Origin of the sequence: Nostoc sp. C117 (assembly GCF_043099735.1) — a bacterium.
GTDB lineage: Bacteria > Cyanobacteriota > Cyanobacteriia > Cyanobacteriales > Nostocaceae > Nostoc.
In genome coordinates, this window is sequence record NZ_CP170991.1 from 5,424,630 (window position 1) to 5,482,300 (window position 57,671).

At 40.4% G+C, this 57,671-nt stretch carries 50 protein-coding genes (2 of these 50 cut by a window edge); 25 read left to right on the forward strand and 25 right to left on the reverse strand.

Going from position 1 to position 57,671, the window contains the following annotated elements; translation table 11 throughout:
- The 4 genes from cofH to ACFG4S_RS23345 all read right to left on the reverse strand — a co-directional run.
- Positions 1 to 808 carry the 5' portion of a 7,8-didemethyl-8-hydroxy-5-deazariboflavin synthase subunit CofH gene (gene cofH / locus ACFG4S_RS23330; protein ID WP_392531365.1) on the reverse strand. It extends 335 nt beyond the left edge of the window, so only the first 808 of its 1,143 coding nucleotides appear in the window; it begins with the start codon at positions 806 to 808; its stop codon lies off the left edge, out of view.
- Between the two features lie 57 nt (positions 809 to 865).
- Entirely contained in the window at positions 866 to 2,812 is a 1,947-nt protein-coding gene (locus tag ACFG4S_RS23335; protein WP_392531366.1) for an ArnT family glycosyltransferase, read from the reverse strand.
- Between the two features lie 434 nt (positions 2,813 to 3,246).
- On the reverse strand, positions 3,247 to 4,419 hold the full coding sequence (locus tag ACFG4S_RS23340; protein WP_392531367.1) for a hypothetical protein: 1,173 nt from the start codon (positions 4,417 to 4,419) through the stop codon (positions 3,247 to 3,249).
- 248 nt (positions 4,420 to 4,667) lie between these two features.
- Positions 4,668 to 4,859 carry a CbtB domain-containing protein gene (locus ACFG4S_RS23345; RefSeq protein WP_392531368.1) on the reverse strand — a complete coding sequence of 64 codons (192 nt, stop codon included), beginning with the start codon at positions 4,857 to 4,859 and terminating at the stop codon, positions 4,668 to 4,670.
- Positions 4,860 to 5,562: 703 nt separating this feature from the next.
- Here ACFG4S_RS23345 and ACFG4S_RS23350 point away from each other — a divergent pair.
- From ACFG4S_RS23350 to ACFG4S_RS23365, 4 genes are all read left to right on the forward strand, one after another.
- Positions 5,563 to 6,588 carry a multicopper oxidase domain-containing protein gene (locus ACFG4S_RS23350; protein ID WP_392531369.1) on the forward strand — a complete coding sequence of 342 codons (1,026 nt, stop codon included), beginning with the start codon at positions 5,563 to 5,565 and terminating at the stop codon, positions 6,586 to 6,588.
- A 273-nt stretch (positions 6,589 to 6,861) separates the two neighbouring features.
- Positions 6,862 to 7,893, forward strand: a complete 1,032-nt coding sequence (locus ACFG4S_RS23355; RefSeq protein WP_392531370.1) for a ComEA family DNA-binding protein — start codon at positions 6,862 to 6,864, stop codon at positions 7,891 to 7,893.
- 130 nt (positions 7,894 to 8,023) lie between these two features.
- Entirely contained in the window at positions 8,024 to 8,458 is a 435-nt protein-coding gene (locus ACFG4S_RS23360) for a bacterioferritin (protein WP_392531371.1), read from the forward strand.
- A gap of 79 nt (positions 8,459 to 8,537) precedes the next feature.
- Positions 8,538 to 9,524 carry an FTR1 family protein gene (locus tag ACFG4S_RS23365; RefSeq protein WP_392531372.1) on the forward strand — a complete coding sequence of 329 codons (987 nt, stop codon included), beginning with the start codon at positions 8,538 to 8,540 and terminating at the stop codon, positions 9,522 to 9,524.
- Positions 9,525 to 9,612: 88 nt separating this feature from the next.
- On the opposite strand, the gene ACFG4S_RS23370 is transcribed toward ACFG4S_RS23365, so the two are convergent.
- Both ACFG4S_RS23370 and polA read right to left on the reverse strand, forming a co-directional pair.
- Entirely contained in the window at positions 9,613 to 9,834 is a 222-nt protein-coding gene (locus ACFG4S_RS23370) for a hypothetical protein (RefSeq protein ID WP_392531373.1), read from the reverse strand.
- A gap of 45 nt (positions 9,835 to 9,879) precedes the next feature.
- Entirely contained in the window at positions 9,880 to 12,783 is a 2,904-nt protein-coding gene (gene polA / locus ACFG4S_RS23375; RefSeq protein WP_392531374.1) for a DNA polymerase I, read from the reverse strand.
- 239 nt (positions 12,784 to 13,022) lie between these two features.
- On the opposite strand from polA, the gene ACFG4S_RS23380 reads away from it, so the two are divergent.
- Entirely contained in the window at positions 13,023 to 13,730 is a 708-nt protein-coding gene (locus tag ACFG4S_RS23380) for a choice-of-anchor E domain-containing protein (protein ID WP_392531375.1), read from the forward strand.
- Between the two features lie 224 nt (positions 13,731 to 13,954).
- Positions 13,955 to 14,827 (forward strand): Cof-type HAD-IIB family hydrolase, encoded by an 873-nt coding sequence (locus ACFG4S_RS23385; RefSeq protein WP_392531376.1) that lies wholly within the window; start codon positions 13,955 to 13,957, stop codon positions 14,825 to 14,827.
- 157 nt (positions 14,828 to 14,984) lie between these two features.
- Here the strand turns inward: ACFG4S_RS23385 and ACFG4S_RS23390 are convergent, their stop codons facing one another.
- The gene (locus tag ACFG4S_RS23390) at positions 14,985 to 15,698 is read right to left on the reverse strand and encodes a DALR anticodon-binding domain-containing protein (protein ID WP_392531377.1); all 714 of its coding nucleotides are present in this window, start codon (positions 15,696 to 15,698) and stop codon (positions 14,985 to 14,987) included.
- 526 nt (positions 15,699 to 16,224) lie between these two features.
- Between ACFG4S_RS23390 and ACFG4S_RS23395 the strand changes: the two genes are divergently transcribed.
- A complete protein-coding gene (locus ACFG4S_RS23395) occupies positions 16,225 to 16,944 on the forward strand; it encodes a Crp/Fnr family transcriptional regulator (protein ID WP_012412419.1) in 720 nt (239 codons plus the stop codon).
- Between the two features lie 76 nt (positions 16,945 to 17,020).
- On the opposite strand, the gene ACFG4S_RS23400 is transcribed toward ACFG4S_RS23395, so the two are convergent.
- From ACFG4S_RS23400 to ACFG4S_RS23420, 5 genes are all read right to left on the reverse strand, one after another.
- Positions 17,021 to 18,067 carry a PstS family phosphate ABC transporter substrate-binding protein gene (locus tag ACFG4S_RS23400; RefSeq protein WP_392531378.1) on the reverse strand — a complete coding sequence of 349 codons (1,047 nt, stop codon included), beginning with the start codon at positions 18,065 to 18,067 and terminating at the stop codon, positions 17,021 to 17,023.
- 101 nt (positions 18,068 to 18,168) lie between these two features.
- Entirely contained in the window at positions 18,169 to 19,569 is a 1,401-nt protein-coding gene (locus ACFG4S_RS23405) for an ABC transporter substrate-binding protein (RefSeq protein WP_392531379.1), read from the reverse strand.
- A gap of 186 nt (positions 19,570 to 19,755) precedes the next feature.
- Complete coding sequence (locus ACFG4S_RS23410; protein WP_392531380.1) at positions 19,756 to 20,832, reverse strand: phosphate ABC transporter substrate-binding protein; 1,077 nt, start codon at positions 20,830 to 20,832, stop codon at positions 19,756 to 19,758.
- A gap of 26 nt (positions 20,833 to 20,858) precedes the next feature.
- Entirely contained in the window at positions 20,859 to 22,259 is a 1,401-nt protein-coding gene (locus ACFG4S_RS23415) for a protein kinase (protein ID WP_392531381.1), read from the reverse strand.
- 244 nt (positions 22,260 to 22,503) lie between these two features.
- Positions 22,504 to 23,517 carry a LysR family transcriptional regulator gene (locus ACFG4S_RS23420; RefSeq protein WP_392531382.1) on the reverse strand — a complete coding sequence of 338 codons (1,014 nt, stop codon included), beginning with the start codon at positions 23,515 to 23,517 and terminating at the stop codon, positions 22,504 to 22,506.
- A gap of 214 nt (positions 23,518 to 23,731) precedes the next feature.
- On the opposite strand from ACFG4S_RS23420, the gene ACFG4S_RS23425 reads away from it, so the two are divergent.
- The 6 genes from ACFG4S_RS23425 to ACFG4S_RS23450 all read left to right on the forward strand — a co-directional run bounded on the left by ACFG4S_RS23425 (position 23,732) and on the right by ACFG4S_RS23450 (position 28,622).
- The gene (locus tag ACFG4S_RS23425) at positions 23,732 to 24,448 is read left to right on the forward strand and encodes an NnrU family protein (RefSeq protein WP_392531383.1); all 717 of its coding nucleotides are present in this window, start codon (positions 23,732 to 23,734) and stop codon (positions 24,446 to 24,448) included.
- 172 nt (positions 24,449 to 24,620) lie between these two features.
- Entirely contained in the window at positions 24,621 to 24,746 is a 126-nt protein-coding gene (locus ACFG4S_RS23430; RefSeq protein ID WP_392531384.1) for a hypothetical protein, read from the forward strand.
- Positions 24,747 to 24,867: 121 nt separating this feature from the next.
- The gene (locus ACFG4S_RS23435) at positions 24,868 to 25,254 is read left to right on the forward strand and encodes a thioredoxin family protein (RefSeq protein ID WP_392531385.1); all 387 of its coding nucleotides are present in this window, start codon (positions 24,868 to 24,870) and stop codon (positions 25,252 to 25,254) included.
- Positions 25,255 to 25,825: 571 nt separating this feature from the next.
- Positions 25,826 to 27,934, forward strand: a complete 2,109-nt coding sequence (locus tag ACFG4S_RS23440) for an NAD(P)H-quinone oxidoreductase subunit 5 (protein ID WP_392531386.1) — start codon at positions 25,826 to 25,828, stop codon at positions 27,932 to 27,934.
- A gap of 164 nt (positions 27,935 to 28,098) precedes the next feature.
- Positions 28,099 to 28,329: an addiction module protein gene (locus tag ACFG4S_RS23445; protein WP_392531387.1), complete on the forward strand. Its 231-nt coding sequence runs from the start codon at positions 28,099 to 28,101 to the stop codon at positions 28,327 to 28,329.
- Entirely contained in the window at positions 28,326 to 28,622 is a 297-nt protein-coding gene (locus ACFG4S_RS23450; RefSeq protein ID WP_392531388.1) for a type II toxin-antitoxin system RelE/ParE family toxin, read from the forward strand. Before ACFG4S_RS23445 ends, ACFG4S_RS23450 begins: the two co-directional genes overlap by 4 nt.
- Before the next feature lie 45 nt (positions 28,623 to 28,667).
- Here ACFG4S_RS23450 and ACFG4S_RS23455 read toward each other — a convergent pair whose 3' ends face one another.
- The 3 genes from ACFG4S_RS23455 to ACFG4S_RS23465 all read right to left on the reverse strand — a co-directional run bounded on the left by ACFG4S_RS23455 (position 28,668) and on the right by ACFG4S_RS23465 (position 30,398).
- The gene (locus ACFG4S_RS23455) at positions 28,668 to 28,871 is read right to left on the reverse strand and encodes a hypothetical protein (RefSeq protein ID WP_392531389.1); all 204 of its coding nucleotides are present in this window, start codon (positions 28,869 to 28,871) and stop codon (positions 28,668 to 28,670) included.
- 433 nt (positions 28,872 to 29,304) lie between these two features.
- Complete coding sequence (locus ACFG4S_RS23460) at positions 29,305 to 29,790, reverse strand: helix-turn-helix domain-containing protein (RefSeq protein ID WP_392531390.1); 486 nt, start codon at positions 29,788 to 29,790, stop codon at positions 29,305 to 29,307.
- 122 nt (positions 29,791 to 29,912) lie between these two features.
- The gene (locus ACFG4S_RS23465; protein WP_392531391.1) at positions 29,913 to 30,398 is read right to left on the reverse strand and encodes a type I restriction enzyme HsdR N-terminal domain-containing protein; all 486 of its coding nucleotides are present in this window, start codon (positions 30,396 to 30,398) and stop codon (positions 29,913 to 29,915) included.
- A 44-nt stretch (positions 30,399 to 30,442) separates the two neighbouring features.
- On the opposite strand from ACFG4S_RS23465, the gene ACFG4S_RS23470 reads away from it, so the two are divergent.
- Positions 30,443 to 30,709, forward strand: coding sequence for a type II toxin-antitoxin system MqsA family antitoxin (locus tag ACFG4S_RS23470; protein WP_392531392.1), 267 nt, complete (start codon positions 30,443 to 30,445; stop codon positions 30,707 to 30,709).
- A gap of 345 nt (positions 30,710 to 31,054) precedes the next feature.
- On the opposite strand, the gene ACFG4S_RS23475 is transcribed toward ACFG4S_RS23470, so the two are convergent.
- A complete protein-coding gene (locus ACFG4S_RS23475; RefSeq protein WP_335192817.1) occupies positions 31,055 to 31,285 on the reverse strand; it encodes a hypothetical protein in 231 nt (76 codons plus the stop codon).
- 303 nt (positions 31,286 to 31,588) lie between these two features.
- On the opposite strand from ACFG4S_RS23475, the gene ndhD1 reads away from it, so the two are divergent.
- The 3 genes from ndhD1 to ACFG4S_RS23490 all read left to right on the forward strand — a co-directional run bounded on the left by ndhD1 (position 31,589) and on the right by ACFG4S_RS23490 (position 34,755).
- A complete protein-coding gene (gene ndhD1, locus ACFG4S_RS23480) occupies positions 31,589 to 33,166 on the forward strand; it encodes a photosynthetic/respiratory NAD(P)H-quinone oxidoreductase subunit D1 (protein ID WP_392531393.1) in 1,578 nt (525 codons plus the stop codon).
- Positions 33,167 to 33,671: 505 nt separating this feature from the next.
- The gene (locus ACFG4S_RS23485) at positions 33,672 to 34,418 is read left to right on the forward strand and encodes a Uma2 family endonuclease (protein WP_392531394.1); all 747 of its coding nucleotides are present in this window, start codon (positions 33,672 to 33,674) and stop codon (positions 34,416 to 34,418) included.
- Between the two features lie 169 nt (positions 34,419 to 34,587).
- Entirely contained in the window at positions 34,588 to 34,755 is a 168-nt protein-coding gene (locus ACFG4S_RS23490) for a hypothetical protein (protein ID WP_392531395.1), read from the forward strand.
- Between the two features lie 150 nt (positions 34,756 to 34,905).
- On the opposite strand, the gene ACFG4S_RS23495 is transcribed toward ACFG4S_RS23490, so the two are convergent.
- A complete protein-coding gene (locus tag ACFG4S_RS23495) occupies positions 34,906 to 35,160 on the reverse strand; it encodes a TIGR02450 family Trp-rich protein (protein WP_392531396.1) in 255 nt (84 codons plus the stop codon).
- A gap of 130 nt (positions 35,161 to 35,290) precedes the next feature.
- Complete coding sequence (locus tag ACFG4S_RS23500; RefSeq protein ID WP_392531397.1) at positions 35,291 to 35,665, reverse strand: hypothetical protein; 375 nt, start codon at positions 35,663 to 35,665, stop codon at positions 35,291 to 35,293.
- A 359-nt stretch (positions 35,666 to 36,024) separates the two neighbouring features.
- Between ACFG4S_RS23500 and ACFG4S_RS23505 the strand changes: the two genes are divergently transcribed.
- Entirely contained in the window at positions 36,025 to 36,870 is an 846-nt protein-coding gene (locus ACFG4S_RS23505) for a hypothetical protein (protein WP_392531398.1), read from the forward strand.
- 24 nt (positions 36,871 to 36,894) lie between these two features.
- On the opposite strand, the gene ACFG4S_RS23510 is transcribed toward ACFG4S_RS23505, so the two are convergent.
- Positions 36,895 to 37,155, reverse strand: coding sequence for a hypothetical protein (locus ACFG4S_RS23510; protein ID WP_392531399.1), 261 nt, complete (start codon positions 37,153 to 37,155; stop codon positions 36,895 to 36,897).
- 792 nt (positions 37,156 to 37,947) lie between these two features.
- On the opposite strand from ACFG4S_RS23510, the gene clpB reads away from it, so the two are divergent.
- Positions 37,948 to 40,566 carry an ATP-dependent chaperone ClpB gene (gene clpB / locus ACFG4S_RS23515; RefSeq protein ID WP_392531400.1) on the forward strand — a complete coding sequence of 873 codons (2,619 nt, stop codon included), beginning with the start codon at positions 37,948 to 37,950 and terminating at the stop codon, positions 40,564 to 40,566.
- 299 nt (positions 40,567 to 40,865) lie between these two features.
- Here the strand turns inward: clpB and ACFG4S_RS23520 are convergent, their stop codons facing one another.
- Positions 40,866 to 41,432 carry an SRPBCC family protein gene (locus ACFG4S_RS23520; protein ID WP_392531401.1) on the reverse strand — a complete coding sequence of 189 codons (567 nt, stop codon included), beginning with the start codon at positions 41,430 to 41,432 and terminating at the stop codon, positions 40,866 to 40,868.
- A gap of 421 nt (positions 41,433 to 41,853) precedes the next feature.
- Between ACFG4S_RS23520 and ACFG4S_RS23525 the strand changes: the two genes are divergently transcribed.
- The 3 genes from ACFG4S_RS23525 (at position 41,854) to ACFG4S_RS23535 (ending at position 43,685) form a co-directional block, all read left to right on the forward strand.
- Positions 41,854 to 42,048, forward strand: coding sequence for a hypothetical protein (locus ACFG4S_RS23525; RefSeq protein ID WP_392531402.1), 195 nt, complete (start codon positions 41,854 to 41,856; stop codon positions 42,046 to 42,048).
- Between the two features lie 170 nt (positions 42,049 to 42,218).
- Entirely contained in the window at positions 42,219 to 42,383 is a 165-nt protein-coding gene (gene rd / locus ACFG4S_RS23530) for a rubredoxin (RefSeq protein WP_392531403.1), read from the forward strand.
- A 51-nt stretch (positions 42,384 to 42,434) separates the two neighbouring features.
- The gene (locus ACFG4S_RS23535) at positions 42,435 to 43,685 is read left to right on the forward strand and encodes an NAD(P)/FAD-dependent oxidoreductase (protein WP_392536063.1); all 1,251 of its coding nucleotides are present in this window, start codon (positions 42,435 to 42,437) and stop codon (positions 43,683 to 43,685) included.
- Between the two features lie 197 nt (positions 43,686 to 43,882).
- Here ACFG4S_RS23535 and ACFG4S_RS23540 read toward each other — a convergent pair whose 3' ends face one another.
- The 3 genes from ACFG4S_RS23540 to ACFG4S_RS23550 all read right to left on the reverse strand — a co-directional run bounded on the left by ACFG4S_RS23540 (position 43,883) and on the right by ACFG4S_RS23550 (position 46,367).
- On the reverse strand, positions 43,883 to 44,194 hold the full coding sequence (locus ACFG4S_RS23540; protein WP_392531404.1) for an RNA recognition motif domain-containing protein: 312 nt from the start codon (positions 44,192 to 44,194) through the stop codon (positions 43,883 to 43,885).
- Between the two features lie 392 nt (positions 44,195 to 44,586).
- Positions 44,587 to 45,453: a 3'(2'),5'-bisphosphate nucleotidase CysQ gene (locus ACFG4S_RS23545; protein ID WP_392531405.1), complete on the reverse strand. Its 867-nt coding sequence runs from the start codon at positions 45,451 to 45,453 to the stop codon at positions 44,587 to 44,589.
- 56 nt (positions 45,454 to 45,509) lie between these two features.
- Positions 45,510 to 46,367: a sugar kinase gene (locus ACFG4S_RS23550; RefSeq protein ID WP_392531406.1), complete on the reverse strand. Its 858-nt coding sequence runs from the start codon at positions 46,365 to 46,367 to the stop codon at positions 45,510 to 45,512.
- Between the two features lie 250 nt (positions 46,368 to 46,617).
- Between ACFG4S_RS23550 and rsmI the strand changes: the two genes are divergently transcribed.
- From rsmI to ACFG4S_RS23565, 3 genes are all read left to right on the forward strand, one after another.
- The gene (gene rsmI / locus ACFG4S_RS23555) at positions 46,618 to 47,478 is read left to right on the forward strand and encodes a 16S rRNA (cytidine(1402)-2'-O)-methyltransferase (protein ID WP_392531407.1); all 861 of its coding nucleotides are present in this window, start codon (positions 46,618 to 46,620) and stop codon (positions 47,476 to 47,478) included.
- Positions 47,479 to 47,552: 74 nt separating this feature from the next.
- Positions 47,553 to 49,040, forward strand: a complete 1,488-nt coding sequence (locus tag ACFG4S_RS23560) for an ArnT family glycosyltransferase (protein WP_392531408.1) — start codon at positions 47,553 to 47,555, stop codon at positions 49,038 to 49,040.
- Positions 49,041 to 49,080: 40 nt separating this feature from the next.
- Positions 49,081 to 50,388, forward strand: a complete 1,308-nt coding sequence (locus ACFG4S_RS23565) for a mannosyltransferase family protein (protein WP_392531409.1) — start codon at positions 49,081 to 49,083, stop codon at positions 50,386 to 50,388.
- A 152-nt stretch (positions 50,389 to 50,540) separates the two neighbouring features.
- Here the strand turns inward: ACFG4S_RS23565 and ACFG4S_RS23570 are convergent, their stop codons facing one another.
- Together ACFG4S_RS23570 and ACFG4S_RS23575 are read right to left on the reverse strand one after the other, a co-directional pair.
- Positions 50,541 to 56,474 carry an amino acid adenylation domain-containing protein gene (locus ACFG4S_RS23570; RefSeq protein ID WP_392531410.1) on the reverse strand — a complete coding sequence of 1,978 codons (5,934 nt, stop codon included), beginning with the start codon at positions 56,472 to 56,474 and terminating at the stop codon, positions 50,541 to 50,543.
- Between the two features lie 864 nt (positions 56,475 to 57,338).
- On the reverse strand, positions 57,339 to 57,671 hold the 3' end of the coding sequence (locus ACFG4S_RS23575; protein WP_392531411.1) for a class I SAM-dependent methyltransferase. 420 nt of this gene lie beyond the right edge of the window; the window shows 333 of its 753 coding nt (coding positions 421-753); its start codon lies beyond the right edge, outside the window — the gene reads right to left on this strand; it ends in the stop codon at positions 57,339 to 57,341.

The following is a 57,671-nucleotide window of genomic DNA, read 5'->3' on the forward strand; positions in this document are numbered from 1 at the left end:
GCCCCACGAAGGGTAATAGAATAAACTCTGTGATTCTGGCTGGATATCCTTGATTGATGGCAGTTTTTTGGAGCGATCGCAATTTTTCTAAATGTCCGATTTGCTGTTCCTGTGTTTCAATATGCCCAGATAACATGGTACTAGTGGTATGCAAGCCTAATTTATGAGCAGTGCTGACAATTTCTAGCCAAGTTGCTGTGTCAATCTTTTCTGGACATAGTATCCGCCTGACCTTATCATCTAACACTTCCGCTGCTGTTCCCGGCATTGAACCAACACCAGCATCGCGCAAAGCAGTAATCACATCAGCATATGCAAGTCCGTCAAGTCTGGCGATAAACTGCACTTCCTGGGGTGAGAAAGCGTGCAGATGTATCTGGGGAAATTCCTGTTTAATTGTTTCTACTACCTTGAGATAGTAAGGCAAAGATTTGCCATTTATTTGAGCTAGTGGATTTAATCCCCCCTGCATACAGATTTCCGTTGCACCTCGCCGCACCGCATCTGTGGCTTTTTCTAAAATTTGCGCTGAATCTAACCAATATGCACCTTCATCGCCATCATCTCGACGGAAAGCACAAAAACCACAATGCTGCTCACAAATATTAGTAAAGTTGATATTACGGTTAATTACGTATGTAACCGTATCACCTGCTTGAGTGTGGCGGAGTGTGTCGGATGTAGTACGTATTGCGGCGATCGCCTCCGGTTCAGTTTGTTGTAACAATATCACTCCCTCTTCAGGGGATAAGTCGTACCCCATCAAAGCACGCTCAAGAATTTTTTCAACAGCAATTTTTGTCAGCATTATTTTGTTAATCTTCTCAGGAAATTTTAAATTTATCTTATTGCAAACAATTAAATTTTACTTAATAAACACACTCATATCTGGAGAATCCCACCCTGGAACATAAATGTTATCTTTAAAATTAATTTTCTCACGTTTCTTTTGTTTACTTTTTTTAGTTTCCATCGAAATAATTCCACAAGGGTCAAATTCTTGATAAGGATATTTTTTTTCGAGGACTGCCGAAATATTAGTGACGTTAATATGTTGAATTTTAACCTTTTGTTGATTATTTTGCTGTAAAAGTACCCACAAAGGATATTCCCAAGGATCTTTTCCCATTGATAACCCAATATTCAAGCATTTCTGGGAATTTAAAAACTCAACTCCTCTTGTATAACTAACTTTCAGATACGGTCTATTACTAAAGTACTGCTCAACTCTGCTGATTTGGAATATATTATTGCTATCAAGGATAGGTCTATAGCGGTTACAAAAGACCCACGGCAATGATGATATTAGCAAAAATATTATTATAAAAATTGCTATTTTCTGCTTTTTAAACTTAGATAATATAATACCTATAAATGGGGAAAATAGTACAAAAACAGGTAAATGAAGACGGCTATTCCAGGCTTGCCATTTGACAAAATAGCAAAATAGTAAAAATGTCGATATTGTAGCAATGAGATAATCAGAAATATAACTTTGTTTACGGATATATTTTCGATCTATAAAAATAATCACACAAATTATTATCAGTACTAGATGTACTAAATTTCCTGCACTATTTTCATTACCAGTTATGCCAATTGTTGACCAACCACCCGGCACAAAAAATATCTTAGAAAAAGTTATTCGCGGGTCGTTAATATCGACGCCAATAGATATATGAATAATTTGAATTATTTTATTTGCTATTCCATTCCATAAACCAATCGGTGTGCCTATATGCAAAGCAATATTTCTCAGAATATTAGAAATAAATATATTAATACCATATACTTCATTGCTATATTCACCTGGTTCACCCAGTGGAGAAGCGAATAAATTATAATTGCGTAAATAGTGACCAATATTAATCAATAAATATATACTTACTACTATCAAAGCAGTCCTCCATGCTTGCCAACGTAATCGTTTAATTTGGTATAAACCAAACCAAGCTAAGAAAGGAAATACATAAAAATAAGCAGTCCCCTTGGTCAAAATAGCTAGTCCTGTGCTGCTACCAATATTAAATAAATTCGTCCAAGTGTTAATTTTTTCTGATTGGATAGTTGATAGCAAATAATAGGTAAGAGCAACTACCCAATATGCAACTACATAATCATTTTGAGTACTTGAAGCTTGTAAGATTCCCATTGGAATTGTTACCGTTACAACCGCAGAGAAAATCTGACCTCGTAAATCTCCTCCTAATTCTTTGGCAATTAATGAGACTCCAATAATGCAGCCAATCATACTCAGCCATTGAACTAAATTAGCAAAGTAGTCACCACCACTCAAAATTTGAAAATGCAAAAATACGAATTCTGACCAGGGGTTTTGATATAGCTGTGGAGTATAACTTGTTGGATAATGAGCAACACTATGATTTTGTATCCAATAAGCAACACGGCTCATGTGATAGTCCATAGAATCCCAGTTATTAGGCGGCGCTATGATGCAGATTAATCCAACTGTTCCTACAATAAAACCTACGCTAAATAACAATAATTTTATAAGCGATGAAATTTTAATATTTTTCTTTACTTCAGAAAACTTATTTTGTTTTGAAGTCTGAGTTATTTGGCAATTTAACCGCAGATATATATAAATTAATATTAGACATATTAATCCCCAATTTACTAGTATCCAGCTAAAAGTAATTAGTTTAAAAAAACTCAAGAGTTCTGTGATTACAGTGAGTAAAACTCCCCAGTAAGTAGATGCTGATATCAGTGATTCACGCCAATCAAGAGAATTTTTATTAATTATTAAAAAAATAATAATGAAGCAAATAAGAGGCAAAATTATCAACATACAACACTTTGATTTTACATGAAGTAGAAAACTACGGATTTTGAAGCAGAAACAAAGTCTTGATATCTGATTTTGAGTCCTGTATTTTATACCTCAATACGATTTAGTTAAAGGTTATTGGTATACATAATTGGTGTTTGAAAATGCGATTTATCGCGTCTCTAGATCAGCGTTTTGGGCTTATCTGAACCATATTTTTTTATACCTAAATTACTGACAAACTGCTGTATTTTACATAACCCATTAACAAAAAAATAGTGTGGTTTTTTTCCACAACTATTTTCACCTATTATTAATACACATACTCAGTCAAGCAGTAATAAGCTGATGCGCGTCTAAAGTATATAAACACTCTTGATGGTCGTTGACTGTTAACTGTTAACGGTTAACAGTCATCAGATAAATGTACAAATTAAATGCGTAACAGCTTATTACTAATTTTCCCTTGGTTGTGGTGTTCGTCGTCGATGCTGTATTAGCAATCCAATGACCATACCAATGCCGACAAAGACTGTAAAGTAGAATAAACCAATCAATCGAATATAAATTGGTGGTGCGATCGCTTCCACTTCCACTTCTTGCGCTACTTTCAGTGGTGTAAATTGACGGCTAGCTCCTGGTAGAGGAGTTGCTTCCACTTCGATTTTGTGGGGTGAACCATCAAAAAATTGTTCTTTCCACGTTAACTTCCCTTGTTCGTCGGGAATACCTTTGTAGTTAAAGACTGTTAAATTATGTTCTGTGGCGATCGCTTTTACCTGCAACGCTACATCTTTGATCGGTTGTCCTGTGACGGTATCCTTAACTTGTAGCGCTAAATTCGCAAGTTTTCCGACAGTCGCATTTTTATCTCCATCAAGGCTAATTTCCAATCCCTGAGATTTTTGAGATGATGGAGCGATTACTTCACTACTATCTGAATGGTGTTCGCTACCATGAGCTTCGGCAACTTCTGCACTAATATTAATCGCTAATAGGGTTACTATAGCCACTACTGTTAATGCACTTAATAAAAGGCGTACTGATTGTGGTGCAATTTCTCCTTCTTGGAGTTTTTCTTGCCCGCCAATAATCCAACCACCCAATAATCCAACTAATAGTAAAATAACTGCAATAACAGCAAAATATTTATATTTTATTGGATTTTCTCGGACATTAAGAGTTAAAGTTTGCTGATATGGATTAAAAGTATTTTCCCGCAAAGGTGAGACTTTAACTAGCAGTTGATAATTTCCCCGAATGGGTAACATCTGCTGAATTTCTAGCTTACCATTAGGTGCAATGGCATTCATTTGCAACAGTTTTGTTCCTTCTACAATAGGAAAATCCGTTGTTAACCAAGGATTTCGATTAGGTGTGAGAATTTCTAAGCTAATTTTGGCATTTTCCAACGATTTACCCGCAGCATTAACAGCTTGTAGTGTTAGGGTAACAGGAGATTGTTGTTTTTCTGCCTCTGCTTCAAAAGGAAGAATCTGTTCTATAAGTGGTTTGGTAGAGATTAGCACTCTAGAACTAGGAATTTGTGAATTTCCTACTAAGGAGTAAAGAATTGACAAACTTATGCAAACAGCGCTGATAACTCCAAAAAGTCGATATTTTTTCATAAAAATTAAGCTGAAGAAGACTTCAGAATTCAGAAGTAAGAATCAAAGAGCCGGGATTGTAAGATACCACTGATTAATTAAAGACCACCAAATTTATTATTTGGTGGAGGTGTAAAAGCTAGGTCTATCTAATCCACGAATTGTACAGAATTCATTCTGAATTCTTGCTCCTGAATTCTTTTTTGATAACTCTGTTAGGTGTCAAAGCATTGTTTAATTCACCTAAAAAACCTTAGAATTACTATCACTTAGTGACATGCAACGCCTAAAGTATGGTGACGTGTCGAGTGTGCTGCATTATGAACCGCAGGATAGGTAGAGAACAACACAGTCCAGATAACCAAAGAAGATAGCAGCATATAAAGCGTTATCTGCACAGGCTTGGACAAGGTAATACCTGCGGTCTTCTGCAATACTGAAATTTGAGAAAAAGTAGTCATTTTTGGTTTCCTATAATTAATTTGGCTAGTCGATCAATCAAAGGCATAATGCGCGTTGATTGCAAAAAGATATACGATAAACTTTGTATTTGACAAGTGTGTATCAAATGTCTTGTGTAACCTGCCCTTACTGAATAATATACTATCCTTTCAACATCGAGCGATCGCAATGGAGAAATTTACACACAAACTCCATATGAATAACAAAATAATGACACATGATTTTGATTCACGCGAAGATAACAGTTAAAAATTCATTAAAAGTCTTCATCTTGCCAACCATCAAAAATTCCTTGAAATCTGGTTTAAATTTTAACTCTCAATTCGCTGTAATTAATTCTAAAATAAGCTGTTACGCATTTAACTTGTAAATTTACTTGATGACTGATAACTGTTAACTGTTAACGACCATCAAGAGTGTTTATATAATTTAGACGCAGCTTATTAGCCATATCAGAAATAGCATCAAACAATTAATTATTTATCAAGATTTTTTATACTAAAATTAAAGTAAAAATACTTACCAAAATAGATGATTTACCTAGCTTTTACCACTAGAAATTTTTACTTTATCTAAAGCTAATCACTTCGGTAGGAGTTTTCAACTACTTGATTATTGACAATTATTTTTAACTCATATATTATACACAAGAGCAATTGCAAATAATTTTCAATTCTTTTTTAGCGCTAACTGTTAAATATCATGCCGAATAACTTGGCTCTGGGTAAGGAAAAACTTTGGAGTCGTCGTCAATTACTAAAGCTGGTTTTAGCAGGTGCGGGAGTAACTGGTGCCGCGGGACTATGGCAAATACTGAATCTACAAAGTCAGTCAATTGTCAAAGTACCACCATTCGACAGGTCAGTGCCAGACGACGTTACTAACCCGATGAAAATGCTAAGAGATTTTGATTATGGGACGGTGAAGCAAGAAAATGGGCGTACTATCCGCGAATTTCAGTTAACTGCGGGTACTTCCATTATTAAGCTCAATAGTGCTGTCTCTTACAATATCTGGGATTTAAATGGCCGTATACCAGGACCAACACTACGGGCAAAACAGGGCGATCGCATTCGAGTGCTTTTTCTCAACAATGCTGGACATTCTCACTCTTTACATTTTCATGGCGTTCATCCAGCAGAAATGGATGGTGTTCGGCCAATCAGTAATGGTAATGCCACAATTTATGAGTTTGATGCTGAACCCTATGGTGTTCACTTATACCACTGCCATATAGAACCAGTCACCCGTCACATCGCTAAGGGACTATACGGAATGTTTATCATCGATCCACCTACTCCCCGTCCCCCAGCTGATGAGATTGTACTAGTTATGGGTGGGTATGACGTGAATGATGATAGCCATAACGATTATTACGCCTTCAACGGTCTGCCTCATCATTACATGCATCATCCGATTCCGATTTATCAAAATCAGTTGATTCGGCTGTATGTCCTCAACATCATTGAATACGATCCGGCAGTAACGTTTCATCTCCACGCCAACTTCTTTGATGTCTATCGCTATGGTATGAGTATGACACCTAGCGAGAAAACAGATGTGATTACGATGGGTGTGGCAGAAAGGCACATTTTGGAATTTGCTTTTCGCTACCCAGGTAAGTACATGTTTCATCCCCATCAAGACGCGATCGCTGAAAACGGTTGTATGGGTCAATTTGAAGTAATTGCTGATAGTAAATCTCAAAATACTGTTAAGAATTCTTGACTATATAATTAATAATTTGTATTAATTTCGGAAATTTTTAAAATAAATAGTTGATAAAAAATCTCATTATATGTCACAGTATAATCTATGACAAATTGTCAAACAAACTACCTTTTAGTACTAAGCTGTTACGCATTTAATTTGTACATTTACCTGATGACTGTCAAGAGTCATCAGTCAATGATCATCAAGAGTGTTTATATACTTTAGACGCGCATCAGCTTAGTTTGAAGTGTTGGAATTAATACTTTTTAAATTGTGTGAGGAGCAAAAATGATCAAACTTCGTTATGTCTGTTTAAGTATTGCGACTGCGGCAATCATTACTTTGAGTGCTTGTAGCAGTACACCAACCGCAGAAAATCCATCAGCACCACTTGCTAGCACTCCAGCTACAGAGGCAGTAAGTAGTAACATGCATAGCAGTCACACCAGCAAAGAAAAAATTAACATTAATAGTGCTATCTTGTCAGAATTAGATAAGTTTGAAGCCAAACTAGGTGTCCCGGCTTTATCTAACAAAATTCAAGCTAATCGTCCCTACGGGAGTCCAGAAGATTTAGTTACTAAAAAAGTAATTACTCAAGAGCAGTTTGACAAAATTAAAGACCAGGTGGGTGTTCAAGAAGTTGTACTCACAGGTGAGGCAAAAGATGTTGACTATATGTCTAAATTAGGCTTGATGAAAGGGCATCTTTTAGTAGCAAAAGAACTGCTCGATCAGAATCAACCAAAACAGGCAGAACCTCATATTGGACATCCAGTTGAAGAGATTTATGTTGATGTAGAAGACCAACTCAATGAGCGCAAAGTTAAAGAGTTTAAAACAACTTTGGTGAGTTTGCAAGATTTAGTGAAATCTAATCCTAAGGATAATAAAGTTAAAACTAGTTTTGCTTCTTCAGAAGAAGCAGTTGATGGAGCGATCGCAGCTTTACCAGCAGCTGAACGTTCAAAACCAGAATTTGTCTTACAAGTAATTAATGAATTACTTGATTCAGCCAATTCCGAATATGGCGCAGCGATCGCCAACGGGAAAATATCCGCGGCAATTGAATATCAAGACTCACGTGGCTTTGTATTTTACGCAGAGGAATTATACAAAGGAATTTCTAGTCAAGTAGCTCAAAAAAATCCCGAAGCCGATAAAGCAATTAATACTACTTTCGCCGAACTAATAAAAGTTTGGCCAGGCGCTATTCCACCAGCAAAACCAGTCAAGACTCCTAATGATGTTACCAAACTCATAAAAACCATTGAGGAAAACTCCCAAAAAGTGATTGTTAAATCGAGTTCTCAAGTATAGCAATAACACTTTTTTTTAATGGTAAGTATAGGGTAAGGAGTTTAAAATCGGGAAATAGTTAGGAATGAGAATGACGAATTATCTACTCCTAACTAAATGACACTCCATTCATAACTTGAACTAAGAACTGATGCAAGAACTTGACCAGACCAAAACCATTGACCTGCTAAATGCCATCATGGAATTTGAACTAGCAGGGGTAGTACGATATACACATTATTCTTTAATGGTGACTGGTCCTAACCGCATTCCAATTGTCGCTTTCTTCAAAGCACAGGCAAGTGAATCTCTACTTCATGCTGAACAAGTGGGAGAAATTCTCACAGGTTTAGATGGGCATCCCTCACTAAAAATTGCCCCAATGGAAGAAACCTACAAGCATACAGTCAAAGATATTTTGGCAGAAAGCTTATCCCATGAAAAAAAGGCATTAGATTTGTATAAAAATCTGCTGGAAACAGTCACGAATGCCAGCATTTATCTAGAAGAATTTGCTCGCGGTATGATTGGACAGGAAGAGATGCATAATCTCGAGTTGAAAAAGATGTTACGCGATTTTAGTTAATAGTCATTAGTCCTTAGTCATTAGTCAAAAACAAAGGACAAAAGACAAATGACTAAGGACAAAAGATAAAGGACAAAATATGAATTTTAGTACTGCTCTACCTACTTTTGTAATTACACTTCGAGAAGGAGTGGAAGCTACCCTTGTTGTTGGGATTGTGCTAGCTTTGCTAAAGAAAGCTAAAAAATCGCATTTGAACTCTTGGGTATATGCTGGTGTCGGTGTTGGCATTGCGATCAGTGCCTTGATTGGTGTGTTATTCAGTTGGATAATTCAAGTAGTGGGGGCTGCTAATCCTCAATATACTTCTGTAGTTGAGCCAATCCTAGAAGGTGTGTTTAGCGTATTAGCGATCGCCATGCTCAGTTGGATGCTAATCTGGATGACTCAACAAGCCAGATTTATGAAAGCCCAAGTCGAGGGAGCAGTTACACAAGCACTGACACAAAATTTAAATGCTGGTTGGGGCGTTTTTAGTTTAGTTCTAGTTGCTGTTCTTCGTGAAGGCTTTGAAACTGTTCTGTTCATTGCTGCTAACTTTCAACAAGGATTAGTACCCAGCATTGGCGCACTTGGTGGTTTGACAGTAGCGATCGCTGTAGGTGTACTTTTATTTAAATGGGGCATCAAAATTAACATCCGCCAGTTTTTCCAGGTAATGGGTGTTTTATTAGTATTGATTGTCGCTGGCTTAGTAGTTTCAGCCCTGAAAAATTTTGATGATGCTGTAGGTAACCTTGCTCTTAGCAGTCGTGCTACAGAAAGCCTTTGTTTCTATTACGAACGCTTTACTAAAGTCCACTCCTGTATTTTGGGACCAATGGTTTCAAATACTTCCAGCATTTTGCCTGACGAACAGTTTCCTGGCATTATTCTCAAATCAGTATTTGGCTACAGCGATCGTATATATCTTGTCCAAGCTGTCGGATATGTGGCGTTTTTATTTACCATTGGAGGGCTATATTTACGCAGTATTGGAAGTGCCTCTTCTGAAGTTAAAAAGAATATCTTATCTCGTCAAAAACCAATTACTTCTCCAAAAAATTCTAAGCACACTCAATTTTAAATTTTGGATTTTGGATTTTGGATTTTGGATTGTAAAATTTGGCATTGGTCAATTCACATATTAACTCTTGTCTGCACCTCTGCATAATTTAATATGCGAATTTAGCAGTACCAATAATTTTATCCAAAATCCAAATTATATTTACAACTCTTTTGGCTGACTCTTTTGGTAATTGCTGATAATTTATGTTAGTTGTTTCAGTGGTATTTTCCACTTTTGTTTGTGGTTGCTGAGTAATTGCAGTGATGCAAGCAACTAAAGTTATACTCAACAAAAATGCTAAAGCACATAAGACCCAACGATGATGCATAATAAAACAAGCCCTATAATGACTCATTTGATTATAAAATTGAACTTACTTTGTCTCCATCCAATTTTCACCAGCACGCGCCTCTACCAGCAACGGTACACTTAACTCTACTGCGTTCTCCATCACGGATTTAATTTGCGGTTGTAATTCTTCCCACTCCTGAGGAGGGATTTCAAATACTAATTCATCGTGAACTTGCAATAACAAACGCGCCTGATAGTTCTTTAAAACCTCATGTAATCTCACCATTGCAATTTTGATAATATCAGCGTTAGAACCTTGAATTGGTGCATTAGCAGCAGAGCGTAATAAACCCGCATCATAAGCACCCAAATTCTTTAACTTACTCAAATCAATATCTTCTGCTTGCGTGCCTTTTAATTTGCGTAAACTGTCATTAGTAAATTCAAAATAACGACGACGACCAAAAATAGTTTCTACATAACCAAGAGCGATCGCTTCTTTTTTCACTCGCTCCAAATATGCAAAAACTTTAGGATATCGTTGGTTAAAGCGCTTAATAAACTCGTTAGCAATGTTTTTATCTATCCCAGTTGAACGGGAAAATCTGAGAGAACCCATTCCATAAATCACACCAAAATTAATAGTTTTTGCTACCCCTCGTTCTTCTGAAGTTATATTTTCTTTTTCAAATACTAATCGCGCCGTCACAGTGTGAACATCTTCATTTTGCTGATATGCTTGCACTAATATTGGCTCTTGACTCAAATGAGCCAATATTCGCAATTCAATTTGTGAGTAATCAGCAGCTACCATTAACCAACCAGATTCCGGCAAAAATGCCTTACGAATTTGCCGACTAAAAGCTGTACGAATGGGGATATTTTGCAAATTAGGATTAGAAGAAGATAACCTACCAGTTGATGTTGCTGCTTGATTAAAATCAGTATGCACTCGTTGGGTATCTGGACGCACCAATGCAGGTAATGCATCTACATAAGTAGACTTTAGTTTAGATAGAGTGCGATATTCAATTATGGCGTCAACAAATCCAGTTTGATCGATATCTTGAAGTTTTTCCAGAGTTGCTGCATCTGTAGAATAACCAGTTTGAATTTTGCGAGAATGTTTGGTGCTTAAACCCAATTTTTCAAACAATATTTGGCTCAATTGTTTAGGAGAACCCAAGTTAAACTTTTCCCCGGCTATTTCAGTTGCTGTTTCTTTTAACCTAGCTAACTCTGTTTCTAAATGCTGGGAAAGTTCTTGTAAATAAGTTGAATTAATACGGACGCCAGTATATTCCATTTGGGCTAAAACGGCTTCTAGTGGCTGTTCCACTTCCACTAATAGTTTAGACAAAGTGGGAATTTTTTCCAGTTCTTCTCGCAGTTTTGCCACTAAATTAAATGTAGAATAAGCATCCATACCGCAGTAATCTGCGACAGAGGCAATATCTATATCAGCGATGGTTTTGCCCTTAGGAACTAAATCTAAATAACTTTTTGCTGTCAATCCCAAGTATCGCTGCCCTAAATCCATCAAATTATGGCTAGAATCGGGATTTAGCAGATAACTTGCCAACATCGGATCAAAGATTACTCCTGCTAAATTAATTCCTTGACACCTTAAAACTAAGCGGTCAAATTTGGCATTCTGTAAAGTTTTGGGATAATTAGCACTTTCAAGAATTGGGCGTAGTGCTTCTAGCACCACATCTTTATTCAAATTTTCCCCAGTTTTATGACCAACGGGAATATACGCTACTTCATCTGGTTTCGTTCCCCAGCAGCAACCAATTCCGACTAACTCAGCATCTCTTGGTTCTAAATCGGTGGTTTCAGTGTCCCAACCAACAGGTATTTCGGGGTTAGTGAATGTTTGCAAAAGTTTCACTAACTCAGTCAGTTTGGCTTCAGTGTTAATAATGGATGGTTGGATTGATGACGCAGGTTTCTGTTGTGCAGCTTGTGTTTCAGCAAAAGTAAAAAAGTCTGGATCTTCAAATTCTGCTATTTCTGTTTTTGGTGCTTCTTCAACTTTGCCACCAAAACGTTGCTGTAAGTCGTTGATTTTATCTAAAAAGAACTTGAATTCTAACTTTTGTAAAATTGGTGAGAGGATGTTTGTATCAAATCCTTTTAATTTGCAGTCTTCTAAATCAATTTCTATAGGAACATCTAAAACAATAGTTGCCAAATAACGAGATTTATCGGCATCTTCTTTACCAACCTCTAGTTTTTTCTGAGTTGCGCCTTTAATTTTATCTAAGGCAGCATAAATATTTTCAAGGGAACCATAGGTATTAAGCAGTTGTACTGCTGTCTTTTCCCCAATTCCTTTTACCCCAGGAATATTATCTGATTTATCGCCACAAAGAGCTTTGAAATCAACAATTTGTGAAGGGAAAACCCCCATCTTTTCTTTAACTTGTTCTGCTTGAAATTCAGTAATGCTATTTGTAGAACGCTTTAAAGCATCTGGACTAAAATTCAGAACAGTGATTTCTTTATCAGCATCAATCAGTTGAAATAAATCGCGATCGCCCGTCAGAATTTTTACCCTATACCCAACCGCCGTTACTCGTTGTGCCAAGGTTCCCAAAACATCATCTGCCTCGTAACCCGCAGCAGTGTAAATTGGTAGATTCAAGCCATTCAGCAATTCATGGAGATTTTCTAAGTCGGGAATAAAGTCTTCTGGTGTTTCTTTGCGATCGGCTTTATATGTCTCATCGGCTTCATGTCGGAAGGTTGGTAAGCCCAAATCAAAGGCTACAGCCATCCCTTGGGGCTGTTGTGTGCCCATTACTTCCAGTAGGCACTTAAGAAAACCAAAACATATACTCGTAGGAATCCCGGTTGTTGTACGTAGTCCTCCATCTCGCCCTTTAGCGAAGGCAAAGTATGAACGATAAGCCAGGGAGTGTCCATCTACAAGGATGAACGTTGGGCGTGTTGGGGTTACAGAAGCAGAAGTTTCAGACATAGCCCTATTTTAGCCACAAGCTTGCATCAGTTGCTTGATTGAGATTTGTGTAGGATAGCCACTGGATTCTTAACAAAACTTTATATATATCGACACATAGACTTTTTTATCGAAGGAATTTGAATATAAAATCTTTACAGAAATTTACGTGTATTTATCAAGACTACAGGCCAAACTTAAAAGTTAGAAATAACTTAGTAATCCCGTAATAATTCGTTTTAGAAAAGCATCTTCATCTTATGACAACAAAACTATTCAACACTCTAGCTGCTGCCACAACTTTGGCAGGAATTGTTGCAACTTCCGGAGTGGCTAATGCAGCTTCTTTCTCGTACACTAGTTCCACCGATTACGATTATACAGATATTGTTGATGCACCTTTGAGCATCCAAAAATTCGACTCATCTCTAGGAACACTCAAAGGCGTAACAATAGGATTTACTGGCGACGTACTTGGAAATGCAGGTTTTGAAAACAAGAATACAAGACAGAGCCAGGTAACAGTTAATCTTGCCAGTGAATTGAGTTTAGAAGTAAACAATCAGTCTATATTTGCGCTCAATCCTCAAAATAGCTACGCTTACCAAGTTGTTAAATATGACGGCATCACTAATTTTGGTGGCACATCTGGAAAGACTGTTTCTGGCTTAACTGCTACACAATCTGCTACCCAGTCTTACACTGATAGCCAATTCTTGCAGTCTTTCATTGGTAATGGCAATATAGACTTTTTGTTCTCAGCTATAGCCAAATCCACAGTTATTGGTTCAGGCAACATAGCATCCTATGTTGAAACACTTGCAAAAGCAAATATCAAAGTAACTTATGACTACGATGAGGCTAAATCAGTACCTGAACCATCTACTACACTTGGAGTTGGTTTAATTGCTGGGCTTTGTCTGTTGTCACAACGCAAAAAAAGCTGGATTAAAGTGTTAAATTCGTAGACTTTAGTTGAATAGGTAGATTTTTCCATTCTATCTATCAGTCAAGTTTTCTAACTTAAATGTAAATCCCCGATTTTTTTGAGAATCGGGTTTTTTGTTGTGACTATTTAGATGCAATCAAATTTAGTTTGTATCAAAATTAGTCAACCAAATTTTTTCTCCCACTCCCCACTGGTCGCTAGAGCCTGTTAACCTCTTACTGGAACTTTAAATCTAGGGAATTTATGCAGAAAGCATCTGCCACACATTTGACATCCACTGGTCATCAAACTGCTGCCAAAGATATTAAACTACTGGTTGTAGATATAGATGGGACGATCGCCGGACACTCTAACACCATCAGCCAACCCGTAAAGCAAGCACTGATTGGAGTACAAGCACGAGGCATTCCAGTGGCGATCGCTACAGGTCGTATGTATCGTTCAGCTTTGCGCTTTCACCAAGAAATTGGCTCTACATTGCCATTAATGGCTTATCAAGGAGCCTGGATTCAAGACCCCACCACCCAAAAAATTCATCGCCATTTAATGGTTCCCAGAGAAATTGCCCATCAGCTAATCGACTATTTTGAACAGCCCCAGTTGCGATCGCTTTTATCTGTCCACTTCTACATCAATGACCAACTCTACGTTCGGGAATTAACTAAAGAAACCCTAATTTATGCAGAACGTTCTGGTATTATCCCGATTCCTGTGGGTGATTTGCGCCAAATATTAACGAATGAACCAACAAAAATTCTGGCTTTGTGCGATGACACTGATGCAATTGACAAGCTATTGGGGAATTTGCGCCGTCAATACACACCCGCTGAACTTTATTTAACAACATCTGTTGCCACCTTTCTGGAAGCAACTAACCCCGCTGTAAATAAGGGAACTGCTGTACGTTACCTAGCCGAAGAATTGCTGGGATTACAAATAGCCAATGTTATGGCTATTGGTGATAACTTTAACGATTTAGAAATGCTGGAGTGTGTTGGTTTTGGTGTAGCTATGGGCAACGCACCAGCGCCAGTGCAAGTGATCGCTCAGTGGGTAGCTCCTACCATAGAAGAAGACGGAGCAGCAGTAGCAATTGAAAGGTTTTTGCTCCAGTAACCCATATAAATCAGAAAGGACACCGACGACTGGCCGTGTTTCGTCTCGGTGCCCCTGCTGGTTCGCTCCTCACACTCCTGCTAATGTAGCCGAGGTGATGCATTGAGTCAATAGCTATATATAAAGTTTTTATTTTTTGGCTAGCGACATTACTGATTCATAATTCCCAGGGCGCAAAAATCCCCAGCTTTTCCTCTAGCACAATTTTTAATACTGACTGAGTAGCCATCAGCAATCCCAGCCTAGCTTGGGCTAACTCTGGTGAAATAATTTTCACTTCACCCCAAATGCGACAATTACTCCAGAAGTTTTCAAACGCTTGGCTCAAATTCAGTGCTGCTTTTTCCCATTTCACAAAACCTTTAACATCAGGACACTCTATGTTGTCTACCACTTGCACTAACTCAGCTATTAGACGATGCTCATCTGGATGATTGAGTCGCAATTTTCCATCAGAATTGAGCCAAGGTATGGGATTGGGAGAGATAACACTCCAAAAATCTGAACTACTATTTGCAAGTGGTTCTCTAAGTTTAATCAATCCCTCTCGGTGAGCCAGCAACACTAACGAACAGCAACGTGCATGAGCGTATTGAATAGGGAATAAATTAGACATGGGGCATAGGGGATTGGGAGTGTGAGAGGGGTGAGGTGATGGGGTGATGGGGTGGTGGGGTGAAATTCTCTCCCCATCTCTCCATCTCCCGATCTCCGCCTCCTTTAAATTTGCGACTGCGATACTTTGTAACCAAGTTGCTAAAGTTGAGTCGGTCAATTCAAAATGTATCCAACCAGGGGGAACTATTTGCACGTTAAAAACGCTGCCACAGGTTGCCGATAGATCAAAGGCGATGGAGCTTGCAAGTTCCATCGCCTTTCGATTCTGAGAGTTTGACACTCGCATCAAAAAACCTGAGGTATACAAAATTTTGTTACTATTTCTATCTTTGTATATAAAAATTTTTTGCTCTTCTATGTATTGATTTTTTAGCTTTTCAGTATCAATACTTAAATATTTTCTAAAATATTCATTTACTAGCTGCTTAAGTGACTTATATTTGATTGCTTGAAAATTATGATACACGTAATTGTATGTAAATCAATTTGTAAAGTATATTTGTTAATTTGCTGTCACCTGTCTCCGGATATAGGTTTAATCTAGATGAAGAAAAATGAGAGTAGGATAAAATTTGATGAATATTCGATGAATAGTGAGTAAACTTTACTACCATCATTGTACAGTAGGAAGTATAACAAAAGAGTAGAGAGTAATTCTTTACTTTCTATTCTTTGGATGGCTGGCGCTTTTAGGCGTTAAGCCTGCATCGCCAACACAAAGACACTCCTTGCACCTTTCTATCACGTCTTTGTCTTCAGCCGAACGCTCTTTGTTACCTATGCAATCTCCATCCTCTTTTTCTGAGGCATCACGGCCTTTTTTGACTTGGCAACGGATTCTTGACTGGGCTCAGGAACACTACCGATGCCGCACCTTCAGCAAAGATGAGCGCATTCCAGCTAGACCTGGATTGCTATATTTGGTGCAAAGGGGTGCGATCCGTATGGTAGGAACCGCCCAAGTTAGTGCAACTGCTAGTCAGCTAACGTCTCGACGAATCAACAGAACCCCAGAAGAAGCGTTCTTGGGTTTTGTCGGAGCGGGACAGCCATTTGAAATTGTTGCTCAGTCTCCATTTACACTTCAGGCTTACGCCCATGTTGACCAAACTGCGGTGCTGTGGATGTACTGGCACGACTTAGACAACTGGCCTCACTTCCGTCGCGAAGTTATGGATGCCTTTAGGTATCAGCACCAGCGCAAGCTGTTGTGGCTGAGTGCCTTAGGACAACGCCGCACAATTGACCGACTCTTAGGATTCCTCACATTGTTAATTGAGGAATATGGAGAGCCAGCAATGAGCGACACCGATCCTGATGTAATTCGCGGTTATTGTTTGCCTTTTCCCCTTACACATGCCCAAATTGGTAGTGCGATTGGTTCGACTCGTGTCACCGTCACCCGCTTAATGGGCAAGCTGCGTCAACGTGGCTTAATCCTTACCCAAGGCGATAATCTTATTTGCTTACCAGCAGAGTCGATTAATAGAGCCGGCTAAAGCACAGTTCAGAGCGGCGATTTCCGCCACTCTGTCTGAGTATGATGGGCAACACCCGCCGGATGCGATCGCAGTGTCAGCGAATTTTGACAAACCCAGTTTGGCTAATCAGTTCCTGCCCCTGCTCAGTCAGTAGTAAGTTGGCGTAAGCGACACCTGCTTGCTGCTCAGCCTGGCCATTCTGTTTGACCACCACAAACAAATTGCGGGTAATCGGGTATTTTCCTGATTGAAAAGCCTCAATGTTCAATTTGTTCCGTTTACTAGGACATTCAGACGGGAGGACAAATGGTTCTTGGTAGGGAGCAATATATTGGCCTTGTGTGCGCCCCAACGGCAAGGCTCTAATTGAACATTGAGGTATCACCTCTGGGGCAGAAGCGTAGTAAATACCACCAGGACTGCCAGCCAATTTTTGCAAGGCTTGGGTGGTTGTGGAGATAAATTCCACATTCGAGCTAAAAGCTTGACCACCCAAGATGTCTTGGACGAAAAGTTCCACTGTGCCGCCATCAACAATACGGCGTGAATAAGGCTTTATTGGAATATTGGGACCGCCCACTTGATTCCAATTATTGATTTTGCCGGTGTAGATTGACTTTAATTGCTCTACCGTTAGTCCTGGGACGTTGAGGCTTGGATTAACTGCCACTGCTAAACCATCGATGGCTACGGGAATTTGTTTCAACGTGAACCCACGCTGCTGGGCACGGCTTAACTCTCCATCGAGAATTGGTCGAGAGGACTGGGCAAGAGCTAATTGACCATCTATCAGCGACTGGATACCAGTACCAGAACCAGGAGATGCATTGCTGGGTTCTACATAACGCAGCCTAAATTCTGGTCGCGCCGCTTGAATTACCGGATCAACCATTAATCGAATCGGTGCCCAGGATGTACTACCTCCGTAATTAAATAATCCTGTAGGAACATCCTGCACTGAGTTGAAACTATTGGTATTAGGTTGTCCTGATGAAGGTTGGGGTGTGTTTGTGCTAGAAGAATTAATTTGATTTAGATTGACCCCAGATTTTCTGCTGAACCACCAAAAACCGCCACCTATTAGCCCAACAGTGATTACGATAGATAAAACAAGAATAGGTATTTCATTTTTCTGGGACATAAAAAATTACCCCTGCGTCCATTTAATACTGGGTACTGGGAACTTGGTACTGGGTATTGGGTACTGAGAAAACTCTTCCCTGTCCCTAATCCCCAATCCCCTTATCTTACTGGCTCAAAATCATACCCAGTGCGAGAGCGAGAACCAAGAACAATTTTTACAAGTTGGACTGGAGCAGTGCGATCGCCTGATGCTAAAAACCGAATTGTACCAGAAGCACCCTGAGCAGAAAAGTCAGGGGAGACTAATGCTTGTTGAACTCCAGACCGTGTGGGATTGCGTTCTAAGGCGGCAATCAGAGCTAAAGTGGCATCATAGCTCAGAGCGGTTCGCCAACTCACATCGCCACCCCATAACTGCCGGGATTTCTGGGGAAAATCTGACATAGGATCGGCGTCAATATGCCAAGGAACTGCTACTATCATCCCCACAGCTTGCTCTGTGCCAATTTCTAAAGTTTTAACGGTGTAAATATTATCTCCCCCGAGAAGCGTTAAGCGTTTCTGGTTAACCTGAACCACTTGCAGGGCTTTATCTTGAGTATTAGTGTTTGGAACTAACATCAACACTTCTGCACCTTGTTTAATAGCTTGTTCTACACTTTTAGCTGCACTAAAGTCTGCCTGGGACAAGTCAAATTCACTTGATACTTGTCCACCCTCCAGCGAAACAGATGAAACAAACTCAGACTTTAAAGACTCGCTATAGTTACTCTGAGAATTAAAGAAAACCACTGCATTTTTTTTCTGTAACTTTTTCACCATGTAGTTAGCTAATGTTCTAGCGGCCATGAAATCACTCGGAACTGTCCGAAAAATATAGCGACTGAAGTTAGAAATTTTGATAGAAGTACTCGTAGGGGAAATGGCTACTAATTGTCCGGCATTGTAGACTGTACCTGCGGCTAAGGTGGTATCGCTAGCATTGGGACCTACTACACCCAATACTTGGGAATTATTAACTAAGTTTGAAGCGATTTGTTTCGATATTTCGGGATTATTATCATCATTAGCTATCCCAACTTTTAATGGCACATTTCTAATTCCTCCAGAGGTATTAATAGCATTTTGGGCTTGGGCAATGCCACGTAAAATTTCTAGGGAAGTATTGGGATCTGTTCTTATTGGTACAGAGCCAACAATGGTATAGTTTTTAGAATTACCAATGCGGGCATTATTCAGATATATTAATGCTTCTGGATCGTTGGGTCGGAGTTTGAGAAATGCTGCAAAACTAGCGATCGCTTTCTCATAGTTTTTAACTGCAATCGCCTGGACTCCCTCTTTTTTGGCAGAAGGAATATCGCCTGTAATCAAAGTTTTTTCCCCAAAACTAATGCGGTCTTCTAGGGATAGATTATTGCTGATTGGTTCCTGATTTGAAATAATGGTCTTACTAATCTTGACCCCAGTGCGATTAAACCACCAAATACCAACCCCAACTATTCCAAGTGTCAGTATCAGAGCCAAGGCTAAAACTGCGGTTTCATTCTTTGGTGACATGGAAAATTTTAATAATATAAAAATGTTTATTTTTTCTAATAATTCATGATTCAAAAATCATACTAATTATAGAATCGAGGTGTGTTAGAGCTTTTTCTTTTCTTAAAAATATAAAGCTTGAGTATTAAAGTATTCTTAATTTTGACTATTGACTTCTAAATTCTCAATTCTGGATGATGACGATGATTATTTAATTTTGACAAATCCAGCCTTTTCAATCAATTCTTGACCTTCGGGTGTCAGTAACCAATTTGCATAAGCTTCCCCAGCTTGTTGGTCTGTTTGACCATTCTGTTTAACGATGACAAATAAATTACGAGTAATGGCATAAGAACCACTACGAAATGCTTGACTATTCAACTGATTACGTTTATTAGGACATTGAGATGGAGGTACAAAAGGTTCTTTGTAGGGAGGGATGAATTGCTCATTGGTCCGCCTCAGAGGTAGAGACTTAATCATACATTGGGGTACAACTTCTGGGGCAGAAGCATAATAAATTCCGCCAGGACTTGCAGCGACTTTTTGTAGTGCTTCAGTGGTAGTATTAACATAACTAATATTGGCAGCAAAATTCTCTTTATTTAAAACATTTTCCACAAAGAATTCTACAGTACCCCCAGCTTCTTTGCTACGAGAATAGACTGTAATTGGTAAATTTTGCCCTCCCACTTCTTTCCAGTTAGTAATCTTACCTGTATAGATATCTTTGAGTTGGCTGACAGTTATACCAGGGATATTCAGATTACGATTAACTGCGATCGCAATGCCATCAATCGCCACTGGAATTTCCTTCAAACTAAATTCTTTTTGTTTAGCTTCTACATTTTCTTCAGGTTTAACTGAACGAGAAGATTGAGAAAAAGCTAGTTGATTGTCTATCAACATCCGAATTCCAGTTCCAGATCCTGGTTTACCTGATGGGGGTTGAGTGTAACGTAAAATAAACTGAGGACAAAGACCTTCTAGCACTGAATCTACGTCTTTGCGAATGGGTGCCCAGGTTGTACTACCACCATAATTGAATGTCCCCTGTGGTAGATTTGGCACGTTACATTTGCTGCTGGGATTACTTGTATTGCTAGTCTCTGGAGATTTAGGAACAGAGATGCGATCGCCCGGATTGACATTTACTGACGCTTCGCCAACACGTTTATTGATTTGTGCCCATCTTTCCATAAGAAACCATAAGCCACCAAAGATTAAGCCAATGGTGATGATAACGGCTAAGAAAAGACTAAGCGTTTCGTTTTTTTGAGACATAGGTAGCTGTTAGCACCAGGATTATTTTAAAGTATCAGAGATAGTAATTTATAAATAAGTCGAAATACGGCTGTCAACGAAATAGCTACTAAGCTGGCTGCAACTGCTAAAACAATGACTGACTGAATATCAAGACCCCCTTGTAAAAAGGGAAGAAAAAAAATAATCGCAAAAGTAATTGTGGGAATAATTAATAAATCGAACTTTTCAATCCATCGCCTGGTTTGGGCAAATATCAGTAAGCCTAAAATTACTGATGCAACACTTAAAGTAATTATGGGTGATTTTACAAGACTGAAGAGAGCGATCGCTATCAATGCTCCTTCAAATCCACTAAATGCTGCTCCACCTAATAATTCTAATGTCGAAAACGTTGGTTGAGTTGCTGGAGGACGAGAGGGAACGATGGGATTAGAACTTTGAGGCGATTGTGGTGGAAGTGTTACAGAAGGTGAATTAAGTTGTGTAGACGCTAGAGGCTGTGAATTAAGTGCATCTAGAACCGCTTGAGCTGATTGAAAGCGTTGATTAGCAGCCGGTAAAAGCATGTTGTCTAAAATATCAGCAAGGCGAGGGTTGACAGTCACTTGCGATCGCCATTTCAACTGATTACTATAAGCATCAAATAATTGAGTTGCTTCTTTATCTGTTAACAAAGTAATAACAGTTACAGCCAAAGCGTATAAGTCTGTGGATGGAAATACCTGACCCCCAGCCATTTGTTCCGGTGGTGCAAATCCCATAGAATAAATTCCCGTGGAAGAAGCAGTACTAGATGCTACCTTTGCTACTTGCTTGACTGCGCCAAAATCTAGGAGAAAAAGTTTACCATCACGACGGCGCATGATGTTAGAAGGTTTGATATCTCTGTGGATAATACCTCTGTCATGAACAAACTTGAGTACCTTTAGAATTTCTTGCAATACCTCTAAAACTTGCTGCTCAGAAAATTTGCCTTGTTGAGCTAATTCTTCTTCTAGGTTTTGCCCATCGATGTATTCTTGCACCAAGTAGAAAAATTGGTCTTGCTGCCCTGGTTGCAAGCTATTTATAATCACCGGGAAAAAGGCAAACAAGTCAGGAATTTGCTCGTGTTCGTTACCGATTTCGGCTAAAACTTCTGCCTCTCTCTCAAACATTAGTTGTGCTTGTTGCAGTTGAGTTGAGGTTAAATTCCCGGCTGGTTGAAACTGCTTGACTACACATTGACGCATTCCGGGAATTCGGCGATCGCGTGCCAAAAAAGCTGCTCCAAACCCACCTCTTCCGAGCAACTTCATGGTTACATATCGACCATCTAGCAACAGTGGCATACCACAACTAGTACAATACTTTTGCTGTGTTGTTTTCAGCGTCGTTATATCATCTAAATCGGCGAAATAGTTTTGTGGGCGTGGGCAACGTGGACGAGTACAATAAACTTCCATTTTCGTGATTAGTCATTAGTCAAAATAATTCGTAATTGATCCTTCGTAATTCGTAATTAATTCAGATTACAGATAAACTAAACTTCTTTCTTGATGAAGAATACAACAGGAAAGTTTTTCTTCATGTCAAATCCCTATCTTTTTTACAGTACATAGGGTAATAACTACAAATTACGAATTACGAATTACTAAATTATTTGGTCATTTCCAAAAAAACAAATGACAAAGGACTAATGACCAGATTTTAGTCTTCGCCGGAGGAGGTGGGAATTGCTACATCCAATGTAGTTACCACAATGTTTTTTTGTGTCAATGTTAACATATCTTGGTTCCATCCAGGGTTAGCGAACTGGGGCAAAATCTCTTGACTAAAGGCTTCTGCGGCCTTAGATCTATAGCGATTGGGATTAAAAATCAGCCACAGCGTCCGTTTGACAACCACGTTTTCAATGTTGGCACTATGCAGAACGCCCATTTGTAATTCCTTAGCGATCGCGCTAGTTGAGACAAATGCAGCTCCCAAACCAGATTGCACAGCATTTTTAATTGCTTCAATGGAATTTAGTTCCATTTCCACTCGAAAACGCTTTGTATCAATTTCACAACGTGCTAACACTTGGTCAATTACTTTGCGGATTGTCGATTGGGAATCTAAAGCAATGAATTGTAATTTATATAGGTCTTCTTTGTGGATTTTTTCAACTTTGGCTAAGGGATGAAATACAGGTAAAATCAACGCTAGTTCATCTTCGGCGTAAGGAACAACTTCTAAAGATTCTGCTAGTTCACCGGGAATCTCACCGCCGATAATTGCCAAATCGACTTGTCCGTTAGCGACGCTCCAAGCAGTTCGTCTAGTTGAGTGGACGTGGAGTTGCACTGCCACATCTGGATATTTTTGTCGGAACATACCGATCATTCTAGGCAAAAGATAAGTACCAGTGGTTTGAGAAGCACCGACAATCAAAGTACCGCCTTGGAGATTTTGTAAATCTTCGATCGCCCGACAGGTTTCCTGACACAGACTGAGGATTTTTTCACCGTAGCTTAAGAGTAGATGTCCGGCTTCGGTTAATTGGGCGCGTCGTCCTCCACGGTCGAATAAAGGAACATCGAGCTGCCGTTCAAGATTTTGGACTTGCAAGCTAACGGCCGGTTGGGAGACATAAAGACTATCAGCAGCTCGCTTGAAGCTCCCTTCTTGGGCGATCGCTTTCAGAATACGTAACTGATCTAAAGTGAAAGGAAGGTCAGACATAAGGCTCAACCCACAAACTTGGAAAGGAGCGGATGTACGCAATAAATCAGCTTTGTCAGCAACTAGCTGGGCGTGATTTGTTGCATCATAAACTTGAACGTTTGACTCGAAAAAGACAGTAGCACAACATCTTGACTAAAGTCCCCTTTTGAATACTTTGTGGTATTGGTTGTACTGAATTCAGTTTTGTTTAAATTACTTCACCCGTGTATTTATGATGCCGATTTCTTGGTTGACACCCAGTCATTTTGTCATACTGGGGTTACAAATAGTTTTTGCGATCGCTCATAGTGGAGGCGCTGCTTTGCGCCCAAGGGCCGAAAAATACATTGGGCCAAGGCTTTATCGCATTATTTTTGCATTAGTTAGTCTACCGTTAGCTGCGATCTTAATTATTTACTTTTTTGGACACCGCTATGATGGTTTGCAACTTTGGCAGGTACAAGGAGTGCCAGGAGTGCGAGAAATTGTTTGGCTGCTGTCAGCGATCTCGTTTTTATTTTTATATCCTGCTACTTTCAATCTACTAGAAATTGCTGCCATTCAAAAGCCCGAAGTTCATCTCTACGAAACAGGAATTATTCGGATTACTCGTCACCCCCAGATGGTAGGACAAATAATTTGGTGTGTTGCCCATACTTTGTGGCTGGGTACTAGTTTTACCCTTGTAACTTCTATTGGGTTGGTATTACATCACTTGTTTGGAGTTTGGCATGGCGATCGCCGCTTGAGCGATCGCTATGGTGAAACCTTTGAGATTGTCAAACAGCGAACTTCAATTATTCCCTTTAAAGCAATTTTTGATGGGCGTCAATCTATCAAATGGCAGGAGTTTATCCGCCCTGCTTATTTGGGAGTTGCCATTTTTACAGGTTTGCTTTGGTGGTCGCACCCTCTGTTACTAGAAGCAACTAGTAGGATAGGATGGTAACTCTAGGCGATCCCCAATATCAGTAAAAAATCTCAAATAGATTAATTTTCAGCTTATCAATTGCCCCAAATCAATGTACGATAAATTCAAACATGAATGAGTGGGAGTGCGTTAAGTAAACTTGAGATTTTATATTGGTAGTCGTTGGTCAGTTGCCTTTTCTTCGGAGAAAATGACAGATTCAGTCAAATACCTAGGTGGCAACGGCAATCAGGAGTTTAACATCCAAAAAAGCCAACGCGATTTCCACGGTGGCTTTTTTCTCAGAGACACATTAACGCGCTCAATTTTTGCTTAATTATTCTGTATGCTCAAATTTGTGTCCTGAAGGCATCTATCGGCAGTTAATGACTTGCCAATCCTTCACTTCAGTGCGGATACCTAGTTTAATATAAAAACCTTATAATCCGAGAGGCGTCATGGTGTTGTCGGTTAGTGAGCGGACATTTACTCAAGAAGTTTTAGAATCTCCTGTTCCTGTTTTAGTTAACTTTGAAGCCCCTTGGTGTGGGTTGTGTCGAATCATCCACCCACTTTTGTTGCAATTTCAAGCCCAATGCGGGGAAGAAATTAAATTAGTTGGGGTTAATGCCGATCAAAATTTTAAATTGTCTACTACTTATAGGCTAAAATCACTGCCCACTTTACTATTGATTGAAAATGGCATTATTCGGCATCGCTTGGAAGGCTTTCGCAGCAGAGAAGATTTGCGTCTAGCTCTAGAAGACATTAAAGTCACCTACAGTAGTTACCCTAAAATCTACAAGGGTTCCAAAACAGCGGACTTGGAGTGTCGGTCAGCTTAATGGGTATTGGGTATGGGGCATAGGTGAGATGAGGGTATAAGTGACTTCCAATAAATAATTATCCAATCTTCCAGGGCGTGTATATTGTCCGCCTTTGCCTATGGGCGATCGTGTCGCCCACCCAACAATAAGTAGTTGAGTATGTTTTATGAAGAAAGACTGGAGGCAAATCGCTTTTGGCTTCTCCCTTTGGGAGAAGCCAAAAAGGAATTCTGATTCCTATACTTACTTGGAGTGGGTGTAAGTAACAAGGGTTTTAAAGCCACACAAATTTTTAATTTGCTGGCTCTGATTCAGGAGGGGTCAGAATCCACTTATTAAATAAGACCTGATACCTACTTCAATTGTCAGTAACTAAAGAAATAAGGGAACAACAAGATAAGGGTAATCACTCGCACCCGATGCCTAATGCACAATGCCTCATGTCCCATGTCCCATGCCCAAATCTAAAACCATGCTTAACACCCCACCCAAAGACCTTTGGGTGGGTTATTTTATCCTAAAGGGTGTGTGTCACAATTATTTACAGTTCCGACACGCTAGTTAAGAATTATAAAAGTAGGCGTCAGTGATGGAAGTAATCTATCAGTATGCCTGGCTGATTCCAGTGTTACCCCTTTTTGGGGCAATGCTAGTCGGTCTAGGGTTAATCTCGTTGAATCAGGTGACAAATAACCTGCGGCAGTTGAACGCTGTAGCGATTATCTCCCTAATGGGAGCAGCTATGGTGTTGTCGTTTGCCTTGTTGTGGAGTCAAATTCAAGGACACCCAGCTTATACCCATACCCTGGAATGGGCTGCGGCAGGCAATTTTCACCTGAGCATGGGCTACACTGTTGACCACCTGACAGCCCTAATGCTGGTGATTGTGACAACAGTAGCTTGCTTAGTCATGGTTTACACCGATGGCTACATGGCTCACGATCCCGGTTACGTGCGGTTTTATGCTTATCTCAGTTTGTTTGGTTCTTCAATGTTAGGTCTGGTGCTTAGCCCCAACCTAGTACAGATTTATATATTCTGGGAACTGGTCGGGATGTGTTCATACTTGCTGGTCGGCTTTTGGTACGATCGCAAGTCAGCAGCAGATGCCGCTCAAAAAGCATTTGTGACCAACCGCGTAGGCGACTTTGGTCTCCTGTTGGGAATTTTAGGGCTGTTCTGGGCAACGGGAAGCTTTGATTTTAATGTTATGGGCGACCGCCTTGCCCAACTCGTAGAATCAGGTTCGATCAGCAATTTTCTTGCTGTCCTGTTGGCGATTTTAGTTTTCTTAGGGCCAGTTGCGAAATCCGCCCAATTTCCCCTCCACGTCTGGTTACCAGATGCTATGGAAGGCCCCACCCCGATTTCTGCCTTGATCCACGCAGCAACGATGGTGGCGGCGGGTGTTTTCCTGATTGCCCGGATGTACCCAGTATTTGAACACGTTCCAGCGGCAATGAACGTCATTGCCTTTACTGGGGCGTTTACAGCGTTTTTGGGGGCAAGCATTGCCATTACCCAAAACGACATCAAAAAAGGCTTGGCTTATTCCACCATTTCCCAACTTGGTTATATGGTGATGGCAATGGGAATAGGCGCTTACAGTGCTGGACTATTCCACCTCATGACCCACGCCTATTTTAAGGCGATGCTGTTCTTGGGTTCCGGCTCTGTAATTCACGGCATGGAAGGTGTTGTCGGTCATGACCCGGCCTTAGCCCAGGATATGCGGTTAATGGGCGGACTGCGGAAGTATATGCCTGTCACAGCAACTACCTTTTTGATTGGTTGCTTGGCAATTTCTGGTATCCCGCCCTTTGCTGGGTTCTGGTCAAAAGATGAAATTCTTGGGAAAGCCTTTGAAGCTAACCCACTTCTTTGGTTTATCGGCTGGGTAACTGCTGGTATTACTGCTTTCTACATGTTTAGAATGTATTTCTCAACATTTGAAGGCAAATTCCGGGGTACTGACGAGAAAATCAAAGAGAAACTCAAAAAAGCAGCGACAATCGTCCTGGAATTAGAGTCAGAAGAACCAGTCCCGAATTTTGGGCCTGGGGCAATGAAAAAAGGAGAATTGGCGGCAACTGGTAGTCACCATGATTCCCATGACTCCCATGACTCCCACGGGCATCATAGCGACTCTCCTCACGAATCGCCGTGGACAATGACGCTGCCTTTGGTATTTTTAGCTGTGCCTTCGATTTTGATTGGTTTGTTAGGAACTCCCTATGCCAATTACTTTGAAGAGTTCGTCTTTCCCCCCTCCGAAACTCTCTCGGAAGTTCTAGAAAAGGCTGCCCAATTCAACCCGACAGAATTTTATATCATGGCGGGGGCTTCAGTGGCAGTTTCCTTGATTGGCATTACCTTGGCTTCGTTAATGTACTTGCGGGGTAAAATTGACCCGGCGGCGATCGCTGCTAAAATCCAACCACTTTACGAGTTATCGCTCAATAAGTGGTACTTTGATGACATTTACCATCGGGTTTTTGTCCTCGGCTTGCGTCGCGTAGCTAGACAAGTTATGGAAGTTGACTTCCGCGTTGTAGATGGTGCTGTTAACCTCACAGGCTTTTTCACCCTTGTTAGCGGTGAAGGTCTGAAGTACCTAGAAAACGGTCGCGCTCAATTCTATGCCTTGATTGTGTTTGGGGCGGTTTTGGGCTTAGTGATTGTCTTTGGTGTTACCTAATTTTAATCGGGGTGGGCGGCTGTCTGCCCCTAAGTTTTTTCAGAGTCTAATTTAGACTCCTTTTTTTAGCTTGAATTCCTCAACAGTATTAACTGTTGAGGTTTTATGATTTGTACTTCCAGTAAAATAAGAGGTACTGTACTAGTAGAGTTTAGGTACTCACTATGACCCTTGAACAGCTTGAAGCCGAAGTTCTTGCACTTCCAAAAGATTCTCAAGTGATTTTATTAGCAAGATTACTAGAAAGATTGGGTCAAGAAAGTGGAATAGATCAAGAAATTGCGGCTAGTTGGGCTGAAGAAGCCCAGAAGCGTGATGAAGATATGAAAACCAATCAAATTACTGGTATTCCGGCTGAAGAAGTGTTTCAACGAGTTCGTGCATCTTTACAATGACAAGAGTTGTATTTCATCCATTGGCAGAGCAAGAACTGGTTGATATCGCAAGTTATTACGAGGAGCAAAATCAGGGGCTAGGGCTAGATTACTTGACAGAAGTAGAAGGTGCTGTCAATCTCCTTATACGTTATCCTGCTGCTGGTGTAGTAGTTCGAGGATTTGTTCGTCGGCTGATTCTGCCTAAATTTCCTTATTCACTTCTATACCGTGTTGTTGATGATGATTTAATTCGGATTCTAGCTATAGCACATCACAAACGTAAGCCTGTGTACTGGATTGGTCGAGAATAGAATTCAGAAATCAATTAGTAGGGGATTTTAACCCCCTAAATTTTGTTAAATATTAAAGTCTTTTTTTACATCATCTGGCGGTTCAAACATAATCTCAAAACCTCCATTGGGAATAGTTCGACGCAAAAATCTTAAATGGTCGTCTGCATCTTGGCGGTTAGCAAAACGGGCGAGGGTGTGAGATTGGGTAATCACTACAGTTTTTACTATCACCCAAGGATGATTTTGGGCAATAACTGGTTTTATCATGGTGAATGTCTCCTTTTGTTAGGGAGCCAAGAGCCAGCAGGAAGCCTCGGAAACTTATTTGCTGGCTTTTGACAAGATTTGTAATTTTGTTGTTGGGTTGCTGTAAGTGTGAGTGTGTTTTCATCGCTTCTAAACACTCTCGTCTCATAGATTTTGTCGTAAAAGCTGAGTTGCATCATGGTCGTGCAGCCCTGGGACAACTAGCCATAGCCACATCCGGCACTTGAATAAGCGCAGTGATCGCAGTTCTTCAGGGAATTTTTGATTTCTGTGACCTTGCCAGTGTCCAAGGTGTGCAAGTTGTTGTTTGCCGCAGGTTGGGCAGAGGTCGCCTGGTTTTCCTTATTCATTTTACAATGTAGATTGTATATTGACAAAATTAAAATTTACATTGTAAAATGTCAACAGACAGACCCAAGAATTATTTTGACTTCTAGCCTCTTTCTATGTATTTGAATCCAGCCTGATCAGCAACTAAAGTTAGATATTTCGATGTAGCGAGAGTTGGCTGATAGGCGCTGTTTTCCCATTGACTGACTGTTTGCTGATAGACACCTAGCCTTTCTGCAAACTCTGCCTGTGTTAAACCCATGTGAAGACGTAGTGCTTTGATTAATTCGCCATTCCACAGTACAGTGTCACCTTTAAGCTGAACTTGAAAGTTATTAGGAGGTTTATAAAATTTTATTTGTTGCTTATCAAAATCAACTTCCTCAACGCGATATCCTGCTTCTATCCAAGCTGAAGCTTGTAATGCGCCTTTGCTGCGATTACTCCACCATGCCCGTTTATTTCTTGCTGATCCAGGCAAAACATCATTTATTAAAGTCTCAATTTCAGCAAATGATAAAGTTATTTCATTTTGATCATTGCCACGCAAAAATTCAAGGAGTGGCTGGTACTTGCTGCCCTCCTTCATGCGACATCTTCCTCTCCCAACATCATTTTATCCACACTTTTTTCACTTTATAAAAGCTATCTTTTTTATCACTTGATTACTCTAAAATTACTTAGTGATTAGTTTTCTGTGATGGAAATCTCCTACATGGTCCAACGATAGATATCTGTGTGGTGGCCATTAGTTAAAATTCCGTAACGAGCAGATGGTGAAGCACTCATGTAAGCATTGAGTCGGTTAAGATGATCGACCCAACCTTCTCCTTCAGTCCCGCCAACTTTTTTATTTGGTTCCTTAGCCTCCACCATAATAAAGGCTACATCCAAATTACCTACAGAATCAGCATAACGGTCATCGTAAACTACAAGGTCTGCCCGTCCTTGATAGCGTCGCCCACTTTGATAAGTTCCCTCGGCAAAATCTGAATTTAGTTCTAGTTCCATTGCCTCTAGTGGAACACTGTACTCTTCTACTAAAATCTGAAGCGCCCACATAGTCACAGGGTCTTCTGCTGGACGCACATAAGAACCATCAGCTTTAAATAACTTCCGTAGATTTATATCCTGGCGATACTTCTCTGGTATATTAGCCGGATTTTGGTAAGGATTAGTGAAATCGGAGAAAGGCATGAAGTTATTGCTATGGGAGACAGACTACACAGTAGATAAATGATATGCGATCGCGGGCAATAGAAGCCCAACTTTTAGGAAAGATGATGAAATGCGTAATTTGTCAGCATGGAGAAACTAAACCAGCTTTAGTAACTGTGACATTAGAACAAGATGAATGTATTATTGTATTAAAAAAAGTTCCAGCAGAAATTTGTGATAACTGCGGCGAATATTATTTAAGTGATGCAGTTACGGAACAGGTTTTAGAAAAAGCAGACTTAGCTGTTAATAATGGAACAGAATTGGAGATTATTAGATATGCACTTTAGTGTTATTATTTGTGTTTATGCTTTAGCGATGGGTTATTAAAAATATGGAATTTTATTATAAGTGGTAAATCAAATAGCGATCGCGTTATGAAAAAAAGCTCTCATAATCGTCATGGCTACCTATCCAGAACCATGTAACTGTGTCACCCTCCAAAACCCCAATTGCTCGATAATTGCGAGTTATTCTGACAGACCAAATATTCTCCTCGTTATTTATACATTTGAAATGCAAAGACGGATGAGAAGGATTTTCTCTCCATAACTGATAAGCTTTTCTCGCACTCTGTCTAACTTGCTTGTCAAGAGACTGATATTTATCCCAAAACGAAGAAAGAGTTGCAGACTTCATAAGTTTTCATAGTTCATTGGTTTTGCAAGTCCTTCTGCAATCTCTCTTTTAGCAGATTGGGCAGATGCAATCAGTTGTTGTTGAGTTTTCTTAAATGATTTATTCCATTTCAATTCATCTTGCAAATCTTCTAGGTACTCTCGGAGATGTTCTGCAACTCTTTCTTGTACATCTTCAGGTAAAGATTCCATCATCTTAATTACAGTAGCGATCGCTGGAGATGACATAATCAAATTTCCTTTATCAACTTTACGTATTTATTTTACTAAAAAACTCAATCAAATCGCCTATCGCACATTCCTTAAATTCTAGTTTAGCGGCTTGATTTAGGGTAAATTTTTGACTTGAATAACCGTATTTAAACTGATGTTCTGCCTGACTCCAAGTCAAAATAGACTCTTCGGATACAAAATGGGGGATTGCCAATTTAATTAAATCAACCTAACAATGAAGGGAAAATTGCTAAAAAGCTGTTAGTTAATAACTAGTGACTTTTTGCCAAACATGATTTTGATAGCAGATTGATTGTGATGAATATAGCTAATTTCCCCTGGCTGACGACGATTATTCTGTTTCCGATAGCGGCGTCGCTACTTCTTCCCATCATCCCTGACAAAGAAGGCAAAACAGTGCGCTGGTACTCCCTAATCGTAGGGTTGATAGATTTTGCACTAATTGTTTACGCTTTTTATACTGGGTATGATTTCTCCAATCCAGATTTGCAATTAGTAGAGAGTTACCCCTGGGTACCACAATTGGGTTTGAATTGGTCAGTAGGGGCAGATGGCTTATCTATGCCCCTAATTATTTTGACTGGATTCATTACCACGCTGGCGATTTTAGCAGCTTGGCCTGTTACCTTCAAGCCCAAGCTATTTTACTTCTTGATTCTGGCGATGTATGGCGGTCAGATTGCTGTGTTCGCCGTCCAGGATATGCTGTTATTTTTCCTGGTGTGGGAACTGGAACTGGTGCCGATATACTTTCTGCTGTCGATTTGGGGAGGCAAAAGGCGGCAATATGCAGCGACTAAATTTATTTTATACACCGCAGGCGGTTCGCTGTTTATTTTGCTGTCTGCCCTGACAATGGGATTTTACGGCGATACGGTGACGTTCGACATGAGAGCGATCGCCTTAAAAGATTTCGCCCTGAATTTCCAACTAGCCCTCTATGCTGGCTTCCTAATTGCCTACGCCGTCAAGTTGCCGATTATTCCTTTACACACCTGGCTACCTGATGCCCACGGTGAAGCGACAGCCCCCGTACACATGCTATTAGCAGGTATTCTCTTGAAAATGGGCGGTTACGCCTTAGTTCGGATGAATGCTCAAATGCTCCCCGATGCCCACGCTTATTTTGCACCAGTGTTGGTGGTTTTGGGGGTAGTTAACATCATCTACGCTGCCTTAACATCCTTTGCCCAGCGCAACCTGAAGCGAAAAATTGCCTACTCTTCAATTTCTCACATGGGCTTTGTGATGATTGGTATTGCCTCCTTCACCGATTTGGGATTGAGTGGGGCTGTATTGCAAATGGTTTCTCACGGGTTAATTGGGGCGAGTTTGTTCTTCCTCGTAGGCGCAACTTACGATCGCACACACACTCTAATGTTGGATGAAATGGGTGGTGTCGGTAAGAGAATGCCGAAGATATTTGCCATGTTCACTACCTGTTCAATGGCTTCTTTGGCATTACCAGGGATGAGCGGTTTCGTGGCTGAATTAATGGTATTTGTAGGCTTTGCTACTAGCGATGCTTATAGCTCTACCTTCAAAGTGATTGTGGTATTCTTGATGGCAGTTGGAGTGATTTTAACTCCGATTTATCTGCTGTCGATGTTGCGAGAGATTTTCTACGGTAAAGAGAACGAGGAATTAGTTTCTCACCAAGCTTTGATAGATGCTGAACCCCGTGAAGTATTTATAATTGCTTGTTTGTTAGTGCCAATTATTGGTATTGGTTTCTATCCAAAATTGCTAACTCAAATGTATGACGCCACAACTGTACAATTGACAGCAAGATTGCGTGATTCCGTGCCGACATTAGCACAGCAAAAACTAGAAGCACCAAAGGTTTCTTTGAGTGCGCCAGAAATTGGTAATTAAGTTGCGATCGCTAGTTTAGTTTAAATATTGATTACTTTAAGGGCAGGTTTTCTACTTGCCCTTTTTGTTACTTATTTCTATACTTTTGCAGAAATTGACCCAGAAATTAAACTCCTGGGCTAACTATCAAAAAGTTGCAACTGCACTACATTTTTTGAGGCATTGAAAAATATTCGCCCTTTGTTGCTATTGTCAGTTCGAGACCCTGGTACTGAATACCGAATAAGCACGTATTCACAGAAAAATGACACCTGTTATAGTGCTTCAATACTGAGAAACAGACATATAGCCAGGTCTAAGGGACTTCCAACTAAAAAGTCGCTCAGTAACCGGGGGAAGCGGAGGAAGAATCAAAGGATCGTCTTCTCTGGCAAAATTGAATAATTTAATTTCTGGAAGTCCCTTAAACTAAAAATGCTTTTTGATTGTTACTATGCGATCGCATATCACCCACATCACTAGATTACATACAATCTATCTAGAATCAGATTTGGCAAAACCGCTCATGTTAAACTACAATCCACTGCATTGTTTGCCATCTTCCGAAGAACTACCCGACTCAGATGATACTGCTGTGGATAATGAACTCCAAAATTTAATTCCCGGCTTACTAAAAACGACACTGGCTTTGGTTTGGTGCGATCGCTGGGATTGGTTCTTTGGCGTTAACATGGGTATTTATTATCACCCAGACAAACCAGCTATTGTCCCTGATGGATTTCTCAGCCTAGAAGTTCAACGTTTCATCGATCCAGGCAAAGCCTTCTCTCAAGGACTAGATTTACGCCTGAGTTATGTATTGTGGGAAGAAAAAAAGCTACCAATCTTAGTACTAGAAGTTGTTTCTCAAATACATCGAGGAGAATACAGCAGCAAGCAAGAATTCTATGCCAAGGAATTAGGAATTTTATACTACGTTGTATACAATCCCCTCCGACGGAAAAAGTCGCCTTTGGAAGTGTATCGCTTAGTTGATGGGGAATATACTTTAATGTCAGGAAACCCCGTTTGGCTACCAGAAATCGGTTTAGGAATTGCGCGAGAACGAGGAATTTATCAAGGTATAGCGCGGGAGTGGTTGTACTGGTATGACGCAGAAGGGCAAAGATTGCTGACACCAGAAGAACGCATTAGAGAACTAGAAGAACGCACAGCTTTTGAAGAGCAGCTGCGTGTAGAAGCAGAACAACGCGCAAAAATCTTGGCGGAAAGCTTAAAAACCTTTGGTGTCGATCCAGAAACATTGATGTAGGAACTCATTGCCCACAATCAAGAAGCAGTATATCAAGGCAATAAAAGAGGAGTGAGGAGTTACAATTCAGAACACTCTACCAAAGAAAGCGAAAAGTTGAAGCGCTAGTTTCTCCCCTTAAGGACTTCCAGAAATTAAATTATTCAATTTTGCCAGAGAAGACGATCCTTTGATTCTTCCTCCTCTTCCCCTGGTTACTGAGCGACTTGCCCTGACTTGTGCCGAGCGGACTTGTACTGAGTTTCGACTACGCGGAAATCGAGCGACTTGCACTGAGTGGCGTCGAAGTGAGTCGAGATTCAACTACCGCAAAGCCGAAGTAGCCGAGGTAGTGTAGTCGTTGGCGCACCCTCTCGTAGAGAAGAGAGTCGAAGTATGCTCCCCTGCTCACTGAAACGATGGGATATTTTTTTAGCTGAAAGTCCCTTAGCTAGTCGGACTCTAATTTATACTGAATTCTGACTCCTCATTTCTAAGTTCTTGTTGTTCAAGACACATCATCTTCTAATTGCTCAATTTCCTGTAAAGTTTGCCAACCAGCTTGCCACTGAGAGTTATCTTGTAACAATTTGGCATTTATCCAGAAACGAACTTGGGGATCGCAAGCAGCCACCATTTCAGCGTATACCCACTTAGCCTGATTTTTTCGGTTGACAACTTGGAAGTGTCTCCAACCGTCTACTTTTTGCTGTGCTGTCCATTTAGAACCAAGTAAGTAAGGAAATTTCTGTTTTTTTATCATTTTTAATTGGGCATTGGGCATTGAGAAAGAGGAGGCAGAGTTGTTTAATTTTGAATTTTGTTAGCTCAGCGTCAAGCCTTCTCTACGAGAGGCTGCGCCAACGCTTTTTGAATTGATTTGCCTCTCTCAACTAACGTGTCACCAAATCACCATTACGGGTAAACTTTTGACAATGCAACTCACCATCTTGCTGGACACATAGCGAAAACCATCTGATATGGCTCCAACAAGTGTTGATATTGTTAGTAATTTTGCGCTTTTTCTTGGAAAGGCGTTGTCTTATAGCTTCATTAGGGCAAAGAATCTCCAAAGTAGCAGTATCATTTTGATGATTGACAATGTGAAATAGGCAGTCTTGTAACATAGCACGGCTGCTGCTGTCGAAGAAACGCTTAAATCGCTGTAGCTTTTCTCCTTCAGTCATTTTGCTGATGGGTTTGATTGGAAATAAATCCTCATCCTCAAAGTCAAAGTCATCATCGTCAAAGTCGTAGGGGTCAATCATTTTCAGTATCCACTAGACGACCTGGAATTATGATAACTCTGTGTGGGGACAAGGAAGGTTTATCCAGAGAGCAGGAAGCAGGGGAAGAAATAATCAACAATGCCCCATATCCACTTGCTCTGAGCGACTTATACTGAGTTTCGACTACGCTCAAATCGAGCGACTTGCACTGAGCGGCGTCGAAGTGAGTCGAGATTCAACTACCGCATAGTCGAAGTAAGCCGTTCGCGTAGCGTCTCGCAGAGAAGGGATGCCCAATGTCAGTGAGATTCTGTAAAGTACACTTATTCTTCTTTACATAACCTATATACTGTAGTTAAGGGTATAGTAACCACCTTTTTAGATGCCAATCAGCACCTATGGCGTTTAATCTACCGAGAATTCCCAGCTGGGTCAAAATAAGTATCAGTTTTATCGCCTCTTTATCGCTTGCGGCTTTTACTAGTATTCTTGTCAGCCAAATAAATAAAGCTTTTTCAGCCGAAAAGGTATGGTCTTTCATTACTGAGCCATTACAAATTAGACTATGGGTTTTGCTCTTAGCTTTATTAATTACTCTGTTGCCCCTTTTATTGACTGCAAGACATTATCATAAAGCACACCAAATCGCTATCAAGCTTAACGAATTGGATGACTCGTTACTGTTACTTCTGCCTAAGTTAGATGTAAATCCAAACATTCACGAATCACTCAAGCGATTACTAGAGCAATTTATTGAAAAAACACATAACATCATGCCACTTCTGGATGGATGTGGAATTGCCATTTATGCACCAGACCCTACTAATCCAGATTTTTTGACTACTTGGTGTCAATCACAATCACCAAATGAGTATGGAAATAAAGTACGTTTCTATGTTGGGAAAGACCCTAATCTAAATCGGGGCTGTGCGGGTTGTACTTTCATTGATGGAAAACGACGGGTTGTACACCTATCACGCATAGGTAATATGTGGCACGCCGACGATCTGGAATATATTTTTAGCAAGGATAGAACTGGCCGCATTTTAGATTACATGACCTTGATTACTATACCCATTATCGGAGGTACGGATAGTTTAGGAGTTTTGTGTCTCTACAGCAAAGATGTGACAACTTTTGATTCTAAAGCCATTCAAGAGTTACTCTTTGTAATTGCTAATCGTTTATCGGCAGTTATGTTAGTAGCCCGCAATTACCAAATACAACATTCAATTACTAATTAAAACTACAATTTCAGTAAATAGATGCTATCTGATTTTAATTAAGTCATTGTCTTTGTTTTGTCGCCAAGAAGATGCTAAAAAACGCCATAGCTTTGGTAGGAGCTTATCTTTGCTAGCTAATTCTAGCGTAACTGAACTATAATCTGTACCATACTTACGCTCAGCCTCTTGAAATTGGCTAAGGCTTTTCTTCCCGCGCATATAGTCTTTAGATTCTTTCATTAATAAAAACTGGCGTTCTTCGGTTGTTAAAACTCTTATTGGAAAATCTTTCAACTTTTTCATCACTATTAAATAATTGATAATTTACTTGTTTATTTTTAGATTTTATGCATTTACCCGCAAGAATGTTTGGTTATTAGACATTAAAATATTATATCTTGATTTAACTCAAATGTTAAATAAAATAGCTGTAACTCTCAGATAAAGTTATTATATTAGACCTCTTGCAAAAAGCACTTTTGCAAGAGGTGGGTTTGGGGAAAAGGTTAAAGGAGAAGGGGAAAATACAAAACCTTTCCCCCTTTCCGCTTCCCATTTTCCCGACTTCTGCAAGAAGTCTATTCATTGGGTTATGACAATCTTGAATCATTGATGAAAAACAAGATCCCTGAATTCTTAAATAATTTTGGGATCTGCGGGTTAAAATTATCACAAATCAAGTACCATTGCTACAGAACTCAGTTAACAGAAATTTACTAATATTAGGAATCCTATTTGATTTTTGCAAAGTATAGGTACACATCTATTCCTTTGTTTTTCCCAACCCTGTTCACAACTCAGAGTTCCCTACGTATCATACTTGTACTGTGGTTCGCGCACCAGGCAAGTGATTTCAGGAATGAAATGGGATTGCTATATCAGTAATCAGTTAATTTAAATTAATCTAAAGTGGAGCGGGTAGGATGCTCGGGGCGATCGCTTTGGTGTATCTTCAGCCAAGGGCGGTAATACTACTACTCTATAAAGACGTGAAGACCGATCCAGCTAAGAGCTTACCTATTTTTACAATATCTTTATCAGAGAATATTCTTCTGTCTGTACCTTGTGCCCCTAAAGTGGTTTATTGAATAGCTTATGCAACCAACTAATCCAAACCAATTTACGGAAAAAGCCTGGGAAGCGATCGCCCATACACCCGATATTGTTAAACAATATGCACAGCAGCAAATTGAAAGCGAACATCTGCTGAAAGCGCTGCTAGAACAAGATGGACTAACCAGCAGTGTTTTGACGAAAGCCAGTGTAAACTTACAAAAACTGCGCGATCGCACCGAACAATTTATCCAACGTCAACCGAAAGTATCTGGTAGCAGCAGTTCTGTTTATTTGGGACGCAGCTTGGATACACTTTTAGACCGCGCAGACGGATATCGTCAAGAATTCAAAGACGAATATATTTCAATTGAACATTTATTGCTGGCTTATGCCAAAGATGACCGCTTTGGCAAAGGTTTATTCCAAGAATTTGGTTTAGACGAAAGCAAACTAAAAAATATTATTAAACAAATTCGTGGGAGCCAAAAAGTGACCGACCAAAATCCAGAAGGCAAATATGAAGCACTGGAAAAATATGGGCGTGACCTCACAGAAGCAGCGCAGAAAGGTCAACTCGATCCAGTGATTGGGCGGGATGATGAAATTCGCCGGACTGTGCAAATTCTCTCTCGCCGCACTAAGAATAACCCGGTGTTAATTGGTGAACCAGGTGTTGGTAAAACTGCGATCGCGGAAGGATTAGCACAGCGCATTATCGCAGGTGATGTACCCCAATCTCTCAAAGACTGCAAGCTAATTGCCTTAGATATGGGTGCTTTGATTGCAGGGGCAAAATTCCGGGGTGAATTTGAAGAACGTCTAAAAGCAGTATTAAAAGAAGTTACCGAATCTACCGGCAAGATTGTTTTATTTATTGATGAAATTCATACCGTTGTCGGCGCTGGTGCAACCCAAGGCGCGATGGATGCTAGTAACTTATTAAAACCAATGTTAGCGCGGGGCGAATTGCGCTGTATTGGGGCGACAACTCTGGATGAATACCGCAAACATATTGAAAAAGATGCTGCATTAGAAAGACGCTTCCAGCAAGTTTATGTCGATCAGCCCAGCGTCGAAGATAGTATTTCCATTTTGCGCGGGTTGAGAGAACGTTATGAAAACCACCACGGAGTGAAGATTTCTGATAGTGCTTTAGTAGCCGCCGCCGTATTATCGAGTCGTTATATTAGCGATCGCTTTTTACCAGATAAAGCTATCGACTTAGTAGATGAAGCCGCCGCTAGGTTGAAAATGGAGATTACCTCCAAACCAGAGGAACTAGATGAAATTGACCGCAAGATTCTGCAATTGGAAATGGAGAAGCTATCACTACAAAAGGAAAGTGATGCAGCTTCTCGTGAACGCCTAGAAAGACTTGAAAAAGAAATTGCTGACCTGAAAGAAGAACAAAGTACTCTGAATGCTCAATGGCAATCTGAAAAAGATATCATTGACAAAATTCAGTCCGTCAAAAAAGAGATGGAACGCGTTAACTTGGAGATTCAGCAAGCAGAGCGCGATTACGATCTTAACCGGGCTGCGGAGTTAAAATATGGTAAATTAACCGATTTACATCGCAGATTAGAAGCAGCAGAAAACGAATTGGCAAATGCTCAAAGAAGTGGTAAATCACTGTTGCGGGAGGAAGTAACTGAAGCTGATATTGCGGAAATTATTTCTAAATGGACAGGAATTCCCATTAGTAAGTTAGTGGAATCAGAGAAAGAAAAACTGCTGCATTTAGAAGATGAATTGCACCGTCGTGTAATTGGACAAGAAGAAGCAGTTACAGCTGTCGCTGATGCAATTCAGCGATCGCGTGCGGGATTAGCCGATCCCAATCGTCCCATCGCTAGCTTTATTTTCCTGGGACCAACAGGTGTAGGTAAAACCGAATTGGCGAAAGCCTTAGCGGCGTATATGTTCGACACTGAAGATGCGCTGGTGCGAATCGATATGTCGGAGTATATGGAGAAACACGCCGTTTCTAGGCTGATTGGTGCGCCTCCAGGATATGTGGGCTATGAAGAAGGCGGACAACTAACTGAAGCCATTCGTCGTCGTCCGTACGCAGTGATTCTCTTCGACGAAATCGAGAAAGCACACCCCGATGTATTCAATATCTTTTTGCAAATTCTTGATGATGGTCGTGTGACTGATGCCCAAGGTCATACTGTAGACTTCAAGAACGCTATTATCATCATGACTAGCAACATCGGTTCTCAGTATATTCTTGATGTTGCTGGCGATAACGCTCACTACGACGAAATGCGTCGTCGCGTAATGGAGACAATGCGAAATAGTTTCCGTCCAGAATTCCTTAACCGAATTGACGAAATCATCATTTTCCACGGTTTGGATAAGAGGGAATTACGGCAAATTGTGCTGATACAAGTGGAAAGATTGCGGAAGAGACTGGGCGATCGCAAGATTTCTCTCAAACTCTCCGATACTGCACTTGACTTTTTAGCAGAAGTAGGATATGATCCGGTCTTTGGGGCGCGCCCACTAAAACGAGCAATTCAGCGAGAGTTGGAAACCCAAATTGCTAAAGCCATCTTACGCGGCGAATTTAATGACGGCGACACTATCTTTGTAGATGTGCAAAATGAGCGTCTTTCTTTTAGTCGGTTACCTGTTGAGGTGTTGACTAACTAATCCTGGATTAAGCTGTTACGCATAAAACTAGTGGTCTGTCGCAAAAGTTCTGATGGGTTAAAAAAGTTTGTAGTAAGCACTTCAGTGCTTAAAATTGAGCGATAAATCGCTCACTACAAACCCATCAAAACTAATGACATGAACTACTAGTACATTTATCTGATGACTGATGACCGTTAAGACTCAACGACCATCAAGAGTGTTTATCTAATTTAGATGCATATCAGCTGATCTCAGGGAATTTAGAGACGTAGCATTGCTACGTCTCTAAATTCATTTTGACCCAATGTTTATAAGAATTACGAATTATGTTGTCCTTTACAAAGCACTTGTCGCATTTTACGCATATTTGCTGGTAACTCTAAGTTCATTGCTTGTTGAATGAAAATTGATGGAATTGGGATATTAGGAGTAGCTTGCACAGTATAAGCGAGTAATGTACCTTTACCGCAATCTTGGAGGACTAAATTGGCGTCAAAGTCCTCAAAAGTCCCTTTTTCCATCCGAAATTGGATTTGTTGCCCCAGAACTTCTACAACATTAAGGTAAATTTCCACTTGAGCGGTGAAAAAGAAAAAGGCTTTCTGTGCTGCTTGATATAGACGTTTAACTTCTCCTTTATGTACTATTTCGCTCTTGGTGATATCGGGAAAATATTGTACCCAGCGTGGGTAATCAGTTAATTGTTGCCAGACTTGCGATCGCACCATTGGCAAATACATCCAAGCTGTTACAGCCGCACCACATGTCTTGTGCGATCGTGTTTCTACCAAAATTTCACCTTGTACCAGCAACTTTTGCTTGTCTTGACTCCAAGGCATATCGGAACCTGCAATAATTGAGTTTAAAATATGAGATGCAGACATAATGATTTAAGTTACTCCTCAACTCATCCACCTAACTGAGTTGAAACTACAAGCCATCAAAACTCGATCGATTCAACTCACTAAATTTTAGTTCCAGTTTAGTACTTGTTCTTTCCGGAAACACTCATTTTTTGATAATTATTTCAGTCATCTTACTGCAAAAACTGTGTTTCTTATCACAATTAACACAATCAATACTTAAGTGAAGTTTATCAGAAGAATACTACTAGATGAAACACTGCGTTCTTAACGGCTAGAATGGCACAAACACAATTTAATATCAAGCATCTTGCTCCAAGGTTTGAATAGCATCTCTCAATTTTTACGTATTATTTCTGATGAAATTGTCACTTCATCAGAAATTCATATCTTAATTATCAATATAAAATGTAATGTTCTGTTGAATTCAGAGGAAAAATAGGTGACTCAATCTTCTTTAAATCGTAGATTAATCCAGATTTTCGGTATCCTTCTGGGTATGAGCGTAGCTGTTTGGGTACTGAGAGGTTTGGGTATTCTTACTTTCATTCCCGGTGGAATAATTTGGTTACTATTACTAGGGGCGATCGCCATTGGGCTGATCGGTTATGCCCAAAGGACTTGGTGGCGTTTTTAAATAATTCGTAATTCGTAATGGGCTACGCCCCGGTACGTTCGCGCATCGTCTCGTAGATCCAAGGAGCTATTCGTAGTCTCTAATGAAGAATTGTGGCGTCCCTATTTTCACTCACCCCCAGAACTATTTAATAGTGAAGTAATGCCAAAAATTTACCAGGGGAACCGAAAATGCAAAAGTATAAATGTACTACTTGCGGTCACATATATGACCCAGAAGAAGGTGACGAAGATGGCAAAATAGCACCGGGAACACCTTTTGAATCCATCCCAGATGATTGGGCGTGTCCGGTTTGCGGTGTCCAAAAATCAGACTTTGAACCTTATGAAGAGTGAAAATAACAGCTAGCCTAGAGAGTAGGTGCTGTAAAAGAGATATTTTTGAAATTGGTAGCGTTACAAATTGTAGTTATTGGGGGTGGTGCAGCAGGATTTTTTGGCGCGATCGCTTGTGCTAAAGTTAATCCTGCTGCTGAAGTTACTTTAATCGAAGCCAGTCGTCAACCCCTAGCGAAAGTGCTAATTTCTGGTGGCGGACGCTGTAATGTCACCCACGCGTGCTTTGAACCTGGGGAATTAGTGCAAAATTACCCCAGAGGCGCAAAAGCTTTGCGGGGTGCTTTTAGTCGGTTCCAAGCTAAAGATACAGTAGCTTGGTTTGCTGCCCACGGAGTCTATTTAAAAACTGAAGCCGATGGTCGGATGTTTCCCGTCACCAACACTTCAGAAACCATTGTGGAATGTCTGATTAAAGCGGCGGCGAAATCTGGAGTAAAACTTCGCATTGGTACACCTGTAAGTTCAGTGCAGCGAACTTCAATTGATGGGCGGTTTGATATCCTCTTGAAGTCAGGAGAGACGATAAAATGCGATCGCCTACTTCTTGCTACCGGGAGTAGCTTAGTAGGTTATAAAATTGCTAGGGAGTTAGGCCATAAAATCGAACCACCAGTGCCGTCTTTATTTACTTTCAACATTCTCGATCAAAAGCTCAGGGAGTTGGCTGGAGTCAGCGTTAACTCTGTACAATTGCGGCTATCTCTTGGCGGAAAATCCCAATTACAACAAACTGGACCACTTCTAATTACCCATTGGGGTTTGAGTGGCCCGGCTGTTTTGAAACTTTCTGCTTGGGGTGCAAGAGTTCTGCACGAAAGCCGTTATCAAACAACATTATTAATTAATTGGCTGCCTGATTTGCACCAAGAACAAGTGCGAGAAAAAATTTTAGCAGTTAAGGATGAATGGGGAAAAAAAGCGATCGCCTTGCATCGTGGCGTTGACCTACCCCATCGTCTTTGGCAATATATCATTAGCCGTGCAGGAATTACCACAGAAGACCGTTGGGCAGAAATATCTAATAAAACCTTAAATCAGTTGGTACAAGAACTAACTCAAGGACAATATTTAATCAGTGGGAAAGGAGTTTTCAAAGAAGAATTTGTGACTTGTGGGGGACTCAACCTCAAAGAAGTCAATTTCCAAACAATGGAAAGTAGGTTAGTTCCTGGTCTTTATTTTGCTGGAGAAATTTTAGATATTGATGGTGTTACTGGCGGGTTTAACTTCCAAAGTGCTTGGACAACTGCCTATTTAGCTGGTAATGCGATGGGAACTTCAAAAGTAGATACAAATTGAAAGAGGTTGGAGACAAATAGACCAGCGTAAAGCCTTGCTACGCCAACACTTAGAGCAAGTCGACGTTTGCTTTTAGCGTCTCCTAGAGAGTGTCGGGTAGTTTTCCTCCTACCTTCCTCCATAAAATATTCCAGCAGATGAAGCCAAAGACTACACTCTGCTGGAAACTCTAGATGTGAAATTTTTTAGGAATCAACTTAGTAGCGATTATTGTTACGACGGGCATTACCGCCACCCCAGCTACCACGAGGAGAATTGCTTCTTTCCTCACGAGGTTTAGCTTTGTTGACTTTTAAATCACGTCCCATCCACTCAGCACCATCAAGCGCATCAATAGCAGCTTGTTCTTGTGCATCTGTTTCCATTTCCACAAAAGCGAACCCACGCGGCCGGCCTGTTTCCCGATCTGTGGGTAGTTGAACACGACCCACTGTTCCGTATTCTGCAAAAGCCCGCTTTAAGTCCTCTTCTGTAACCTGATATGACAGGTTTCCGACATAAATTGACATAGAAATCTCCGAATTCAGGGAGTGTAGAGAGTTAAATTCGGAGAGACGCTTTTTAAAAATCAAAACGAGTTACTCAACCGAAAATAATCCTTATGTCCATAAGTGTAGCACAGCCGTTGAATAGCAACTCGTACTCAATTTGATTCCCAATCAGAAGTTTCAGGGCACATTTAGACAGATTATAACGACGGACTTTTATTGCTTGTAATATGATGATTACAAACTAAATAGCAAATCGGTGTCAACTAGCGATCGCCCAGAGAAATTAATATTTTGGAAATTTAGATATGGACTAGGGGGTAAGTATTATTATCCGTAGTGGGTTTAATCATACCATGAGTGACTGTATTGCAAGCGAATTTTCAAATATTCATCTTCATCTCAAAATGCCCTTAGTTGTAGCTATCAGTGAATTGAGCTAAAATGCTTTCTGCTTCCTGACACAGCACTTCCTGATATTCACCGTTACTAGCCAGCAAACCTCCCCACTGATTGATATCACCAGTGTTGTATTCCAACGGTGTGCCATCGAAGTGAGTAAACTGACCTCCCGCTTCTGTTAAAATCAGTTCTGGGGCTGCCATATCCCAGTCTTTAGGAGCAGATTTGCCCGAAAGAGAAATGTAGATATCTGCTTGTTGTTCCACAATGGTGGCGATTTTACATCCCACACTGCCAACAGATTTATGATTTTGACAAGGTAAGTTTTTAAGTAAATAATCTAATCGTTGATTGCGGTGAGAGCGACTAACGACTAAGGTTAAATCCTCAATTCGTTTACCTGACGATACTTGTAAAGGAACAGAACCATCACGGGTTTCTACAAATGTACCGCCGCCTTTGATTGCATAATATAACTTTTCGGCTTCTGGAACTACCACCACTGCTAATACTGGGCGTTTTTCTTTGACTAAAGCAATGTGAATTGCATACTCACCAGTTTTTTCGATAAAGTCGCGTGTACCATCCAAAGGATCGATAATCCATACCCAAGGAGTAGACGATTGTGGGGAATGATTTAGGGATTGATAGGTTTCTTCGCTGATGTAGGCAAAATCTTCATTACCTAAACTTGCTTGTAACTTCTCAAGAATATATTGACTGACAGCTACATCGGCAACAGTAACAGGCTCATTCTGTTTATATTGGATTTCTAAATTAGGATCTTTAGCGGTGCCGTGGTAATACGATCGCAGTATATCTGCTGCTTCCCAACCTATCTGACGAGCGATCGCTAATATTTCTTGTAAGTCTTTCATTAATTTAGCCCGACATAACTTAAATTATCTATAACCTGAGCTGTGTTTCCTAACTTTCAATCCATCCAGCGGCGGGTACCAAAAACTTGACATGAATCCGCAGCTATGTATGCTGCTAGTGATAGTGCATCGGTAAAACTTTCTTTTAAAATGTAATGACAGAAGCTACCGTGAAAAATATCTCCAGCCCCTAAGGTATCAACCGTTTGAATCTGTGGCACATTTACAATACCAGTTTTAGTGCAACTCAAGTATTCAATTGCTTGTTCTCCGTGGGTAATGGCGATATGAGGAATATTAAATTTGCTCAGATAAGCAAAAACATCTTCTCCAGTTTGGCAGTTGGGAGGATAAAAATTAGCCGAACATATGGCGTAATCGACAAAAGGTAGAATTTGCTCAAATCCAGGCTTCCAACTACCACCATCGATCGCTACTGGGATATTCTGAGCTTTAGCCATTTGGGCTATAGCATAACCAACCGTCATCTGATGTCCATCAATTAGTACGATGGCAACATTGTCTAAAATATTTGCTGGGATAGATGCGCTGCTGGCTTGAGTTTTCACCGCATTGATGGAAACTACAGCTCGTTGACCTGTAGCTTGGGTGACAATAATCGAAGAGACAGGTGGTGCTAAATCAGTGGTAGGCTCAAGATCGGCGATCGCCACTTTGTAATTTGCCAAATCACCTCGAATTAGCTGCGTCATTGGGTGAGAACCCACCACACCCAAAACTGTAGCCTGATTACCTAAATAACTGAAAGTCACAGCTGCGTTTGTAGCTGGGCCACCTGCTGCCACACTATAGTCAGTAGCAACAATCTTCTGATTATTGTGAGGGGGAGAGTCAGCGAGGTAAATTAAATCCAAGGTTACTAAACCTACAAATAATCCTTTGTTATTTGTCATTTCTCATTTGTCATCAATTCTTTTTACTAACTCCTAAGAGCATGTTTTAAAAGTCCTTTTATCGTTAGCAAAACGTTCTATATCCCCCTAAATCCCCCTTAAAAAGGGGGACTTTAATTCCAGTTCTCCCCTCTTTTTAAGGGGGGTTAGGGGGGATCTAAAAGTGCCTAATCACAGCTAACTACTTTTAAACAACCTCTAAAATCTAAAATCTAAAATCCAAAATTGAACGGCTCTTAACTTTTTGCTCATGCAAACAGATCCAAAACCAAGAACACTTTACGTTGTCGGTACACCAATTGGCAACTTGGAAGATATGACTTTTCGGGCGGTGCGAATTTTGCAAACTGTAGATATGATTGCTGCGGAAGACACGCGCCACACAGGGAAATTGCTACAGCATTTTGAAATTAAGACACCCCAAGTCAGTTACCATGAGCATAATCGTACCAGTCGGATTCCAGAGTTATTAGAACATTTAACTAACGATAAAGCGATCGCTCTTGTGAGTGATGCGGGAATGCCAGGAATATCCGATCCTGGATATGAACTGGTAAAAGCCTGTATTGAAGCGGGGATTGCAGTAGTTCCTATTCCTGGAGCTAGTGCAGCAATTACCGCTTTGAGTGCAGCTGGATTACCAACAGATCGATTTGTCTTTGAAGGTTTTCTCCCAGCCAAAAGTCAACAGCGACGAGAACATTTAGAATCTTTGCAAACAGAATCTCGCACATTAATTTTCTACGAATCGCCCCACCGCTTGCGAGATACTTTACAAGACTTAGCAGAGGTTTGGGAAAGCGATCGCCAAATTGTGCTGGGACGGGAGTTAACTAAATTGTATGAGGAATTTTGGCGGGGAACAATTGCCGAGGCGATCGCCCACTACAGCCAACGCGATCCCCAAGGTGAATACACCCTAGTCTTAGCAGGAATTCCCCCCAGCCAGCATCAATTGACAGAAGAAGAACTTAAAGCCGAATTGAAACAATTAATTAGTCAAGGAATATCGCGATCGCAAGCTAGCCGACAATTAGCAAAATTTACCTCACTTCCCCGCCGCCAAGTTTATCAACTAGCTCTTTCCTTAATCGTCACCCCTGATTCCTGAACATCTAATACCATAATATTTCTTTCTTCTTTGCGCCTTTGCGCCTTTGCGTGAGTTTTTTTAAATAAAATTATATGCAAAATAATCTCCTTAAAAACAATCCTCAAAAATCGCCCATATTATTTTTACTAACCTTAGCCATAGCTCTCAGAACCTACAATATCAATTCCCCAATTATCGGTATTCATTCCTGGCGTCAGTCAGATACAGCCGCGATCGCCAGGAATTTTTATGAGAATAATTTCAACTTATTTTATCCTCAAATTGATTGGGGAGGTAATTCCCCTGGATATTGTGAAACAGAATTTCCAATTTATTCCTTTATCATTGCTCTAATTTACAAGGTTTTTGGAGCTTACGAATTTTGGGGTAGATTATTATCAATTATTTGTTTTTTAGTAGCCCTCTACTTCCTTTATCAGCTTGTTATCAAAATTTTAGATCAACAAGTTGCATTTTGGTCTTGCTTATTTTTTGTAATTTTACCTTTAAATATTTTTTATAGTAGAACTTTTCAGCCAGAGTCGATGCTGTTAATGTGTTCAATTATCGGCATTTACTACTTCATAAATTGGCTTGACTCCGAAAAATGGCCAGATTTAATTTTATCAGGTAGCTTTGTAGCCTTAGCTTGTTTAATCAAAGTTTTACCAATAATATATTTAGGAATTCCACTTTTTTACTTAGCATGGACTAAATTTGGTATCAGAATTTTTTCTCAAATATCTCTGTGGATTTATAGCGTATTTATATTAATATCTGTATGCATCTGGTATTACCATGCTCATCAACTATTTTTAGAGTATGGTAATACTTTTGGTTTTTGGTCAAGTTCAACAAATAGGTATAACTATAATATTGTACTCACCTTAAATTTTTGGACAGAAATATTCTTTAGAACTCTTGTTAGACATTTTGCTATTTTTGGCTTTCCCATATTTTTATTAGGATTGTTGATTCCTAGAAAAAGTTCACGAGAATATGTATTAGATATTTGGTTAATTTCAGTCATCTTAACTTGGATTTTAGTACCTGTTACTAGCTTAGTACATGAATATTATCAACTCCCATTTATGCTTCCGGGAGTGATAATTATGGGGAAAGCTTGTAGTCGATACTTCGATAAAAATGCTCATAAAGTTAATTATAAAAAATCCATAGTATTCTGCTTATGTTTAACTATAGCTGCTGGATCTGTTATTTATACCATTGATTATATGTTCAAAGAAAGAATAGATAAATCTGGTGTTTTCCAATTAGCACAGCAAGTAAAACAAAATACTGAACCTAAATCCCTAATAATTTCTAGTACAGGCAGCGATCCAACATTACTTTATTTATCACATCGTAAAGGATGGCTAATTAACCACAGCGATGTCAATGAAGAATCTATCTTATCTAAAGTAAAACTTGGAGCTAAGTATTTAGTAGGAAGTTTTAATTTTCTAGAAAGCTATAATCTTGTCGTGGATGATAACCAAAAACAAAAAATTCGTAACATTCTCAATAAATATCCCAATCGTCTCAAAGATGGTATGAACTTTATTGCTAAATTATCGTGATTTCAACGGTTTGAAAAAGGTAGAAAAAACAAAATATCACATGAAAAGCTTAGTTCGGTTTTCCTTTTGGAAGCAAATTATTTTTGCCCTCTTATTTTATGTTATTTGCAGTAGTATAGGTATTTTCCTTTCACCGGATGGGATTGCCAAATTAGTTGTATATGGAGGAAGAAAATTTCAGTACTGGGATGCAATTCATTATGTGAATCTGGGATTACATCCTGCTTGTCAAGCCTTCTACCCGCTCTGGTCTCAAATAATTAATATATTTGCCTCAGGAAGTTCCGTGGTTGGACTTCGGTATGCTTTTATTCTTTCCAATATCCTCTTTGCTCTGTCATTACCTATCGTCTTATTTGTTTTGCAAAAAGTTATTAAGTCAGAAACTCTGAGCTTTATAACTCTTATGCTTTATGTTCTTAATCCCAATTCCATTTTTCATGGTAATGGCTATACCGAGAGCTTGTTTTCAGTGTGGGCAATTATTAGTGTAGTAGCTCTTTTATCTGCAAATTCTCTGTTTTGGAATGGTATCTTAGCGCTCTGTGTGATTCTGATGTCTGTGTCTCGACCGAGTTTAGTGCAGCTTGTCTTTGCTGCATTGAGTGCCATGATTTGCGTCTTTTTAGGAAATCGTTTGCAGCCGGAAAATCCTTCCAAGACTAAGGAGTGGCAGAGATATACGATCCCCACTGGACTGATTGTTATCTGCGCTATAGCAGGTTATTCCATCTACGGTGTTTACTGTCTATTATCAACAGGCAACTTTTTGACTCCCTTTCAAGCTCAAGTGGAGTGGGGAAGAACTCTTCAGTTCCGACCGTTATTTCTATTGTTTCCCAAGTCGCTGTTAAATGACTTACACGGTCTATATTTTCCATTTATTCTATTTTTCTTAGTAGTTATCCTCATTTACTTTCATGCTAAACACAAGCAGATTTCGCTATATGTACCTAAAAATCCTCTAGTATGGATAACCCTTTTTTATCCTCCTCTAGCGGTTTTTATCTATTCCATTCGTTCTTGGCAGTTAGGAAAAGCGGGTAAACTTACTCCTCAATATGTAACTCCAACTATTGCCAAACTACAAACAAATTATGTCTTCTTTTTTTGCTTATCTATTTGTATGGCTAATGCTGCAATTGGATTTCTGGCAGCTTCAGGCTTTCTTTATAGTTTGGCAAGATTTGTTTTTGGAACACCCTTCTTTTTTATTGCTTTCGGTATGGTGTTAGACCATCTTGACAGTCCAAAAACGCGACAATTTCTGTATGGATGTCTCCTATTTTCTTGCTTGGGGTTAGTCGAACAGTGGTATCGGTGGGGGAATAATCATTGGGTTGGTTGACACTTAATACGGTTTAATTAAAGCAAGAGACGCGATCAATCGCCGTCTCTACAATAGACTTTCTTTTCCCCTTCTTCTTTGCGCCTACCCTACGGTAACGCCTAAAGGCGAATGCGTGAAACAAAAAATTATTGATGCCAAATCTGAATTATTCAATAATTCTTTGGGGACTGGGCTTGAATTAAACAACTTCTCAATGTTTCAGCTAAGACCTTTACGTGAGGTTCACAAAGTAAAGAAAGGTGAGAACCGGGAATGTAATGGATATCTAGTCCTCCAGCAACTAACTCACCCCAACCGAATTGAGGCTCGTATTGTGTCCCTATAGATTCATCCCGATTTTGATCCTCAGTCCGCAAGAGGATAGCTCGACCGGGGTAAACTGGGTAAATATATTGACTAATAGCTTGAGTATTAGTATCTATAATCTTTAAGTGCTTGTCAGTTTCAGGTAAATCAAGTGCCACTTCTAAGTAACGCTTATATCTATTTTGGAGACGGGACTTACTCCAATAGCTCCATCTCTGAATCGTTTCCCAAAGGTAAATCGGTCCTTGTTGAACAATTTTATTTAGATGCAAGAAAATTCGTTTGATAAATGGCGATCGCCGACTATAACCAGGACGACAACTATCAAGGATAATTAGAGTACCAATTTCTTCACCTTGTTCGTGGAGTTGTCGAGCCATCTCGAAGGCAACTGCACCCCCAAAGGAATAACCTCCGAGAAAATAAGGGCCATGAGGTTGAAGGGTCTGGATTTCTTGAATGTAGTGCGCTGCCATATCTTCAACGCGAGTATGGAGAGGGTATTTACCATCTAGCCCGCGTGGTTGTAGTCCGTAAAATGGTTGTTCTGTTCCTAGATACATGGCCAATTCACGGAAACACAAGACTTCTCCACCGAGTCCGTGAATGCAGAAAAACGGTGGCTTGGAACCATTCGGTTGAATTTCTACCAGGGATGACCAAGTAGTTCTTGATTTGCCCAAGGAAGTTTTGTTTGTCGCTAAATCTTCTTCTTGGGAGATTATTTTCGCTAAAGCCTCGACAGTGCTGGATTGGAAAAGAATGGCAAGAGGCAGATGTTGATTAAATGTCTTCTCAATCTGCCAAAACAGTTTGACTGCCAGTAAAGAATGTCCTCCTAATTCAAAGAAGTTATCTTGAACGCCAATGGGTTGGACACCTAAAAGTTGTTCCCAAATCTCTGTTAACTGGCGTTCTACTTCATTGCGGGGAGCAACAAAACTCGCTTCTGGCTCTTGTCTTGCTAAGTCGGGTGCAGGTAGGGCGCGGCGGTTTACCTTGCCGTTGGCAGTTAAGGGCATGGTATCGAGCAAGACGAAAGCCGAAGGTATCATGTACTGCGGCAGCTTTGCCCTGAGGAAGTGCCGTATTTCACTAATTGCGAGTGCTGAGTCCTGATTTGGGATAACGTAAGCTACTAAACGTTGATCCCCAGGAATGTCTTCACGGACAATGACTACAGTCTGGAGTACATCTGGATGTTGGGCTAATACCGTCTCAATTTCCCCTGGTTCAATACGTATGCCACGGATTTTGACTTGATGATCTCGGCGTCCGAGAATTGCCAGAGATCCATCTGGACGATAGCAACCGCGATCGCCTGTATAATAAACCAAATCCTGTTCGTCATTCCCAAAGGGATTTTTGACAAACCGAGAACGATTTTCTTGCTGGGCATTGATGTAGCCCAAACTCCTAAATGGAGTCCTTATAACAATTTCGCCCGGTTCACCAATGCCACACGGTTGATCGTTTGGTGTAAAAACTAATGCTTGAGTTTCAGGCAACGGCAACCCTACAGGCTGTACCCCTGGCGTACACTCAACAGGCACTCGATAATAACACTTAGCCAAAGTTGTCTCTGTCGGCCCATAGAGATTCACAATTTCACCTGATTCTGGGAAGGCATCTCGCCACCGAAGTACAAGTGTTTCCTTGAGAGGTTCTCCAGCAAAAAATAACCAGCGTAAGTTACGTAGGGAGACTCCAGAGGGCACATTACCTAACCAAGATTGCGCCAAAGAAGGAACTGTATGCAGAAGAGAAATTTGCTCATCTTCCAAGTAACGCAAAATTTTAGTCGGTTCTAGGTTATCGCCCTCTTCAGGCAAACACAGGGTTGCACCACTAATCAAAGGTAAGAAAATATCTCTGAGGACGACATCAAAGCTCAAACCGGTCAATTGGGCAATTCTGTCTTGCTGACCAATTTTAAATGTCTGCTGCTGCCAGTTGAGAAAATGCGCCATTCCTTTGTGACATCCCAGCACCCCCTTAGGTACGCCAGTAGTACCGGAAGTAAAGAAAATATAAGCGGCATCATCACCAGTGATTTGAGGCAAATTGATTGCTTGAGTATTGCTCTGGGGGGAATTTATAGTTTCTCCTGTGTCTGGGTTCACAGGGATAATTGTTAAGGATTCCCATATTTCTTTGTTTTCTGGGCGATCGCCATCAATATATAATATGTACTTGGCTTTAGCTTCTTTTAACATGAGTTGATGGCGATCGCTAGGCAGTTTCGGATCGAGTGTCAATAGCACACCGCCACTGAGGAGTACACCCGTCATGCTTGCAATCAGCCCAAAGCTGCGCGTACCGAACACGCCGACAACATCTCCCCGCTGAAGTCCGTGGGATAACAAAACCTCTGCTAAGTCTTGAGCTATTTTGCCCAATTCCCCATAGTTCCAAGTACGAGACCCTTGACGCAGTGCTGAATGTTCTGGGGTGTGGTTTACCCAAGAAGTAAACATTGTTGTTACCAATTCGTACTCTGGTTCTGGTAACGCCACCCTTGGTTCTGGCAGCAAAGGTCGAGCTTGTGGTGTAACAAGAGAATACAAACTGATTTGTCTATCTGGAGCAGCAACAATTTGATTCAGCAAATGATGGAATTGATGGAGCATTTCCATCATTCGCTCTGGAGTAAATAAATCGGTATTGTAGACTAAATCAAGTTTGATTCCCTGGTTTTGCTCTGTAACATAAAGAGTTAAATCGAACTTGGAAGCTGTTTCTAGCATCGGCACTTGTTCTACAGCCAACCCAGGAATTTCCAGTTGGATGTCTCTTAAATTGAGCATATTAAACCACACTTGAAATAGTGGGTTATGGCTAGTATCTCGCTCTGGTTGCAGTTCTTCTACCAGTTTCTCAAAGGGCGTATCTTGATGGGCGTAAGCACCTAATGCCATCTGCCGAACTCGACTCAGCAGTAAGCGAAAACTGGGATTACTAGAAAAATCAGTCCGTAAAACCACAGTATTAATGAAAAATCCAATCAATCCTTCAATTTCAGAACGGTTACGTCCAGCAATGGGAGAACCGATAAGAATGTCTTCTTGCCCAGTGTAGCGGTGCAGTATTGTCCCAAATGCCGCCAGCAAGGTCATAAATAGGGTGACACCTTCCTGACGGGAAAGTTCTGTGAGCGATGTACTTAGGCTTTGGGGTAGCATCAACGATTGAGCCGCGCCTTGGTAACTTTGCACTGGTGGGCGTGGTCGGTCAGTAGGCAATTCCAGTACAGTATTAGCACTGCCTAACTGGGTTTTCCAGTAATTTATTTGACTGGAGAGTACTTCACCCGATAGCCATTGGTGCTGCCAAACCGCGAAATCAGCATATTGAATTGGTAATTTTGCTAGGGGCGAAGGCTTATCATTTAAAAACGCTTCATAAACAGCTGCTAACTGCTGCCAGAGAATCCCCATTGACCAACCATCTGAGGCGATGTGGTGCATTACCAACAGTAATATCTGCTCATTTTCGTCTATTTGCAGCAAGCTAGCCCGCAACATCAAGTCAGATTCTAAGTTGAAAGGAGGTTGTGCTTCTTGACTGAGGAGATATTGCGCTTGCTCCTGCGTAACTTTAATTACCTGTAGTTCCACTGGACGAGGATTGCCAATGACTTGTATGGGGCTACCATCAGGTGATGTAATAAAGTTTGTTCGCAGTGCTTCATGATGAACAACGATCGCATCTAATGCCTGTTGCAATACACCCACGTTTAATTCACCCGTTAAGCGCTGTGCATCTGGGATGATATAGGCTCGGCTGTTGGGTTCCAACTGCTCTAAAAACCACACTCGCTGCTGGGCAAAAGATAAGGGCGCTGATTCTCGATTGGCTATTTGCGGGATAGTTTGGTTTTGGGGATCGTTTTGTTGAGTCTGGTTTTCAGCGATTGCTTGAGCTAAAGTAGCGATCGTGGAATTCTCAAACAAAAGTTGCAACGGTATTTCTATTTGGAAGGCTTGGCGAACTCTAGACATCACTTGAGTAGCCAGTAGTGAATGTCCTCCCAATTCAAAAAAATTGTCGTGAATACCCACTTGTTCCAGACGCAAAACTTTTGCCCAGATGCTAGCTAAAACCTCTTCTGTGGAATTCTGGGGTGCAACAAAGTTAGTTGACAGACTAGATGTATCTGGTGCAGGTAAAGCGCGGCGGTCTATTTTACCGTTGGGGTTTAAGGGCAATGTATCTAAAAATATAAAGGAGGCAGGTACCATATATTCAGGTAGCCGACCTTGCAAAAAATGCCGCAATTCAACCTGACTAGGGATTTCCTCTGACCTAGCAACGAGATATGCCACAAGTCGCTTATCACCAGGAATATCTTCTCTGGCAATAACTAAAGTCTGTGTCAATGCCGGATGTTGACTAAGTGCAACTTCAATTTCTCCCAACTCAATCCGGAAGCCGCGTATTTTCACCTGGTGGTCAATCCGACCAAGGAACTCGATATTACCATCATTTAACTGACGTACCAAGTCCCCAGTTTTGTAAAGGCGTGCCCCTTTTTCAGAGCTAAAAGGATCGAGAATAAACTTTTCTGTGGTCAATTCTGGACGATTCAGATACCCTCGCGCTAGACCAACACCGCCAATATGCAGTTCACCTGATTCACCAACAGGTACAGGCTGCAAATTTTCATCAAGAATATAAATATAGGCATTGGTAATGGGGCAACCAATGGGAGCAATGGCGTAATTAGTGCCGCGCTGACAAGTCCAAAATGTGGTGTCGATGGAAGCTTCCGTAGGACCATAGCAATTATGCAGAACATTGTCCAAATTCAATTGGGCAAAGAATCGCTCTATAAGTTCCACAGATAAAGCTTCACCACCACTAGTTACATGCCTGAGAAATCTGCCTTTTTCAATTCCTTTCTCTTCCAGTAACACGCGCAGTATGGAAGGTACCAGCGCCAGCACAGTGATTTGCTGCTCGGTAATCATCTTGACAAGGTAGGCAGCGTCTTGATGTCCACCAGGGCGAGCCATAATTAATTGCCCCCCGAAGCACAAAGGCCAGAATATCTGCCACACCGAAGGGTCAAAACTAAAAGAAATGGTCAGTAAAACTTTATCTGCCTGAGTTAATCCAAAGGTTGTTTGCCGCCAGTACAGTTGATTACAGATTCCCCGATGTGGGATCATTACACCCTTAGGCTGTCCTGTAGAACCAGATGTGTAGATTACGTAGATGAGGTTATCAGGCGTTGTCTCATTTACAGGATTTTCTTGATTGTTCTGGGTGTTTTCTTCCCCAAATAAGTCGAGACAAATTACTTGTGCCTGTTGCGGTGGTAAGTTGTTGACCAATTTCTCTTGGGTTAACAACACTGGTGTTTGTGTGTCTGACAAGATGAAGGCTAAACGCTCTTGAGGATATGACGGATCTAAAGGCACATAAGCGCCTCCCGCTTTGAGAATTCCCAACAGTCCGACAATCATCTCTAAGGAACGCTCCAGACAAATACCCACAAGTACATCCGGTTTGACGCCTAAAGTACGTAGGTAATGCGCTAGCTGATTCGCCCGTTCGTTTAACTGCTGATAGGTAAGTTGAGTGTTTTCAAATACTACAGCAATTGCTTGGGGCGATCGCTCTACTTGCATCTCAAACATTTGATGGATGCACAGATCTTGATAAATTGCTCCATCGTCACTGGATTCCTGTAAAACTTCAGTACCAAGGATCTCAGTTAAGCCATCTAACGGAATATTTTGCTTATATTCTGAAGTTTGATTATTTCTCTGCATTTTATATATATTAATAACTTAACTAAAGATTAATAACTTACTAAAGTCTCTCCATATCCGCAAGAAGGGCAAAAAATATCGTACACAAAATCATATATGTGCTAGCTATAGTCGCCACTTATTAGGCATTATTTACCTACGGCTGCAATATCGTAAAATATATAATAAAATTTACGTGGAATTATTAGTCCAACCGGGCAATAAATAACCAAAAGAATAATACAAAAATTCTCATATTTTACATAAGTTAAGTGGGCAAGAATAAACCAAATTATATTACGAAACGTAAACACACCTAAAACCCTTATAAATCGGTCAATACAACTCTTGGAGACGCATTCGCTTTCGGAACCACTTAGTCAAAGGTGAGTACGTCCCGTTCTTAAGAGCAGTACAAGTGACAAATGACAGCCTTAGCCAGTTATCTTTATTTGCGTCGCTCTACTTAGACGCGACTACGATATAAACAAGAGGGGAAAAAGTTAAAGGGATGAACAAATCGCTCTCAATACCAAATAGCTTTTTAACTTTTCCTCTTTTCCCAAACCTTCTAGATAAAAATAACCAAATATGGTTCGCTTAGAAGTACCCATGACAAGTGCCAATTCACTCAGGAGCCGGATAAAGTAAGTAAGTTGACGTGAAAAAAACCAAGTATGTTAAGAAACATAAATAGGCTTAAAAACCTTACCAATGAAAAATTACAGCCTAAGCCAGTAAGCTTTAATTTCACCGACCTACTTAAAAGTGTCATGTCTGGTTTGCAAGACGAGCGCTTATCATGAGGAAGTCCCTTAATTTAACCAATTGTGGTTATGGATAATCTTAAGGTTCATTACACTAACTAAGGTTAGTTCAACTACTCTAATCTATACTGTTTGACAATTGCTGTAATCTGACATCTTTACGTAACAGAACATGGGCGTAGCTTGTAATCAAAGGCTGAGGATATTTAATTAGTATTGATGAAACCCACTCGTCTAATAACTGAAGTGGCTTCATCCTGATAAAGTAAGCTGGAGTTCCAAAAAAACCAATGTATTCTTCTACTGCAAAACCTAAACTATTAAATTTATTTTCTTGCTTTTTTAATGGTCCGCGACACCAGCTGTAATAGGCAGGAAACTTCAATTTGTCAGTATCTCGTCTGTGAGGCACCAGAACTTCCAAAAGCTTCTTAGACAATTCTTCTGGTAA

Excerpts from the sequence above, each read along its gene's own strand:
- ACFG4S_RS23335 (WP_392531366.1), bottom strand. The coding sequence starts at position 2,812 with ATGTTGATAATTTTGCCTCTTATTTGCTTCATTATTATTTTTTTAATA.
- ACFG4S_RS23340 (WP_392531367.1), bottom strand. The coding sequence starts at position 4,419 with ATGAAAAAATATCGACTTTTTGGAGTTATCAGCGCTGTTTGCATAAGT.
- ACFG4S_RS23345 (WP_392531368.1), bottom strand. The coding sequence starts at position 4,859 with ATGACTACTTTTTCTCAAATTTCAGTATTGCAGAAGACCGCAGGTATT.
- ACFG4S_RS23350 (WP_392531369.1), top strand. The coding sequence starts at position 5,563 with ATGCCGAATAACTTGGCTCTGGGTAAGGAAAAACTTTGGAGTCGTCGT.
- ACFG4S_RS23355 (WP_392531370.1), top strand. The coding sequence starts at position 6,862 with ATGATCAAACTTCGTTATGTCTGTTTAAGTATTGCGACTGCGGCAATC.
- ACFG4S_RS23360 (WP_392531371.1), top strand. The coding sequence starts at position 8,024 with ATGCAAGAACTTGACCAGACCAAAACCATTGACCTGCTAAATGCCATC.
- ACFG4S_RS23365 (WP_392531372.1), top strand. The coding sequence starts at position 8,538 with ATGAATTTTAGTACTGCTCTACCTACTTTTGTAATTACACTTCGAGAA.
- ACFG4S_RS23370 (WP_392531373.1), bottom strand. The coding sequence starts at position 9,834 with ATGCATCATCGTTGGGTCTTATGTGCTTTAGCATTTTTGTTGAGTATA.
- polA (WP_392531374.1), bottom strand. The coding sequence starts at position 12,783 with ATGTCTGAAACTTCTGCTTCTGTAACCCCAACACGCCCAACGTTCATC.
- ACFG4S_RS23380 (WP_392531375.1), top strand. The coding sequence starts at position 13,023 with ATGACAACAAAACTATTCAACACTCTAGCTGCTGCCACAACTTTGGCA.
- ACFG4S_RS23385 (WP_392531376.1), top strand. The coding sequence starts at position 13,955 with ATGCAGAAAGCATCTGCCACACATTTGACATCCACTGGTCATCAAACT.
- ACFG4S_RS23390 (WP_392531377.1), bottom strand. The coding sequence starts at position 15,698 with ATGGAACTTGCAAGCTCCATCGCCTTTGATCTATCGGCAACCTGTGGC.
- ACFG4S_RS23395 (WP_012412419.1), top strand. The coding sequence starts at position 16,225 with ATGCAATCTCCATCCTCTTTTTCTGAGGCATCACGGCCTTTTTTGACT.
- ACFG4S_RS23400 (WP_392531378.1), bottom strand. The coding sequence starts at position 18,067 with ATGTCCCAGAAAAATGAAATACCTATTCTTGTTTTATCTATCGTAATC.
- ACFG4S_RS23405 (WP_392531379.1), bottom strand. The coding sequence starts at position 19,569 with ATGTCACCAAAGAATGAAACCGCAGTTTTAGCCTTGGCTCTGATACTG.
- ACFG4S_RS23410 (WP_392531380.1), bottom strand. The coding sequence starts at position 20,832 with ATGTCTCAAAAAAACGAAACGCTTAGTCTTTTCTTAGCCGTTATCATC.
- ACFG4S_RS23415 (WP_392531381.1), bottom strand. The coding sequence starts at position 22,259 with ATGGAAGTTTATTGTACTCGTCCACGTTGCCCACGCCCACAAAACTAT.
- ACFG4S_RS23420 (WP_392531382.1), bottom strand. The coding sequence starts at position 23,517 with ATGTCTGACCTTCCTTTCACTTTAGATCAGTTACGTATTCTGAAAGCG.
- ACFG4S_RS23425 (WP_392531383.1), top strand. The coding sequence starts at position 23,732 with ATGATGCCGATTTCTTGGTTGACACCCAGTCATTTTGTCATACTGGGG.
- ACFG4S_RS23430 (WP_392531384.1), top strand. The coding sequence starts at position 24,621 with ATGACAGATTCAGTCAAATACCTAGGTGGCAACGGCAATCAGGAGTTT.
- ACFG4S_RS23435 (WP_392531385.1), top strand. The coding sequence starts at position 24,868 with ATGGTGTTGTCGGTTAGTGAGCGGACATTTACTCAAGAAGTTTTAGAA.
- ACFG4S_RS23440 (WP_392531386.1), top strand. The coding sequence starts at position 25,826 with ATGGAAGTAATCTATCAGTATGCCTGGCTGATTCCAGTGTTACCCCTT.
- ACFG4S_RS23445 (WP_392531387.1), top strand. The coding sequence starts at position 28,099 with ATGACCCTTGAACAGCTTGAAGCCGAAGTTCTTGCACTTCCAAAAGAT.
- ACFG4S_RS23450 (WP_392531388.1), top strand. The coding sequence starts at position 28,326 with ATGACAAGAGTTGTATTTCATCCATTGGCAGAGCAAGAACTGGTTGAT.
- ACFG4S_RS23455 (WP_392531389.1), bottom strand. The coding sequence starts at position 28,871 with ATGATAAAACCAGTTATTGCCCAAAATCATCCTTGGGTGATAGTAAAA.
- ACFG4S_RS23460 (WP_392531390.1), bottom strand. The coding sequence starts at position 29,790 with ATGAAGGAGGGCAGCAAGTACCAGCCACTCCTTGAATTTTTGCGTGGC.
- ACFG4S_RS23465 (WP_392531391.1), bottom strand. The coding sequence starts at position 30,398 with ATGCCTTTCTCCGATTTCACTAATCCTTACCAAAATCCGGCTAATATA.
- ACFG4S_RS23470 (WP_392531392.1), top strand. The coding sequence starts at position 30,443 with ATGCGATCGCGGGCAATAGAAGCCCAACTTTTAGGAAAGATGATGAAA.
- ACFG4S_RS23475 (WP_335192817.1), bottom strand. The coding sequence starts at position 31,285 with ATGTCATCTCCAGCGATCGCTACTGTAATTAAGATGATGGAATCTTTA.
- ndhD1 (WP_392531393.1), top strand. The coding sequence starts at position 31,589 with ATGAATATAGCTAATTTCCCCTGGCTGACGACGATTATTCTGTTTCCG.
- ACFG4S_RS23485 (WP_392531394.1), top strand. The coding sequence starts at position 33,672 with ATGTTAAACTACAATCCACTGCATTGTTTGCCATCTTCCGAAGAACTA.
- ACFG4S_RS23495 (WP_392531396.1), bottom strand. The coding sequence starts at position 35,160 with ATGATAAAAAAACAGAAATTTCCTTACTTACTTGGTTCTAAATGGACA.
- ACFG4S_RS23500 (WP_392531397.1), bottom strand. The coding sequence starts at position 35,665 with ATGATTGACCCCTACGACTTTGACGATGATGACTTTGACTTTGAGGAT.
- ACFG4S_RS23505 (WP_392531398.1), top strand. The coding sequence starts at position 36,025 with ATGGCGTTTAATCTACCGAGAATTCCCAGCTGGGTCAAAATAAGTATC.
- ACFG4S_RS23510 (WP_392531399.1), bottom strand. The coding sequence starts at position 37,155 with ATGAAAAAGTTGAAAGATTTTCCAATAAGAGTTTTAACAACCGAAGAA.
- clpB (WP_392531400.1), top strand. The coding sequence starts at position 37,948 with ATGCAACCAACTAATCCAAACCAATTTACGGAAAAAGCCTGGGAAGCG.
- ACFG4S_RS23520 (WP_392531401.1), bottom strand. The coding sequence starts at position 41,432 with ATGTCTGCATCTCATATTTTAAACTCAATTATTGCAGGTTCCGATATG.
- rd (WP_392531403.1), top strand. The coding sequence starts at position 42,219 with ATGCAAAAGTATAAATGTACTACTTGCGGTCACATATATGACCCAGAA.
- ACFG4S_RS23540 (WP_392531404.1), bottom strand. The coding sequence starts at position 44,194 with ATGTCAATTTATGTCGGAAACCTGTCATATCAGGTTACAGAAGAGGAC.
- ACFG4S_RS23545 (WP_392531405.1), bottom strand. The coding sequence starts at position 45,453 with ATGAAAGACTTACAAGAAATATTAGCGATCGCTCGTCAGATAGGTTGG.
- ACFG4S_RS23550 (WP_392531406.1), bottom strand. The coding sequence starts at position 46,367 with ATGACAAATAACAAAGGATTATTTGTAGGTTTAGTAACCTTGGATTTA.
- rsmI (WP_392531407.1), top strand. The coding sequence starts at position 46,618 with ATGCAAACAGATCCAAAACCAAGAACACTTTACGTTGTCGGTACACCA.
- ACFG4S_RS23560 (WP_392531408.1), top strand. The coding sequence starts at position 47,553 with ATGCAAAATAATCTCCTTAAAAACAATCCTCAAAAATCGCCCATATTA.
- ACFG4S_RS23565 (WP_392531409.1), top strand. The coding sequence starts at position 49,081 with ATGAAAAGCTTAGTTCGGTTTTCCTTTTGGAAGCAAATTATTTTTGCC.
- ACFG4S_RS23570 (WP_392531410.1), bottom strand. The coding sequence starts at position 56,474 with ATGCAGAGAAATAATCAAACTTCAGAATATAAGCAAAATATTCCGTTA.